Source organism: Streptomyces sp. NPDC034037 (genome assembly GCF_055575715.1).
The window spans coordinates 1-56,911 of the sequence record NZ_JBVISC010000010.1 but is presented as its reverse complement, the minus strand read 5'-3'; the positions used below and the strand labels follow the sequence as shown (position 1 = coordinate 56,911).

Annotated in this window: 48 protein-coding genes (1 of these 48 cut by a window edge); 21 read left to right on the top strand and 27 right to left on the bottom strand. The window is 73.7% G+C overall.

Translation table 11 applies throughout. The annotated features are described in order from the left end of the window. Positions 1-1,233, top strand: the 3' portion of a protein-coding gene (locus tag ACZ516_RS29245; protein ID WP_469012481.1) for an ArnT family glycosyltransferase. The gene continues 252 nt to the left of window position 1, outside the view; the window shows 1,233 of its 1,485 coding nt (coding positions 253-1,485); its start codon lies beyond the left edge, outside the window; its stop codon occupies positions 1,231-1,233. A gap of 104 nt (positions 1,234-1,337) precedes the next feature. After that, positions 1,338-2,144 carry an endonuclease/exonuclease/phosphatase family protein gene (locus ACZ516_RS29240; protein WP_469012630.1) on the top strand — a complete coding sequence of 269 codons (807 nt, stop codon included), beginning with the start codon at positions 1,338-1,340 and terminating at the stop codon, positions 2,142-2,144. A gap of 37 nt (positions 2,145-2,181) precedes the next feature. On the opposite strand, the gene ACZ516_RS29235 is transcribed toward ACZ516_RS29240, so the two are convergent. After that, positions 2,182-3,168, bottom strand: a complete 987-nt coding sequence (locus tag ACZ516_RS29235; RefSeq protein ID WP_469012479.1) for a hypothetical protein — start codon at positions 3,166-3,168, stop codon at positions 2,182-2,184. 23 nt (positions 3,169-3,191) lie between these two features. Here ACZ516_RS29235 and ACZ516_RS29230 point away from each other — a divergent pair, with 23 nt between their 5' ends. From ACZ516_RS29230 to ACZ516_RS29210, 5 genes are all read left to right on the top strand, one after another. Next, positions 3,192-4,394 carry a CapA family protein gene (locus tag ACZ516_RS29230; protein WP_469012476.1) on the top strand — a complete coding sequence of 401 codons (1,203 nt, stop codon included), beginning with the start codon at positions 3,192-3,194 and terminating at the stop codon, positions 4,392-4,394. A 198-nt stretch (positions 4,395-4,592) separates the two neighbouring features. Continuing rightward, positions 4,593-6,830, top strand: a complete 2,238-nt coding sequence (locus tag ACZ516_RS29225; protein ID WP_469012474.1) for a HAMP domain-containing protein — start codon at positions 4,593-4,595, stop codon at positions 6,828-6,830. Between the two features lie 5 nt (positions 6,831-6,835). After that, positions 6,836-8,518: a poly-gamma-glutamate synthase PgsB gene (gene pgsB, locus ACZ516_RS29220; RefSeq protein ID WP_469012472.1), complete on the top strand. Its 1,683-nt coding sequence runs from the start codon at positions 6,836-6,838 to the stop codon at positions 8,516-8,518. After that, on the top strand, positions 8,515-8,997 hold the full coding sequence (locus ACZ516_RS29215) for a poly-gamma-glutamate biosynthesis protein PgsC/CapC (protein ID WP_358583673.1): 483 nt from the start codon (positions 8,515-8,517) through the stop codon (positions 8,995-8,997). Before pgsB ends, ACZ516_RS29215 begins: the two co-directional genes overlap by 4 nt. A gap of 16 nt (positions 8,998-9,013) precedes the next feature. Beyond that, on the top strand, positions 9,014-10,087 hold the full coding sequence (locus ACZ516_RS29210) for a C40 family peptidase (protein WP_358583675.1): 1,074 nt from the start codon (positions 9,014-9,016) through the stop codon (positions 10,085-10,087). A gap of 14 nt (positions 10,088-10,101) precedes the next feature. On the opposite strand, the gene ACZ516_RS29205 is transcribed toward ACZ516_RS29210, so the two are convergent. Beyond that, on the bottom strand, positions 10,102-10,473 hold the full coding sequence (locus ACZ516_RS29205; RefSeq protein ID WP_361077032.1) for an NTP pyrophosphohydrolase: 372 nt from the start codon (positions 10,471-10,473) through the stop codon (positions 10,102-10,104). Between the two features lie 67 nt (positions 10,474-10,540). Between ACZ516_RS29205 and ACZ516_RS29200 the strand changes: the two genes are divergently transcribed. Continuing rightward, entirely contained in the window at positions 10,541-11,617 is a 1,077-nt protein-coding gene (locus ACZ516_RS29200; protein WP_469012470.1) for a hypothetical protein, read from the top strand. Positions 11,618-11,719: 102 nt separating this feature from the next. On the opposite strand, the gene ACZ516_RS29195 is transcribed toward ACZ516_RS29200, so the two are convergent. The 5 genes from ACZ516_RS29195 to ACZ516_RS29175 all read right to left on the bottom strand — a co-directional run bounded on the left by ACZ516_RS29195 (position 11,720) and on the right by ACZ516_RS29175 (position 18,443). Then, the gene (locus ACZ516_RS29195; RefSeq protein WP_361077037.1) at positions 11,720-13,852 is read right to left on the bottom strand and encodes a 3-hydroxyacyl-CoA dehydrogenase NAD-binding domain-containing protein; all 2,133 of its coding nucleotides are present in this window, start codon (positions 13,850-13,852) and stop codon (positions 11,720-11,722) included. Then, complete coding sequence (locus ACZ516_RS29190; RefSeq protein WP_358583683.1) at positions 13,849-15,075, bottom strand: thiolase family protein; 1,227 nt, start codon at positions 15,073-15,075, stop codon at positions 13,849-13,851. Before ACZ516_RS29190 ends, ACZ516_RS29195 begins: the two co-directional genes overlap by 4 nt. A 423-nt stretch (positions 15,076-15,498) precedes the next feature. After that, on the bottom strand, positions 15,499-16,773 hold the full coding sequence (locus ACZ516_RS29185) for a ribonuclease D (RefSeq protein WP_361077040.1): 1,275 nt from the start codon (positions 16,771-16,773) through the stop codon (positions 15,499-15,501). A gap of 78 nt (positions 16,774-16,851) precedes the next feature. Further along, the gene (locus ACZ516_RS29180) at positions 16,852-17,514 is read right to left on the bottom strand and encodes a response regulator transcription factor (protein WP_030687574.1); all 663 of its coding nucleotides are present in this window, start codon (positions 17,512-17,514) and stop codon (positions 16,852-16,854) included. 266 nt (positions 17,515-17,780) lie between these two features. Then, on the bottom strand, positions 17,781-18,443 hold the full coding sequence (locus ACZ516_RS29175) for a DUF3000 domain-containing protein (RefSeq protein WP_358583687.1): 663 nt from the start codon (positions 18,441-18,443) through the stop codon (positions 17,781-17,783). 85 nt (positions 18,444-18,528) lie between these two features. Here ACZ516_RS29175 and hemE point away from each other — a divergent pair, with 85 nt between their 5' ends. After that, entirely contained in the window at positions 18,529-19,602 is a 1,074-nt protein-coding gene (gene hemE, locus ACZ516_RS29170; RefSeq protein WP_358699728.1) for a uroporphyrinogen decarboxylase, read from the top strand. Between the two features lie 92 nt (positions 19,603-19,694). Here hemE and ACZ516_RS29165 read toward each other — a convergent pair whose 3' ends face one another. The 4 genes from ACZ516_RS29165 to ACZ516_RS29150 all read right to left on the bottom strand — a co-directional run bounded on the left by ACZ516_RS29165 (position 19,695) and on the right by ACZ516_RS29150 (position 23,699). Further along, positions 19,695-20,621 carry an NAD-dependent epimerase/dehydratase family protein gene (locus ACZ516_RS29165; RefSeq protein WP_361077045.1) on the bottom strand — a complete coding sequence of 309 codons (927 nt, stop codon included), beginning with the start codon at positions 20,619-20,621 and terminating at the stop codon, positions 19,695-19,697. Positions 20,622-20,625: 4 nt separating this feature from the next. Beyond that, positions 20,626-20,754: a hypothetical protein gene (locus ACZ516_RS29160; protein ID WP_469012467.1), complete on the bottom strand. Its 129-nt coding sequence runs from the start codon at positions 20,752-20,754 to the stop codon at positions 20,626-20,628. Positions 20,755-21,328: 574 nt separating this feature from the next. Continuing rightward, complete coding sequence (locus ACZ516_RS29155; protein ID WP_469012466.1) at positions 21,329-22,714, bottom strand: FAD-dependent oxidoreductase; 1,386 nt, start codon at positions 22,712-22,714, stop codon at positions 21,329-21,331. A gap of 52 nt (positions 22,715-22,766) precedes the next feature. Then, entirely contained in the window at positions 22,767-23,699 is a 933-nt protein-coding gene (locus tag ACZ516_RS29150) for a DUF4349 domain-containing protein (RefSeq protein ID WP_469012465.1), read from the bottom strand. Between the two features lie 123 nt (positions 23,700-23,822). On the opposite strand from ACZ516_RS29150, the gene hemG reads away from it, so the two are divergent. Together hemG and hemQ are read left to right on the top strand one after the other, a co-directional pair. After that, on the top strand, positions 23,823-25,286 hold the full coding sequence (gene hemG, locus ACZ516_RS29145) for a protoporphyrinogen oxidase (RefSeq protein WP_469012463.1): 1,464 nt from the start codon (positions 23,823-23,825) through the stop codon (positions 25,284-25,286). 4 nt (positions 25,287-25,290) lie between these two features. After that, positions 25,291-26,010, top strand: coding sequence for a hydrogen peroxide-dependent heme synthase (gene hemQ / locus ACZ516_RS29140; RefSeq protein WP_358911010.1), 720 nt, complete (start codon positions 25,291-25,293; stop codon positions 26,008-26,010). Positions 26,011-26,032: 22 nt separating this feature from the next. Here hemQ and ACZ516_RS29135 read toward each other — a convergent pair whose 3' ends face one another. The 6 genes from ACZ516_RS29135 to ACZ516_RS29110 form a co-directional block, all read right to left on the bottom strand. Continuing rightward, positions 26,033-27,634, bottom strand: a complete 1,602-nt coding sequence (locus ACZ516_RS29135) for an alpha/beta hydrolase (protein WP_361077060.1) — start codon at positions 27,632-27,634, stop codon at positions 26,033-26,035. 110 nt (positions 27,635-27,744) lie between these two features. Continuing rightward, a complete protein-coding gene (locus ACZ516_RS29130) occupies positions 27,745-28,518 on the bottom strand; it encodes a TIGR04222 domain-containing membrane protein (RefSeq protein WP_469012461.1) in 774 nt (257 codons plus the stop codon). Between the two features lie 126 nt (positions 28,519-28,644). Beyond that, positions 28,645-29,733 carry a TIGR04222 domain-containing membrane protein gene (locus tag ACZ516_RS29125; RefSeq protein ID WP_361077066.1) on the bottom strand — a complete coding sequence of 363 codons (1,089 nt, stop codon included), beginning with the start codon at positions 29,731-29,733 and terminating at the stop codon, positions 28,645-28,647. A 5-nt stretch (positions 29,734-29,738) separates the two neighbouring features. After that, positions 29,739-31,034, bottom strand: a complete 1,296-nt coding sequence (locus tag ACZ516_RS29120; RefSeq protein ID WP_361077069.1) for an MbnB/TglH/ChrH family RiPP precursor modification enzyme — start codon at positions 31,032-31,034, stop codon at positions 29,739-29,741. Positions 31,035-31,126: 92 nt separating this feature from the next. Beyond that, on the bottom strand, positions 31,127-31,894 hold the full coding sequence (locus ACZ516_RS29115) for a DUF4142 domain-containing protein (protein ID WP_358586693.1): 768 nt from the start codon (positions 31,892-31,894) through the stop codon (positions 31,127-31,129). Positions 31,895-31,994: 100 nt separating this feature from the next. After that, a complete protein-coding gene (locus tag ACZ516_RS29110) occupies positions 31,995-32,768 on the bottom strand; it encodes an aminoacyl-tRNA hydrolase (protein ID WP_361077073.1) in 774 nt (257 codons plus the stop codon). Between the two features lie 124 nt (positions 32,769-32,892). On the opposite strand from ACZ516_RS29110, the gene ACZ516_RS29105 reads away from it, so the two are divergent. Continuing rightward, the gene (locus tag ACZ516_RS29105; RefSeq protein ID WP_469012627.1) at positions 32,893-33,960 is read left to right on the top strand and encodes an ABC transporter ATP-binding protein; all 1,068 of its coding nucleotides are present in this window, start codon (positions 32,893-32,895) and stop codon (positions 33,958-33,960) included. Continuing rightward, positions 33,957-34,625, top strand: a complete 669-nt coding sequence (locus ACZ516_RS29100) for an ABC transporter (protein ID WP_469012457.1) — start codon at positions 33,957-33,959, stop codon at positions 34,623-34,625. The genes ACZ516_RS29105 and ACZ516_RS29100 overlap by 4 nt, the downstream gene beginning before the upstream one ends. Before the next feature lie 16 nt (positions 34,626-34,641). Here ACZ516_RS29100 and ACZ516_RS29095 read toward each other — a convergent pair whose 3' ends face one another. The 4 genes from ACZ516_RS29095 to ACZ516_RS29080 all read right to left on the bottom strand — a co-directional run bounded on the left by ACZ516_RS29095 (position 34,642) and on the right by ACZ516_RS29080 (position 40,664). Then, the gene (locus ACZ516_RS29095; RefSeq protein WP_469012454.1) at positions 34,642-35,541 is read right to left on the bottom strand and encodes a polysaccharide deacetylase family protein; all 900 of its coding nucleotides are present in this window, start codon (positions 35,539-35,541) and stop codon (positions 34,642-34,644) included. Between the two features lie 148 nt (positions 35,542-35,689). Beyond that, positions 35,690-37,423: an ABC transporter ATP-binding protein gene (locus tag ACZ516_RS29090; RefSeq protein ID WP_469012453.1), complete on the bottom strand. Its 1,734-nt coding sequence runs from the start codon at positions 37,421-37,423 to the stop codon at positions 35,690-35,692. Then, a complete protein-coding gene (locus ACZ516_RS29085) occupies positions 37,420-39,204 on the bottom strand; it encodes an ABC transporter ATP-binding protein (protein WP_469012451.1) in 1,785 nt (594 codons plus the stop codon). The genes ACZ516_RS29090 and ACZ516_RS29085 overlap by 4 nt, the downstream gene beginning before the upstream one ends. Next, complete coding sequence (locus tag ACZ516_RS29080; protein WP_469012449.1) at positions 39,201-40,664, bottom strand: MFS transporter; 1,464 nt, start codon at positions 40,662-40,664, stop codon at positions 39,201-39,203. Before ACZ516_RS29080 ends, ACZ516_RS29085 begins: the two co-directional genes overlap by 4 nt. Positions 40,665-40,936: 272 nt before the next feature. Between ACZ516_RS29080 and ACZ516_RS29075 the strand changes: the two genes are divergently transcribed. After that, positions 40,937-41,650 (top strand): TetR/AcrR family transcriptional regulator, encoded by a 714-nt coding sequence (locus ACZ516_RS29075; protein ID WP_358911025.1) that lies wholly within the window; start codon positions 40,937-40,939, stop codon positions 41,648-41,650. Between the two features lie 122 nt (positions 41,651-41,772). Here ACZ516_RS29075 and ACZ516_RS29070 read toward each other — a convergent pair whose 3' ends face one another. Genes ACZ516_RS29070 through ACZ516_RS29050 form a run of 5 tightly spaced genes read right to left on the bottom strand, consistent with a single transcriptional unit; the run spans position 41,773 to position 47,903 of the window. Continuing rightward, positions 41,773-43,248, bottom strand: coding sequence for an MATE family efflux transporter (locus ACZ516_RS29070; protein WP_469012625.1), 1,476 nt, complete (start codon positions 43,246-43,248; stop codon positions 41,773-41,775). Between the two features lie 5 nt (positions 43,249-43,253). After that, entirely contained in the window at positions 43,254-44,285 is a 1,032-nt protein-coding gene (locus ACZ516_RS29065) for a cysteine synthase family protein (protein WP_358586677.1), read from the bottom strand. A 42-nt stretch (positions 44,286-44,327) separates the two neighbouring features. After that, entirely contained in the window at positions 44,328-45,788 is a 1,461-nt protein-coding gene (locus ACZ516_RS29060) for a type III PLP-dependent enzyme domain-containing protein (RefSeq protein ID WP_469012623.1), read from the bottom strand. After that, positions 45,785-46,840: an ornithine cyclodeaminase family protein gene (locus ACZ516_RS29055; protein ID WP_469012446.1), complete on the bottom strand. Its 1,056-nt coding sequence runs from the start codon at positions 46,838-46,840 to the stop codon at positions 45,785-45,787. The genes ACZ516_RS29060 and ACZ516_RS29055 overlap by 4 nt, the downstream gene beginning before the upstream one ends. 34 nt (positions 46,841-46,874) lie before the next feature. Beyond that, on the bottom strand, positions 46,875-47,903 hold the full coding sequence (locus ACZ516_RS29050; protein ID WP_469012444.1) for a TauD/TfdA family dioxygenase: 1,029 nt from the start codon (positions 47,901-47,903) through the stop codon (positions 46,875-46,877). Between the two features lie 319 nt (positions 47,904-48,222). On the opposite strand from ACZ516_RS29050, the gene ACZ516_RS29045 reads away from it, so the two are divergent. The 6 genes from ACZ516_RS29045 to ACZ516_RS29020 all read left to right on the top strand — a co-directional run bounded on the left by ACZ516_RS29045 (position 48,223) and on the right by ACZ516_RS29020 (position 54,733). Further along, positions 48,223-49,770, top strand: coding sequence for an ABC transporter substrate-binding protein (locus ACZ516_RS29045; protein WP_358586669.1), 1,548 nt, complete (start codon positions 48,223-48,225; stop codon positions 49,768-49,770). Next, a complete protein-coding gene (locus ACZ516_RS29040; RefSeq protein ID WP_469012441.1) occupies positions 49,755-50,765 on the top strand; it encodes an ABC transporter permease in 1,011 nt (336 codons plus the stop codon). Before ACZ516_RS29045 ends, ACZ516_RS29040 begins: the two co-directional genes overlap by 16 nt. Further along, entirely contained in the window at positions 50,762-51,613 is an 852-nt protein-coding gene (locus ACZ516_RS29035) for an ABC transporter permease (protein WP_469012440.1), read from the top strand. The genes ACZ516_RS29040 and ACZ516_RS29035 overlap by 4 nt, the downstream gene beginning before the upstream one ends. Before the next feature lie 82 nt (positions 51,614-51,695). Continuing rightward, positions 51,696-53,207, top strand: coding sequence for an ABC transporter ATP-binding protein (locus ACZ516_RS29030; protein WP_469012437.1), 1,512 nt, complete (start codon positions 51,696-51,698; stop codon positions 53,205-53,207). Between the two features lie 132 nt (positions 53,208-53,339). Beyond that, the gene (locus ACZ516_RS29025; RefSeq protein WP_358586696.1) at positions 53,340-53,420 is read left to right on the top strand and encodes a tryptorubin family RiPP precursor; all 81 of its coding nucleotides are present in this window, start codon (positions 53,340-53,342) and stop codon (positions 53,418-53,420) included. Positions 53,421-53,683: 263 nt separating this feature from the next. Further along, positions 53,684-54,733 carry a cytochrome P450 gene (locus ACZ516_RS29020; protein ID WP_469012436.1) on the top strand — a complete coding sequence of 350 codons (1,050 nt, stop codon included), beginning with the start codon at positions 53,684-53,686 and terminating at the stop codon, positions 54,731-54,733. Here the strand turns inward: ACZ516_RS29020 and ACZ516_RS29015 are convergent. Then, positions 54,730-55,476 carry a class I SAM-dependent methyltransferase gene (locus ACZ516_RS29015; protein ID WP_469012434.1) on the bottom strand — a complete coding sequence of 249 codons (747 nt, stop codon included), beginning with the start codon at positions 55,474-55,476 and terminating at the stop codon, positions 54,730-54,732. The two genes, ACZ516_RS29020 and ACZ516_RS29015, sit on opposite strands and share 4 nt — an antisense overlap. 355 nt (positions 55,477-55,831) lie before the next feature. On the opposite strand from ACZ516_RS29015, the gene sph reads away from it, so the two are divergent. Continuing rightward, positions 55,832-56,818: a sphingomyelin phosphodiesterase gene (gene sph, locus ACZ516_RS29010; RefSeq protein ID WP_361077112.1), complete on the top strand. Its 987-nt coding sequence runs from the start codon at positions 55,832-55,834 to the stop codon at positions 56,816-56,818. The last annotated feature ends 93 nt before the right edge of the window (positions 56,819-56,911 follow it).

Here is a 56,911-nt window from a genome sequence, read left to right as displayed (position 1 = left end):
AAGCCGCCGCTCGTCCCCTGGCTCTACGCGGGCGCCTTCGCGCTCTTCGGCGACTCCTCGCTCCTGCCGCTGAAGGTCCTCGCGGTCGCCGCGCAGCTCCTGACGGCACTGCTGCTGGCCTCCCTGGCCCGGCGCCGCTGGGGAGCGGGGGCGGGGCGCACGGCGGGCGTGCTGTACCTGCTGATCTCCGTGGGCCTCAACCCCGAGGACGCCCAGGCCGCCGGCTTCGAGGTCTTCATGCTGCCCTGCACGGCTGCCGCCATGTGGTGCGCGGACCGCCGCCGGTGGGGCGCCGCGGGCGCGGCGGTCGCCTGCGCCTTCCTCGCCAAGCAGACCGGGGGCGCGGTGCTCCTGCCCGTTCTGTGGCTGCTGTGGCGCGGCGGGGCGGGGCGCCGGGGCCTGCTGCGCCTGGGCGCCGGGCTGGGCGCCCCCGTCCTCGCGGCGGCCGCGCTCACCACGTTCTCCGGCTTCCTGTTCTGGACGGTGACGGGTTCGGGCGCGTACGCCTCCTTCACGGGCTCCGAACTCCACGTGCTGGGGCGGGGACTGGCGAACGCCGCGCTCCTCGCGGTGGCCTGCGCGGGCATCGCCCCGCCGGTGGTACGCGTGCTGCGCATCGCCCGCACCGGGGCGGGGGAGCTGTGGCTGTGGCTCGCCTCGTCGGCGGCGGCGGTCCTGCTCGGCTTCCACTTCTTCGGCCACTACTACCTGCAACTCATGCCGCCGCTCGCCCTGTTGGGCACGGCGGCCCTGCAGATCCTGCCGCGCCGGCACACGGGCCGCGCGCTCGCCGTCACGGGGTGCGCGTGCGCGCTGTTCCTGGCCTGGGGCCTGGTCGTGCCGCGCCCCGAACTGGCGCACGCCACGCGCCTCGCGGAGACGGTCAGGGCGTACACGGCGCCCGACGCCGAGGTGCTGTTGTGGGGGATGCACCCGGAGGGCTACTGGCTGGCCGACCGCGCCCCCGCGAGCCGCTTCCTGACGGCGGGCCTGCTGACCAACTACAGCGGCGGCCGCGACGGCCCGAAGGTGGGGCAGAGGTACGGGGTGCGGGGCGCGTGGCCCACCTTCGAGAGGGAGTGGCGCGCCCACCCGCCGGCCCTGGTCGTCGACGACTCCCGCGGCAAACCGTACGGCCTCTCCCACGTCCCGTCCCTGCGCAGGGCGCTGAAGGCGGGGTACGAGCCGGTGCTGCGCGTGGAGGGGGCGGTGGTCTACCGGCGGGCGGAGTGAGGCCGGCGGGCCGCCGGCGCGGTCGGCTCCCGCGTACAGTCGGGTGATCGACCGTGAGGGAGGCGAGGGTGCGGGCAGGGGGCAGGCGGGTCCTCGCGGTGGCCATGGCCGTGTTCTGCGTGGCGCTTCTTGGTCCGAGCGCGCCGGGCGACGCCTTCCTCGCCCGGTCGCTGCCCGCCGACGCCGTCCGGGACGTCGTGCCGAACCGGGTCATGACGTGGAACATCTGCAACCCCTGCGAGGTGGGCAACGCCGGCCGGGCGGCGGAGATCGCCGCGTACGCGCCGCAGGTCATCGGTCTGCAGGAGGCCTGCGTACGGGACGTGGAGAAGATCCGCGACCATCTGGAGGGCCTGTACGGGCTGGTCTACCACGTCGAGTACGGGACGGTGCTGCGCAGTTGGGGCCGCTGCGGAGGATGGCCCTGGCGCCCGGGCGGGTTCGGCCAGGCGATCCTCTCGGCGGCGCCGATGACGGACCGCGTGCGCGTGCGCTACCCCGACGGCGGTTCCGAGGACCGGGGGTATCTGGCCGTGACCACGAAGGTCGACGGCCGGCCCGTCCGCGTCTTCGACACGCACCTCGCCCAACGGCGGCAGGAGGAGGTCCGGGCGGCACAGACCGCGGTCCTCGCCGCGGCCGTCGCCCGGCACGAGCGCGCGATCGTCCTCGGCGACTTCAACGCCGAGCCGGACGCCCCCGAGCTGGCGAAGATGTGGTCCCTGGCCACGGACACGGACCCCGGGTGCCGGCCCGCGCCCAGCGGCCCCGCCGGCTGCGTGCCCACCACGGACTGGCACAGCAAGTTCGACTACGTCTTCCTGCGGGACGTCGCCGCGCGCAAGCACGGTGTCCATCCGACCCTGTACTCGGACCATCACCTCCTGCACAGCGACGTGGAGCTGGGATGAATCCCCGGCCGGGCGGGTGCGGGCGGGCGGGCGCGGGTCAGCGGCGGCGCCCCCACCCCCGTACGACCTCTGTCAGGGCGTTGACCGCCTCGGTCGCGTCGGCGGGGCGCCCGCGCAGGCGCGGGCCGAATTCCACGTGCAGGAACGAGACGTCGTGGGCGGCCGCCGCGCGGCCCTGCACGTTCGTGCGGCCCTCCAGGGGGCAGGACCGGGCCCAGGCCCGGCACACGTCGTAGCCCCTCTTGCGCAGGGCGGCCGCGAGGGCGCGGGCCTCGGGGCGCCCCTCGGAGCCCCGGCCCGTGGAGGCGACCACGTCGTGGTCCGGAGCCGAGTCGTCCGCCATGCCGTGCAGCTGCACGCCGGGCAGCCCGCGCCGCGCCAGTTCGGCGCAGACGGCGTGGAAGACGCTGTCCCTGCGGTGCGCCACGTCGGCCTCGTCGCCACGGCCGGCTTTGCGATGTGCTCCCGCGACGATCAGGACGCCGCCCGGGGCGCGCCCGAGGAGCCGCGCGCCGAGCCGCTCGGTGTTCCGGTCGGCGGCGGGGTGCGGCACCTGGACCGTCCAGCGCGCGGGGGAGCCGAGGTCGAGATAGACGCGCCCCCAGCCACGGGGTGCGGCGCCGCCCTCGGAGCGGTCGGCCACCTCCGCGTACCGGCGCCCGGTGGCCTCGTCGGTCACCGTGCGCAGCGCGAAGTCCACGTCGGCCAGGCGGTTTTCGGCCTCCTCACGGCGGCCGTCAAGGAGCAGGGCGACCCCCTTGGCGACGGTCTCGCGGTCCCTGCGGGAGGGGTGGCGGTAGCCGGTGTCCTCGCCGAAGCCGGCGGTGTACTCGGCGATCACGCGCTCCAGGCCGGGCGCGGGGGTGGCCGCGCGCGGCGACCGGTACCCTTTCCCGGTGGGCTCGCGGTCCTTGCCCGAGGAGTCCCCGGTGCACTGGGAGAGGCTGAGGACACAGGCCGTGACGGCGGCGAGGATCCGCAGCTTCTTTGCGACCGCCATGGGCCGGGTGCGGGAGTTCATCATGGTCGTATAAACATATCCCTGTGATGACACGTCCCTCCGGCAGGCATTTCGTGACCTGTGCGGCCTCCGCGCTCCTGCTTTTCGCCACGGCCGCCTGCGGCCCCTTCGGCGACGACGGCGAAGCCGCCGCCGACGGCCCCTCGTTCACCGTCGCCGCCGCGGGTGACATCCTGATCCACCCCCAGCTCACCGACCAGGCCCGCAAGGACGCCAAGGTCACGGGCAAGGGCGACCGGGGCCTCGACTTCGGGCCGATGATGGCCGGGGTCAAGCCGGTCATCAGCAAGGCCGACCTCGGCATCTGCCACTTCGAGCCGGTGGTGGGCAAGCCCGACGGCCCCTTCCAGAGCTATCCGGACTTCCTCGTCCCGCCGCAGATAGCCACGGCGGTCAAGGACGTCGGCTACGACCAGTGCTCGACCGCCTCGAACCACACGCTCGACCACGGCCCCGCCGGCGTCACCCGCACCCTGAACACGCTGGACAAGGCGGGACTGCGCCACACCGGTTCGGCGCGCAGCGCGGCGGAAGCGGACAAGCCGCTCATCACCGAGGTCAAGGGCGTCAAGGTCGCGCAGATCGCGTTCGCCTTCGGGTTCAACGGCCGCGAGGTCCCGAAGGACAAGCCGTGGCTCGTCAACCAGAACGACTTCGGGAGGATCTCCGCCGCCGAGAAGAAGGCGCGGGCGGCCGGCGCCGAAGTGGTCATCCTCAGCATCCACTGGGGGCGTGAGAACCAGCCCAACGCCAGCGGCCCCCAGCTCGCGCTGGCCCGCAGGATCGCCCGGGAGACCGGCATCGACCTGGTGATCGGCCACCACGCCCACGTGGTCCAGCCGATGGAGAAGGTCGACGGCACCTGGATCGCGTACGGCCTCGGCAACCAGATCGCCCGGCACGACGTGCCCAGCGGGTTGACCGAGGAGGGTGTCATCGGCTGGTTCGAGTTCGTCAAGCGCGGCGGCAAATGGGACGTCGAGGCCAAGTACGTGCCCACGTTCGTGGACATCCCGCCGGACCCGGACGAGACGGGCGCCCTGCCCAAGGGGGCGGTCAAGGACCACCGGCTCCTCGACGTGGCCGCCGTGCTGCGGGACGGCGAGGGCCTCAGCGAGCAGCAGCGCTCCCGTTACCGGGTGGCCTTCGAGCGCACCCAGGGCACGCTTCTGAACAGGGGTGCGAGCAAGGACGGACTCGAACCGCTGGAAGAACTTCCGGCGGACTGAACCGGAGGGTAAACCTCCGCGCAACGCGATGTAACTCACATCTCATTCAAGCCGTACATCTTTTTCGGCGGACCGAGGGTCGAACCTCTCCGGAGCGCATCACTGTGCGTTTCCCTGCCATGCGTCATTCCAGGAGAGGAGCACCCCTTGGCCGCTTCGCGTTCGAAGCGGCGGCACAAGGTCCGCCGAAGGACCGACATGTCCCTGCTGGGTGGCATACGTCCCCCCATCGCCGTGCTGTCGGTCCTGCTCCTCGCCCTCGCGGGCATCACCGCCCTCACCCTCGGCCGCGCCGGACAGGAGGCCGTGCCCAAGGCGGTCAAGCTGTCCCAGCAGCACTTCGCGGAGGACGGCGCCATCGCGCTGCGCGCCTCCATCGACGAGTCCGTCACCGACCTGACCCGCACCGCCGAGCTGTTCAGCGCCGGCGAACCGGTGCCCCCCGACGCCGTCCTGGACAAGATCGGCAGCGTCTACCAGAAGTGGATGGGCACCGCGGTCGTCGAGATCTCCTCGGGCAAGCTCCTCGCCGCCCGCGGCGAGAACCTCCCGCTGACCGCCATCGACCGCGGCGCGCTCGCCGACGAGGACGGCCTCGCCCCCCGCATGGTGCGCCTGGAGAACGGCGAGACGCGCCTGCTCTCCTTCGCCCTGCTCACCTGGAAGGGCCAGCCCCAACAGCTCCTGGTCGCCTCCAGCAGCCTGCGCTTCCCCGGCATCAGCCTCGGCAAGTTCCGCTCCATCGGCGTCGTCGGCCAGGACGGGCACCTGCTGAGCACCGACGGCATCCCCGAGCCCGAACAGGTCCTCACCGACCTCCAGCGCGAGGAGGTCAAGCAGTCCAACAAGCAGCTCAAGGCCTTCGCCGAGGCCGCCGCGAAGAAGACCCGCACCCACCCGCTCATGTCCAAGGAGCCCGGCTCCGGCGGCTTCCTCGGCGTCAGCGGCCACCTCACCGGCGAGCGCTACCTCGGTGAACGCGCCATCGGCGGCTACGCGAGCCTCGCCGGACCCGAGGCGGGCAAGGCCACCGTCGCCACCCGCCTCGGCCTCTCCGTCGTCGCGATGGTCCCGGTCGCCGAGGACCCCGTCGCCACCCACAGCTCCGCCTTCGGACTGCTCGCCGCGGCCGCCCTGCTGCTCATCGGCGGGCTCACCGTCTTCCTGCTCCTGCGCACCGTCCAGCGCCCGCTGATCCGGCTCTTCCTCGAAGGCCGCCGGCTGACCCGCGGCGACCTGGACAGGCCCGTCACCGTGCCGAAGTCCGGCGAGGCGGCCCGCATCGGCGCCGCCCTGGAACGCCTGCGCCGCCAACTGCTCGGCGAACCCGCCGGCGCGGGCCAGACGCCGGCCCGCCGCGGCCGGTTCGGCAGCCGCACGCTGATCGCGGTGTGCGCGGTCCTCCTGCTCGCCTGGTCCGCGCCGCTCATGCTGCTCCTGAACCGCGCCGGCGACACCGTCGTCGTACCCCAGCAGATGGTCAACGACCAGCGCGAACGCACCGACACCCTGACCGACCGGGTCCGCCGCGCGCTCAACGAGGGCCACGCCGACCTCACCTCCGTCGCCTCCCTCATCGGCAACCGCACCAAGGCCACCGACATGGCCGCGGTCCTCGAGAGCACCCTGAACCAGCACTCCCGCTACCAGTCCCTGTACGTCCTCGACACCAAGGGCGAGGTCCTGGCCCGGGCGGGCGACGACCCCCGCAGCCCCGGCGGCAAGGGGCCCTCCACCCAGCAGATCCGGGTCCTCGACGAGGGTGGCAAGGAGCCGGTCATCCTCGGCACGGCCGAGATCCCCGGCCGGGCGGGCGCCGCCGTGGTGGGCGAGTTCCGCATCGACTTCCTCAACTCGCTGCTCAAGCGGCCCGGCCTCGGCCAGGTCCGCGTCATCGACGAGAAGCGCAAGGTGATCGGCGCCAACAGCGGCTACCGCGAGTTCGAGGGGCTGCCCAGCGGCCGCCTGAACGCGCTCGCCGAGGGCACCGGACAGAAGGTCGGCCTCAGCCCGCGCCCCAGCGGCGTCCTGTACCGCGACGGCGACGACATCCAGATCGCGGCCGCCGCGCCCTTCGTCGGCGGCGGCGCGGCCCGCTCGCTCGGCTGGACCGTGCTCAGCTGGCAGCCCGCGTCGGGCCTCGCCATCCCCGAGTACACCCTGCAGAACCGCACCGTCCTCGCCGGTCTCCTCGGCATCACCGCGGCGGCGGCCTGCCTCGGCTGGCTGCACATCGTCGTCGTGCGGCCGCTGCGCCACCTCGCCGACCAGGCCGAGGCGCTCGCCGACGGGGACCGCCGCACCGTCCTGTACCCGCGCCACCACGACGAGGTCGGCGCCGTCACCCGCAGTCTGGAACTCATCCGGCAACAACTGCCGACGGGCACCCAGCGCAAACGGGACGGCGTCACGGCCGGCCTCGCCGGAAGGAACTGAACCCCGTGCTCTTCCTCTACACCGTGCTCGTGGTGTGCGGCGCCGTCCTGCTGGTGGCCGGCGTCGTCGAACAGCGCCGGCACTTCGCCAACCTGGAGCACATCCCCTCGCGGGTGCTCGTCAACGGCATCCGCGGCAAGTCCTCCATCACCCGGCTGTGCGCGGGCGCCCTGCGCGGCGGCGGCCTCACCACGGTCGCCAAGACCACCGGCACCGCCGCCCGGTTCATCCACCCGGACGCCACCGAGGAGCCCGTCTACCGCAAGTTCGGCATCGCCAACGTCGTCGAGCAGATCGGGATCGTGCGGCGCGCCGCCGCCTACCACCCGGACGCCCTGGTCATCGAGTGCATGGCGGTCATGCCCGCCCTCCAGGAGATCAACCAGTCCAAGCTGATCCGCTCCACCATCGGCGTGCTCTGCAACGTCCGCGAGGACCACCTCGCCGAGATGGGCCCGACCCTCGACGACGTGGCGCGCTCGCTCTCGCGCTCCATGCCGGAGGGCGGCATCTGCGTGACCGCGGAGAAGGACCGCTTCGACATCCTCAAGGAGGAGGCCGACGCCCGGAACTGCGAGCTGGTCTACGCCGACCCCGAGACGGTCACCGACGACGAGCTGCGCGGCTTCAGCTGGTTCACCTTCAAGGAGAACGTGGCCATCGCGCTGAAGGTCGCCGACCTCCTCGGCGTCGGCCGCGAGGTCGCCCTCCAGGGCATGTACGAGGCGCCGCCGGACCCCGGTGTCCTCTCCGTCGAGCGGTACGCCACCGAGGACGGCAAGAAGCTCCGCTTCGCCAACGTCTTCGCGGCGAACGACCCCGAGTCGACGCTGATGAACATCAACCAGCTGCTCGACCTCGGCGCCATCCACCGGCCGCTCAACGTCGTCATCAACTGCCGCCCCGACCGCGTCGAGCGCAACGGCCAGATGGGCGAGATCATCCCCGACCTGAAGCCGGACAAGGTCTTCGTCATCGGCCACCCCGCCAAGTCGGCCATCGACGCGATCCCCGCCGAGTGGCGCTCGCACGCCGTCGACCTCGGCGGCGACCGGCGCGACCCGGAGGAATTCATGCGCGAGATGCTCGCGCAGCTCGGCCCCGACTCCTCCCTGGTGGCCATCGGCAACATCCACGGCCAGGGCGAACTGCTCCTGGAACACCTCGCGGAGCTGCCGCCGGACGAGAGCGAGGAGCAGGCCCCCGAGGAGCCCGCGCCGTTCTACGAGCCGCACGTCGACCCCTACCAGCACTACTCCGAGGCGTACGAGACGCGGTACACGAGCACCGGCCAGCACCCGCAGGTCCGCCTCCCCGCGCAGCACCACGCCCCGGAACAGCGGTACGAGGCACACGAGCCGTACCAGCAGTCCTACGAGGCGCAGCAGGCACAGCAGCGCTACGAGACCCAGCAGGCACAGCAGCGCTACGAGGCGCAGCAGGCACAGCAGGCCCAGCAGTCCTACGAGGCGCAGCAGTACGACCCGCACCAGCAGTACGAGCCATATCAGCAGCACCAGCAGCACCAGCACCAGCAGCACCAGCAGCAGCACCAGCAGCAGCACCAGCCGTACGAGACCCACGGCCGGCCCCCCGCCCCCCGCGGCATGTTCGAGCCGCGGGTGCCGCCCGCACCGCCCGCCGCAGACGACACCCAGCAGTGGCACAGCCCAGGAGAGCCCCGTTGATTCCCTCCGTCCTCACCCCTGAGATCGCCGCGGTCGGCATCGCGCTCGGGCTGCTCTTCTCCCTGGTCTGCTACCTGACGACCAACCTCTCGCCCGGCGGCATGATCACCCCGGGCTGGCTGGCGCTGACCCTCGTCGAGGACCTCCAGCGCGCGGCCATGGTGGTCGGCGTGACCGTGCTGACGTACGCCGGCACCCTGCTGATGCAGAAGTACGTGATCCTCTACGGCAAGCGGCTGTTCGCCGCGGTCGTGCTGCTCGGCGTGACGCTCCAGGCCACCGTGATGATCGTGCTCTCCCTGGAGTTCCCGCTCATGTACGCGAACCAGACCCTCGGCTTCATCGTCCCGGGCCTGATCGCCTACCAGCTCGTGCGCCAGCCCAAGGGCCCCACGCTGCTCGCCACCGGCTCGGTGACGCTCATGGCCTACGTCGTCCTCACCGCCGGGATCCTCCTCGGCTTCATGCCGTCCGCCTGATTCCCTGGAGTCATTCATGCCGCCCAAGAAGAAACGTCCCGTCCTGCACGCGGCGACCGTGCTCGCCCTGCTCGCCGGCAGCGCCTACCTGACCGTGGAACTGCGCGCGGACGAAGCGGCCAAGGTGCCCAAGGTGCAGGCCGTCACCGACACCCCGGGGCTGCGCAACAGCACCGGGCAGCAGGCGAGCGGCGAGCTGAAGTGGGAGCGCCTGAAGAACCCCGACCGCTCCGTGCTGCGCACCGACGGCGGCAAGGTGCTCGCCACCTTCACCGACGGCGCCCGCACCGCCACGCTGACCGGCCCGAGCCGCACCTTCACCGAGCCCGCGAACACCAAGTCCCGCGTCGTCACCAACGACTGGGTGCGGCTGATGCCGGAGACGTGGCGCGAGGGCGCGGAGAAGGAGAAGTGGTTCAAGGACTGGTACAAGGAGTTCTCCGGCAGCGAGGAGGACGACATCTTCGCGATGGCGTTCCAGTACGTGGAGGGCGCCCCCGTCAAGAAGGACGACGAGGGCATCGCGTACGCCGGTGACGCCGACTTCGGTCCGCTGAACCCCAACGGCAGCTCCGGCAACGACCTGCGCCTGGAGCAGTCCGACTTCTACGACTACCTCGGCATCCCCTACACCTTCCGCAACGGCACCACCGTCCAGCCCGAGAAGCTGCGGGCCCGCTCCATGGACTGCTCGGGCTTCATCCGCACGGTCTTCGGCTACCGGGCCCGCTACCCCCTGATGGCCGACGACAGTTCCGGCGACGGCCTGCCCCGCACCGCCAACGGCATGGCGCGCGGCAAGGCCGGCACGGACGTCATCGAGCTGAAGGGCGTCGGCGCGGCCGACCGCCCCAAGTCCATCGACGTGGTGCAACCGGGCGACCTGGTCTTCTTCAAACTCGACGCCCGCACCAAGCAGCGCCTCGACCACGTCGGCATGTTCCTCGGCCACGACGCCGACGGCCACAAGATCTTCATCTCCAGCCGGGAAGAGGTCAACGGCCCGACCATCGGCGACAAGGGCGGCACCTCCCGCCTCGACGGCAACGGCTACTACGCCTCGACGCTGCGCAGCGCGAAGCGGCTCTAGCCGAGGCAGGCCGCTCAGGGCACGCGCACCGTCCTCGGGCCCGCGCAGTGGGCGCCCACCTCACCGACCCTGCGGCGCAGTTCGCGGTCGGCCGTGATGACCAGGCACGGCCGGCCCGCGGCCTCCGCGGCCACTTTCACGATGTGGTCGTCACCGCTGCCGGGCGCGCTCTCCACGCGGACGCCCGGCACGGACTCGACGCCCCGCGCCGCGCCCTCCACGACCAGGACGACGTCCACCGGGCCCGGGTGGCCCTCGACGCCTTTCTCGGCGTGGGCGACGAGCCGGTCCCGCAGGCGTTCGGCGGCCCCGCGGCGGTCGTGCCACCAGCCGTCCGGCACGGAACCGACCACGTTGGCGCCGTCGACGACGACAAGAGTTCTCATGCGGCAAACGTAAACTAATAGGCAAAACGCTGTGCGCACGTGAACGTGGAAGGGTTGCCGCCGAGTCATGCCGCCGACGACGAGGTCCGTCAGCACCGGTGCCCCGGACACCGCCCGCTGGCTGCTGCGCGGCAAGGACGGCCGCCTCACCGCGTACGCCCGCGCCGAGAGCGGGCTGCTGCGCTGGACCGAGACCGCGCCCGGCGGCCCCGATTGGACGGGCCCCGACTTCTTCACGGCGCCCGACCTGACGTACCTCACGCTGGCCCAGGGCGCCGACGGCTACGTGCACTTCGTGGGCCGCGGTGAGCGGCGCGAGGCCGACGGCAAGGTCGTCGTCGACCTCGTGCACTCCATCCAGTACCAGACGGGCCGCCCTCTCATGGACTGGCGCCCGCTCGGCAACCCGCACACCAAGCTCGTCGAGCGCGCCCCCCACCTCGGCGCGCCCGCGGCCGCCGTGGACGCGGCGGGCACCGTCCACGTCTTCGTGCGGGACGCCGTGCACAGCGTGCGGATGCGCCGTGAGGGCAAGGGCGGCAAGTGGGAGGCCTGGAAGGACTTCAAGGTCCGCGAGGCCCTGGACGGCATCGTCGCCCTCGCCACCTCCACCGGCCGCGTCGAGGTCCTCGCACCCGGCGACAAGGCCACGCTGCGCTGGGCGCAGGACAAGCAGGGCGGCGACCTCACGCGGCGGGATGACGTGCCGCTCGCCGCGGCCCCCGGCTCGGGCACGGTCCTGGAGACCGGCCCCGACCGCTTCACGTACTACGCCGCCGACGCGCACGGCAGCGGCATGCTCGCCCACCGCCCGGCCGGCGGCGGCCCGGCCGTGCCGCTCGGCGGCGCCCCCGGCACCGGACCCGTCGCGGCCCTGCGCACGACCATAGACGGCCACGACTGCACGGTCCTCGCGCACCGCACCGCCGGCGGCCGCCCCGCGCTCGCCGCGTTCCCCACGGAGGACGAGGAAGCGGGCCTGTGGTGGGCCGAGACCGGCGAACGGTGCCTGGGCGCACCGGCGTTGGCCCTCGACGCCCGGGGCCGCGTGGTCATGGCGGCGATCGGCCTCGACGGCACGCTGCGGCTCGCCCGCCAGAAGGCGGAGCCGGGCCTCGCGCTGGAGGCGTGGACGACGGTCTGACGCCGGGTGCGCACCGGGAAACGGTGCGCGGGCGGCGAAACGGGCGGGGCCGTACGGGAGTCGCTCCCGTACGGCCCCGGCCGTGTTGCGGCGGCGCAGCAGTTACGCCGGGACGCTCGCCACGCCCTGGGCGAGGAACCGCTTGCCGTTCACCCGCTCGCTGACGCCCTCACGGTCCAGGTACGGCGTGATGCCGCCCAGGTGGAAGGGCCAGCCCGCGCCGGTGATCAGGCACAGGTCGATGTCCTGGGCCTCGGCGACGACGCCCTCGTCGAGCATGAGCCCGATCTCCTGGGCCACCGCGTCGAGCACGCGGTCGCGCACCTGCTCCTCGGTGAGGACGACGTCGCCCTGCTTGAGGAGGGCGGCGACCTCGGGGTCCAGCTCCGGCTTCCCGCTGTCGTACACGTAGAAGCCGCGCTTGCCCGCCTTGACGACGGCCGCGAGGTTCGGGGAGACGGTGAAGCGCTCCGGGAAGGCGCGGTTCAGGGTTTCCGAGACGTGCAGGCCGATGGCCGGGCCGACCAGCTCCAGGAGGACCAGCGGCGACATCGGCAGACCGAGCGGCTCGATGGCCTTCTCGGCGACGGCGACCGGGGTGCCCTCGTCGATGATGTTCTGGATCTCGCCCATGAAGCGGGTCAGGATGCGGTTCACGACGAACGCCGGGGCGTCCTTCACGAGCACCGCGGTCTTCTTCAGCTTCTTGGCGACACCGAACGCCGTGGCCAGCGAGGCGTCGTCGGTCCGCTCGCCGCGCACGATCTCCAGGAGCGGCAGGATCGCGACCGGGTTGAAGAAGTGGAAGCCGACGACCCGCTCGGGGTGCTTCAGCTTCGACGCCATCTCGGTGACCGACAGCGAGGAGGTGTTCGTGGCGAGGATGGCGTGCGCCGGCGCGACCGCCTCCACCTCCGCGAAGACCTGCTGCTTGACGCCGATCTCCTCGAAGACGGCCTCGATGATGAAGTCCGCGTCGGAGAATCCCTCGGCCTTGTCCAGGACGCCGCTCACCAGCGCCTTGAGGCGGTTGGCCTTGTCCTGGTTGATGCGGCCCTTGCCGAGCAGCTTGTCGATCTCGGCCTGGACGTAGCCCACACCCTTGTCGACGCGCTCCTGGTCGATGTCGGTCAGCACGACCGGCACCTCCAGGCGGCGCAGGAACAGCAGCGCGAGCTGCGAGGCCATCAGACCGGCGCCGACGACACCGACCTTGGTGACCGGGCGCGCCAGGTTCTTGTCCGGGGCGCCGGCGGGGCGCTTGGCGCGCTTCTGCACGAGGTTGAACGAGTAGATGCCCGCGCGCAGTTCACCGCCCATGATGAGGTCGGCGAGCGCCTTGTCCTCGGCGTCGAAGCCCTTCTGGAGGTCGCCGTCCTTGGCGGCCTCGATGATCTCCAGGGCGCGGTAGGCGGCCGGAGCGGCGCCGTGCACCTTGGAGTCGGCGATGGCACGGCCGCGCGCGACGGCGGCGTCCCAGGCCTCGCCCCGGTCGATCTCGGGACGGACGACCTCGATCTCGCCCCTGAGGACGGAGGCCGTCCACAGCAGCGACTGCTCCAGGAAGTCGGCGCCCTCGAAGATCGCGTCGGCGATGCCGAGCTCGAAGACCTGCTTGCCCTTGAGCTGACGGTTCTGGTTGAGCGAGTTCTCGATGATGACCGAGACCGCGCGGTCGGCGCCGATCAGGTTCGGCAGCAGCGCGCAGCCGCCCCAGCCCGGGACCAGGCCGAGGAAGACCTCGGGCAGCGAGAAGGCGGGCAGCGCCTTGGAGACGGTGCGGTACGAGCAGTGCAGACCGACCTCGACGCCACCGCCCATCGCGGCGCCGTTGTAGTACGCGAAGGTCGGCACGGCGAGGCCCGACAGACGCTTGAAGACGTCGTGGCCGCCCTTGCCGATGGCCAGCGCGTCCTCGTGGCGCTTGAGGATCTCCACGCCCTTGAGGTCGGCGCCGACGGCGAAGATGAACGGCTTGCCGGTGATGCCGACACCGACGACGGAACCCTCGGACGCCTCCTTCTCGACCTGGTCGATCGCGGCGTTCAGGTTCGCCAGCGAGCCCGGGCCGAACGTGGTCGGCTTGGTGTGGTCGAAGCCGTTGTCCAGCGTGATGAGCGCGAAGCGCCCCGCGCCGCCCGGCAGGTCGAGGTGGCGCACGTGCGCCTGCGTGACGACCTCGTCCGGGAACAGCTCGGCCGCACCCTTCAGAAGCTCGGTGGTCGTGGTGCTCACTTGTCGCCTCCGGCGTCCTTGTGGTTCGGGTTCTCCCAGATGACCGTGGCGCCCATGCCGAAGCCGACACACATGGTCGTGAGGCCGTAACGCACCTCGGGCTGCTCCTCGAACTGCCGCGCCAGCTGCGTCATCAGGCGTACGCCGGAGGAGGCGAGCGGGTGGCCGAACGCGATGGCGCCGCCGTACTGGTTGACGCGCGCGTCGTCGTCCGCGATGCCGTAGTGCTCCAGGAAGGCGAGCACCTGCACGGCGAACGCCTCGTTGATCTCGAAGAGACCCATGTCGGAGATGGACAGGCCCGCCTTGGCGAGCGCCTTCTCCGTGGCCGGGATCGGGCCGTAGCCCATGACCTCCGGCTCGACGCCCGCGAAGGCGTACGAGACGAGGCGCATCTTCACGGGGAGGTTGTTCTCCCGCGCGAACTCCTCGGAGGCGATCAGGGAGGCGGTGGCGCCGTCGTTGAGCCCGGCGGCGTTGCCGGCCGTGACGCGGCCGTGGGTACGGAACGGCGTCTTCAGCCCGGCGAGGTTCTCCAGGGTGGTGCCCGGGCGCATCGGCTCGTCGGCGGTGGCGAGGCCCCAGCCGGTCTCACCGGCCTCTTCGTTGGTACGGCGTACGGAGATCGGCACGAGGTCGGCCTGGATCTTGCCGTCGGCGTAGGCCTTGGCGGCCTTCTCCTGCGAGCGCACGGCGTACTCGTCGGCGCGCAGCTTGGTGATGCTCGGGTAGCGGTCGTGCAGGTTCTCGGCGGTCATGCCCATGAACAGGGCGGACTCGTCGACCAGCTTCTCGCTCACGAAGCGGGGGTTCGGGTCGACGCCCTCGCCCATGGGGTGGCGGCCCATGTGCTCGACGCCGCCGGCCACGGCGATGTCGTACGCGCCGAAGGCGACGCTGCCGGCGACCGAGGTCACGGCGGTGAGCGCGCCGGCGCACATGCGGTCGATGGAGTAGCCGGGCACGGACTGCGGGAGCCCGGCGAGGATGCCGGCGGTGCGGCCGATCGTCAGACCCTGGTCGCCGATCTGCGTGGTCGCCGCGATGGCGACCTCGTCGATCTTGGCGGGGTCGAGGTCCGGGTTGCGGCGCAGCAGCTCCCGGATGGCCTTCACGACGAGGTCATCGGCACGGGTCTCGTGGTAGATGCCCTTCGGACCCGCCTTGCCGAACGGGGTGCGGACGCCGTCCACGAAGACGACGTCCCTGACGGTACGAGGCACGATGGCTCTCCTCCAGGGTGCGGTTGCGCCACGCCTGCGGCGCGCTTCCTCCGGCCATGCTACTTGTCGGTAACTATGTGGCCAAGGGTCGGCTCGGGGAGGCGAACGTCACAATCGGCTCGCGCCGGGCGGTGGGGTGGGCGTCCGCCGCTCCGCGACGGGTGTTTTCCCACCCACCCACCCGTTGCCCCGCGTCGGCGGGGTGCCGTAGGCCGTCGCCTTTGTGTGGGTTCTCGTCCGCGGGTGCGTGGTGGTGCCCGCCGCTTCGCGGCGGGTGTTTTCCCACCCACCCACCCGTTGCCCCGGGTTGGTGGGGGCTGGGGGATCGGTCACCGTGGGATGCCGGGTAAACGGGTGGGTGGGTGGGAGATGTCCGCCGCGGAGCGGCGGGTCGGGGTGGGGGCGGCGAGGAGGGGCCCGGGGTCAGGAGAGCGCCGTGACCAGCGCGGGGGTCACCTGCGTGATCTGCCACGGCCGCGCCCCGTACGCCGCCAGCGCCGCCGCCACCGCGTCCGCGTCCACCTGAGCCGGAGGCTCCCAGCACAGCCGCCGGACCGTGTCCGGAGTGATCAGGTTCTCCTGGGGCATGTTGAGGCCCTCGGCGAGCGAGGAGATCGCCGCCCGCGCGGCGGAGAGCCGCGCGGCCGCCGCGGGGTCGCGGTCCGCCCAGGCCCGCGGCGGCGGCGGCCCGCTCACCGTCTGACCGGGCTGCGGAAGCTCGGAGTCCGGCAGGGCCTTGGCGCGGTCCACCGCGGCCTGCCACTGCTCAAGCTGGCGCCGCCCCATGCGGTGCCCGAAGCCGGTGAGCCCCGCGAGCGCGTGCACGTTGGGCGGCAGGGCGAGCGCCGCCTCGACGATCGCGCCGTCGCCGAGCACCTTGCCCGGCGACACGTCGCGCCGCTGCGCGATCCGGTCGCGGGCGTTCCACAGCTCCCGTACGACCGCCATCTGCCGGCGCCTGCGCACCTTGTGCATGCCGGACGTCCGCCGCCAGGGGTCCTTGCGGGGCGGCGCGGGCGGCGCGGAGGCGATGGCGTCGAACTCCTCGCGGGCCCATTCCAGCTTGCCCTGCCGGTCCAGCTCCTTCTCCAGGGCGTCGCGCAGGTCGACGAGGAGCTCCACGTCGAGCGCGGCGTACCGCAGCCAGGGCTCGGGGAGGGGCCGCGTTGACCAGTCGACGGCGGAGTGGCCCTTCTCCAGGCTGAAGCCGAGCACGCTCTCGACCATCGCGCCGAGACCCACGCGCGGGAACCCGGCCAGTCGGCCCGCCAGCTCCGTGTCGAAGATCCGCGAGGGGACCATGCCTATCTCGCGCAGGCACGGCAGGTCCTGGGTGGCGGCGTGCAGCACCCACTCGGTGTCGCCGATGGCCTCGCCGAGCGCGGAGAGGTCGGGGCAGGCCACGGGGTCGATGAGCGCGGAGCCCGCGCCCTCGCGGCGGAGCTGGACGAGGTAGGCGCGCTGGCCGTACCGGTAGCCGGACGCGCGCTCGGCGTCGACGGCGACGGGGCCGGTGCCGCGGGCATAGGCGGCGATCGTCGCGGCGAGGGACTCCTCGTCGGCGATTACCGGCGGAATGCCGTCACGCGGTTCCAGCAAGGGGGTCGGCAGCCCATCGGAAGCGAGGCCGTCGTCCGGAGGGGCGCCTCCGGTGGTTCGCAGTGAGCTGTCTGCTGCGGTCTCTTGGGCGTCGGTCACCTGTCAAGGGTATCCGGGTATGCGCGGCACCCGTCGACGGAACGTTCCGTCGACGGGCGCGGGAGGGGTGTAAATCGGTCAGTGGATGATTCCGGTGCGCAGCGCGACCGCCACCATCCCTGCCCGGTCACCCGTGCCGAGCTTGCGCGCGATCCGGGCGAGGTGGCTCTTGACGGTCAGGGCGGACAGGCCCATGGAGACGCCGATGGCCTTGTTGGACTGGCCCTCGGCGACGAGCCGGAGCACCTCGACCTCCCGGCCGGACAGCTCGCGGTAGCCGCCGGGGTGGCTCGGGGCGCCCGGGGGGCGGCGGTGCATTCGGGCGGCGGCCGAACCGATGGGGGCGGCGCCGGGGCGGGTGGGGAGTCCGACGTTCGTCCGCGTGCCGGTGACGACGTAGCCCTTGACGCCGCCCGCGAGGGCGTTGCGCACGGCGCCGATGTCGTCGGCGGCGGAGAGGGCGAGGCCGTTGGGCCAGCCCGCGGCACGGGTCTCGGACAGCAGCGTCAGGCCGGAGCCGTCGGGGAGGTGGACGTCTGCGACGCAGATGTCGCGGGGGTTGCCGATGCGGGGACGAGCCTCCGCGATCGACGAGGCCTCGATGACGTCGCGTACACCGAGGGCCCACAGGTGGCGGGTGACGGTGGATCTGACGCGGGGGTCGGCCACGACGACCATGGCGGTCGGCTTGTTCGGGCGGTAGGCGACCAGGCTTGCGGGCTGCTCGAGGAGAACGGACACCAGGCCTCCTGGGGGGAGCGGAAGGGGGCGGGACGGGACCGGCTCGGGGAGGAAGCCGGGACGAACCATGCTTTTCAAGGTCACAAACCTCTTCGGCAGCAAACCCGTCGGGCTTTAGGAATGATCACGATGTGATGAGTGTCAATCGGGGCAATTCGGACACGCGCTCGACCATCCGAAGATCATTCCGAACCGTCACTCTTCCGAGCGACAACAGAAGCGCCCCGTGGCGCGGGGCCACGGGGCGGTCACGGTGCGCCGGACGGTCAGGGGGAGAGCGGCCCCCGCCGCTGGGGCAGCGACACCACGGAGCCGTCCCCCGCGGGCCCGGCCGGCGGCAGCCCCGCCACCTGGCACAGCAGCTCGCACCACGCCCCCAGATGCGCCGCCGTGTCCGGCACCCCCGCGCCGCCCTCGCGGGGGGTCCAGGACGCCCGGATCTCGATCTGGGAGGCGGGCGGGCGCTCCGAGAGCCCCCCGAAGTAGTACGACCCCGCGCGGGTCACCGTGCCGCTCGCCTCCCCGACCGAGAGCCCGCGCGAGCGCAGCGCCCCGGTCAGCCACGTCCAGCAGACCTCCGGGAGCAGCGGGTCCGCGGCCATCTCCGGCTCCAGCTCCGCCCGCACCAGCGTCACGAACCGGAACTGACCCTTCCAGGCGTCGTGTCCCGCCGGGTCGTGGAGCAGCACGAGCCGCCCGTCCGCGAGGTCCTCCTCGCCGTCCACGACCGCCGCCTCCAGCGCGTACGCGTAGGGCGCGAGCCGCTGCGGCGGTCGCGTCGGCTCGATCTCGATCTCCGGCCGCAGCCGTGCCTCCCGCAGCGCCTCGACCGCCGCGCGGAAGGGCGGCGGAGCCGCATCCGCCACATTCCCCTCCGAACCGTCCATCTCTCCAGCGCCGTCCGACCGTTGTCCCTGAGCCGCAGCCATGCGGGGAAGGTTAAGGGGAACGACGCCTTCGCGCAGGGAGAGACACCCGTGAGGGGGTCCCCGGTCGACGTGCGAGACTTTCCGCGTGAGTGCCAACAACAGCCAGAGCCCCACGGGCCGGCAGAACACAGCGACGTACGACTCCCCCTTCATGAAGGCGTGCCGGCGCGAGGCGGTGCCGCACACGCCGGTCTGGTTCATGCGGCAGGCGGGGCGCTCACTTCCCGAGTACCGCAAGGTCCGCGAGGGCACGGCCATGCTGGAGTCCTGCATGCGGCCCGACCTCGTCACCGAGATCACGCTGCAGCCGGTGCGCCGCCACCACGTGGACGCGGCGATCTACTTCAGCGACATCGTCGTCCCGCTGAAGGCGATCGGCGTCGACCTCGACATCAAGCCCGGCATCGGACCGGTCGTCGAGAACCCGATCCGCTCGCGCGCCGACCTCGCGCAGCTGCGCGACCTCACCCCGGAGGACGTCCACTACGTCACCGAGGCGATCGGGATGCTGACCGGTGAGCTGGGCTCCACCCCGCTCATCGGGTTCGCCGGGGCGCCCTTCACCCTCGCCAGCTACCTCGTGGAGGGCGGCCCGAGCCGCAACCACGAGCACACCAAGGCGCTGATGTACGGCGACCCGCAGCTCTGGGCCGACCTGCTCGACCGGCTCGCGGAGATCACCGCCGCCTTCCTGAAGGTGCAGATCGAGGCGGGCGCCAGCGCGGTGCAGCTCTTCGACTCGTGGGTGGGCGCGCTCTCGCCCGCCGACTACCGCCGCTCGGTGCTGCCGGCCTCGGCCAAGGTCTTCGACGCGGTCGCCGGGTACGGTGTGCCCCGCATCCACTTCGGCGTCGGCACCGGTGAACTGCTCGGGGCGATGGGCGAGGCCGGCGCGGACGTCGTCGGCGTGGACTGGCGGGTGCCGATGGACGAGGCGGCGCGGCGCGTCGGCCCCGGCAAGGCGCTGCAGGGCAACCTCGACCCGGCCGTCCTCTTCTCCACGCGCGAGGCCGTCGAGACGAAGACGGACGAGGTGCTGGCCGCCGCGGAGGGCCTGGAGGGCCACATCTTCAACCTCGGCCACGGCGTCCTGCCGACCACCGACCCCGAGGCGCTGACCCGGCTCGTGGACTACGTCCACACCCGCACGGCCCGCTGAAGAAAGTCCGAAAACGGTCCCTGCCCGAACGGGCGGGGACCGTTTCCACATGGGACGGGACGCGTCGCGGACCGGAAGGGGGACCGGCGGGATCAGCGCGGGTCCCCGGCGGCCGGCGCCGGGCGCGGGGAGCCGTCCACGGCCCACAGGGCGGCCAGCGACTCCCGCAGCGTGAACCGCGGCTGCCAGCCCAGCTCCCACTCGGCGGCCGTCACGTCGGAGCACTGCCAGGGCACCGCCGCCGAGCGACCCGCCGCGCCCGGCGCCTCCTCGATGTCGCCGGTGAAGCCCGCGAGGGACGCGAGGGCCCGCGCCAGGTCGCGCACCGGCACGGCCCGGCCGCTGCCGATGTTGAGCAGGCGCGGCAGCCGCCCCGGCAGGGCCAGCGCGAGCGCCACGGCCTGCGCGACATCGCGTACGTCGACGAAGTCCCGGTGCGCCGACAGGTCGCCGACGCGCACCGGGCCGTGCGGTGTCCGGGTCAGGGCGCGGCTCAGCTCGGCGGTGAGGCGGCCGGGCAGGCCGTCCGGGGGCGCCCCGGGGCCCACCGGGTCGGTGATCCGCAGGACGGTGGCGTCGAGCGGCGTGTCCAGGACGGCGAGGGTGCCGGCCAGCTTGGTGGCGCCGTAGGGGGTGAGGGGGCGGGCGGGGGTGTCCTCGGTGGCCCGCTCGCCGACGCCGCTCGGCCCGTACTCCGCCGCCGAGCCGAGGTGCACCAGGCGCGCGGTGGGCGCCGCCGCCCGCAGGGCCTCGCACAGGGCCGCGGGGCCGCGGGAGTTGACCTCGGCCAGGACCGACGGGGCGCCGCCGACGGCGCCCGCGCAGTTGACCACGGCGTCGGGCGCGGCCCGGCCCAGCTGCTCGGCGAGCGCGTCGACGGAGCCGGTGGCGAGGTCGATCCGGTGGTCGTCGACGCGTGCGTGGCCGCCGCGCAGCAGCCGTACGCCCGGCAGGGCCCGCAGCCGCTCGGCGACGTGCCCGCCGAGGTATCCGGTGGAGCCGAGGAGGAGTATGCGCACGGGGTCACGCCCCTTCGGGGGACGGCGAGCGGGGTGGGGCGGACTCCGCGGTGGCGGAGTCCTTGCCCGGCAGCGGGAGCGCGAGAAGCGAAGCGGCGGCGCCGGGAGCGGTCGCCCGTGCGATGTGTCTCATGCGGTGTGTGGTCCCCTCCCCGGTGGACCGGAGGGGTGTCTCCACCCCACGGCCCGCCCCCCAAACAGCACGGTCACGTGTCGCGGTGTGTGTCCGTGCCGCTCTGACGGGTCACATAGTGGTGCTCATCTGGGGGATCTGTGCTGATTCTGTGAAACCTGGCGGAAAAAGGAGGACACCGGTTCCGCTGCGGGCGAGGGCACGCGGGCGGCGGGTGACATGAGCCCCGAGCCAAGACCTCCGGGGAGCCGTGGCCGCTCAGAGGGGGTGGCGACCGGCGCGGGCGCATGGCGGCGCGGTACCCGCGCCGGCCGTGGGCGGGCTCCCACGGCGCGTGCGGCACCCGCCCTCCGACCGTCTGGAATCGGCCAAACACGTACCGGCGAGGATGCGGCGGTCCTCGCCGGTAAGCGCGTGCTGACCTGCATGGCAAGCGCATTCCTGGCCGGAGCAGGGGGAGCGGAACAGGGCGTGTTCGCGGGTGAGGGCCTGTCGCCCTTGCCTGTCGTCCTTCCTTCGTACTCGCGCCCGGGGCGCGGTGGGGCGGTGGCGGTGGAAGCGGCGGCGGGTGTCTTCAGGCGGTGTCCGCCCGGACCGCCGCCACCGCCTTGCGCGCGGCCACCAGGACCGGGTCCCACACCGGGGAGAACGGCGGCGCGTATCCGAGGTCGAGTGCCGTCATCTGTTCCACCGTCATGCCCGCCGTCAGCGCGACCGCCGCGACGTCCACCCGCTTCCCGGCGCCCTCGCGCCCGACGATCTGCACCCCGAGCAGCCTGCCCGTGCGCCGCTCGGCCAGCATCTTCACCGTCATCGGCGCCGCGCCCGGGTAGTAACCGGCCCGGTTGGTCGACTCGACGGTCACCGCCACGTACCGCAGCCCGACCGCCCGCGCGTCCTTCTCCCGCAGGCCCGTACGGGCGATCTCCAGGTCGCACACCTTGCTGACGGCCGTGCCGACCACGCCGGGGAACGTCGCGTACCCCCCGCCCACGTTCGCGCCGATGACCTGTCCGTGCTTGTTCGCGTGCGTGCCCAGGGCGATGTGCCGCTCGCGCCCCGACATCAGGTCGAGGACCTCCACGCAGTCCCCGCCCGCCCAGATGTCCTCGTGGCCGCGCACCCGCATCCCGAGGTCGGTCAGCAGACCGCCGTGCTCGCCCAGCGGCAGCCCCGCCTCGCGGGCCAGCTCGGTCGCCGGGCGCACCCCGAGACCGAGGACCACCACGTCCGCCGGATACTCGGCGTCCCGCGTGGCCACCGCCCTGACCCGCCCGTCGTCCCCGGTGCGGATCTCGGTGACCTCGGCGCCGTTGACCATCTTGATGCCGAGCCCCGTCATCGCCTTGTGCACGAGGCGGCCCATGTCCGCGTCCAGCGTCGACATCGGCTCCTCGCCGCGGTTGACCACCGTCACGTCGTAGCCGCGTTTGATCAGCGCCTCCGCCATCTCGACGCCGATGTAGCCCGCGCCGACGACGACCGCGCGGCGCCCCTCGGTGCGGGCCAGGGTGTCGATCAGGGCCTGGCCGTCGCCCAGGGACTGCACACCGTGCACGCCGGGGGCGTCGATGCCGGGCAGCGGCGGCCGCAGCGGCCGGGCCCCGGTGGCGATGACGAGCTTGTCGTACGCCGTCCAGTACTCCTCGTCCGCTTCGAGGTCACGGGCGAGCACGCGCCGGCCCGCCACATCGACGCGGCGCACCTCGGTGCCCGTCCGCAGGTCGATCGCGCGCTCCCGGTGCTCCTCGGGGGTGCGCGCGACCAGCTCGTCCCGCTCCCCGACGTCGCCGCCCACCCAGTACGGGATGCCGCAGGCGGAGTACGAGGTGAACCGGCCGCGCTCGAACGCGACGATCTCCAACTCGTCCGGGCCCTTGAGCCTGCGCGCCTGGGACGCCGCCGACATGCCGGCGGCGTCCCCTCCGATGACCACCAGTCGCTCTCGTGTGCTGCTCATACGGACACGCTACGGCGGGCCCGCCCGGCGGCCGACACGGGGCGCGGGCCGCTCAGTCGTCCCGCCCCCGCGGCGCCGGGCGGCGCGCCAGGCGCGGGCGCAGGACCCGCAGCCACAGCAGGAACGCCGCCGCGGCCACCACCGCGAACGGCAGGACGGCCGCCAGGGCGATCGCGATCCAGCGCAGTGCCGTGACGAACACGTCCCAGCCGCCCCCGAGCGCGTCGCCGAGCGTCGGGTCCTCGTCCTCGTCCCCGTCGTCGACCTGCGGCGCGCCCTCGGTGAGGGAGAGGGTGATCGTCGCCATGGTGGTGCGGTCCTTGAGCGAGGCCCGCTGGGCGAGCAGCGACTCCAGATCGGCCTGACGGGAGCTCAGCTCTCCCTCCAGGGTGACGACGTCGCTCAGCTCGGTCGCCTTGTCCATCAGCTTCCGCACCCGCGCCACGCTCGCCCGCTGCGACGCGACGCGGCTCTCGACGTCCACGACCTGATCGGTGACGTCCTGCGCCTTCGCGCGGCGGTCGAGCAGCTTGCCGGTGCCTTCGAGGGCGGTGAGGACCTCCTCGTACGAGTCCTGCGGGACCCGCAGCACGACGCGGGAGCGCTCGCGGCCCTCGTCGTCGCGGGAGGTGTTCTCGTCGCCCACGAGGCCGCCCGCGTCCTCGGCCGCCGCCCGCGCCTCCTCCAGCGCCTTCGGCACGTCCTTGACCCGCACGACGAGCGTCGCGGTGCGGATGATGTGCATGCCGGCGGGCTTCGGCGGCTTCTGCTCGCGGGACTTGTCCGCCTGCGCGCCCGCGGCGCCCTCCGGGCGATCCGGCCGGGCGGCCGGTCCCGCCGCCTTGTCGCCCCCCGAGCCGCTGCTGTCGCTGTCGCCCGCGCTGCATCCGGTGAGCGCCAGCGCGGCCGCGAGCAGGACCCCGGAGAGGGCCCGGGCTGTGCGGTGCCCGGCTGTGCGGTGCCGTGACCTGCTGGACGTGTGCATCGACGTACCCCCGAAAAGTGTGGCCGGTGATGCTTCTACGACGCGGGAGAGGGCGAAACGGTGGCTGCCGGCAGGTCCCGATGCGGTCACGGTCGGGACTCGGCGGTCTGAGAGAGTGGGGACATGCGCGAAACGGACACACGCACGGGCGACCGCCACGCCGTCGTCATCGGAGGCGGGATCGCCGGCCTGGCCGCCGCGCACCGGCTCCTGGCCGGCGACCCGACGACCCGCGTGACCCTCCTGGAGGCCTCCGCCCGGCTCGGCGGCAAGCTGCACGCGGGCGAGATCGCCGGGGTGCGCGTCGACCTCGGCGCCGAGTCGATGCTCGCCCGCCGCCCCGAGGCCGTCGCCCTCGCCCGCGAGGTGGGCCTCGCCGACCGCCTCCAGCCGCCCGCCACCGCGACCGCCGCGATCTGGACCCGGGGCGCCCTGCGCCCCATGCCCAAGGGCCACGTCATGGGCGTGCCCGGGGACGCCGCCGCCCTCGCCGGGGTCCTCTCGCCGGAGGGAGTGCGCCGCGTCGAACGCGAGCGCGAGCTGGCGCCCACCGAGATCGGCGACGACGTCGCGGTCGGGGAGTACGTCGCCGCCCGCCTGGGCCGCGAGGTGGTCGACCGCCTCGTGGAACCGCTGCTCGGCGGGGTCTACGCCGGGGACGCGTACCGCATCTCCATGCGCTCCGCCGTCCCCCAGCTCTTCGAGGCCGCCCGCACCCACGCCTTCCTCACGGACGGCGTCCGCGACATCCAGGCCCGCGCCGCGCACAAGCAGCAGAGCGGCCCCGTCTTCATGGGCATCGACGGCGGCATCGGGCAACTGCCGCTCGCCGTCGCCGAGTCGGTCCGCGCGCGTGGCGCCCGGATCTGCACGGACACGCCGGTCACGGAGCTGCGCCGGACCGGCGACGGCTGGCGCGTGGTCACCCCCGACGGCGTCCACGAGGCCGACGCCGTCGTCCTCGCCCTGCCCGCGCCCGCCGCAGCGAAGCTCCTGGCCGTCGAGTCCCCGGCCGCGGCCGCCGAGCTGCGCACCGTCGAGTACGCCTCGATGGCGCTGATCACCCTCGCGTACAAGCGTGCCGAGACCGACCTTCCCCAAGGCAGCGGTTTCCTCGTGCCGCCCGTCGACGGGCACACCATCAAGGCGTCCACCTTCGCGAGCCGCAAGTGGGGGTGGATCGACCGGCAGGACCCCGGGCTGCTGGTCCTGCGCACCTCCGTCGGGCGCCACGGCGACGTGGCGGACCTCGCCCGCGACGACGCCGACCTGGTCGACATCTCCCGCCGCGACCTGCGCGCGGCCACCGGACTGACCGCCGAGCCCGTCGCCTCCCGCGTCTCCCGCTGGGACGACGGCCTGCCGCAGTACCCCGTCGGCCACCACGCGCGCGTGGCCCGCATCCGCGCGCACGTCGCCGCGCTGCCCGGCCTCGCGGTGTGCGGGGCGGCCTACGACGGTGTGGGCATTCCCGCCTGCGTCGCGAGTGCCAACGCGGCCGTCGACCAGCTCGCGGGGGACCTGACCGGTGTGGAGCGGCTCACCCGCGACCCGGTGCAGAGCCTGCACGGCGGCGGAGGAGAATAGCCCCATGAGTGACGACGCCCCCGCCAAGACCCCCAACGCCGGCAAGAAGGCCAAGGACCTCAACGAGGTCATCCGCTACACGCTGTGGTCGGTCTTCAAGCTGCGTGATGTGCTCCCCGAAGACCGGAGCGGCTACGCCGACGAGGTCCAGGAGCTGTTCGACCAGCTCGGCGCCAAGGACATCACGGTCCGCGGCACCTACGACGTCTCCGGTCTGCGCGCCGACGCCGACGTCATGATCTGGTGGCACGCCGAGACCGCCGACGAGCTGCAGGAGGCCTACAACCTCTTCCGCCGCACCAAGCTGGGCCGCGCCCTGGAGCCGGTCTGGTCGAACATGGCGCTGCACCGCCCCGCCGAGTTCAACAAGTCGCACATCCCGGCGTTCCTCGCCGACGAGACGCCCCGCAACTACGTCTCGGTGTACCCCTTCGTGCGCTCCTACGACTGGTACCTGCTGCCGGACGAGGACCGCCGCCGCATGCTCGCCGACCACGGCAAGATGGCCCGCGGCTACCCCGACGTGCGCGCCAACACCGTCGCCTCCTTCTCCCTCGGCGACTACGAGTGGCTGCTCGCCTTCGAGGCCGACGAGCTGTACCGCATCGTCGACCTCATGCGTCACCTGCGCGCCTCCGAGGCCCGGATGCACGTACGCGAAGAGGTGCCGTTCTACACCGGCCGCCGCAAATCCGTGGCGGACCTCGTGGCCGGCCTGGCGTAACCCCCCCCAAGGGCCCCTGACCTCAGAGGGCCCTGGGACGCTCCGCCACCCGCTCGCCGGACCGCGGCTTCGGCTCCCCGTGCGGTGCGCACCCCGCGCCCCGCGCCGGGAGCCGGCCCTCCAGCAGGTACGCCTCCAGGTGCCCGTTCACGCAGGCGTTGGGGCCGCCCGCGATGCCATGGGTGCCCGCGTCGCGTTCGGTGACCAGGACCGAGCCCGCCAGCCTGCGCTCCAGCTCCAGCGCCCCCGTGTACGGCGTCGCCGCGTCGCGCTCGGCGGCCAGGATCAGCGTCGGCGGCAGCTCGCCGGGCGCCGTCGCCACGTCGACCGGCTGCTGCCGGGGCGCGGGCCAGAAGGCGCACGGCAGGTTCATCCACGCGTTGTCCCAGGCCTCGAAGGGCGCCACGCGCGCCAGCGAGGTGTTGTCGCGGTCCCAGGTGGCGAAGTCCGTCGGCCACGCGGCGTCGTTGCACTCGACGGCGGTGTAGACGGCGTTGCCGTTCTCCTCCTCGACCGCGCCGCGCGGCTCGGGCGCGGCCTGCTCGATCAGCGGCTTCGGATCGCCCTTCAGGTACGCGGAGAGGGCGGCGGCGCGCGCCGGCCAGTAGTCGTCGTAGTACCCGGCCTTGAGGTAGGCGGCGTGCAGCTGACCGGGGCCCACCTTGCCGCCCGCCGGCTTTCGGGCCAGCGCGGCGCGCACCGCCCGGTAGCTGTCCTGGACCCGCTGGGGCGTCGCGCCCAGCCGGTAGGTCTTGTCGTGCTTGGCCACCCAGGCCCGGAAGTCCGCCCAGCGTCGCTCGAAGGCCAGCGACTGGTCGAGGTTGTTGCGGTACCAGATCTGCTCCGGCGCCGGGTCGACCGCCGAGTCGAAGACCATGCGGCGCACGTGCGAGGGGTAGAGCGTGGCGTACACGGCCCCGAAGTAGGTGCCGTACGAGGCCCCCATGAACGTCAGCTTCCGCTCGCCGAGCGCGGCCCGCAGCACGTCCAGGTCGCGTGCGTTGTTCAGCGTCGTGTAGTGCCGCAGGCCGGGGTTGCGGGCGGCGCACCCGAGCGCGTACGCCTTCGCCCGCGCGACGCGCTCGCGCTTCTCCGCCGCGTCGGGGTGGACCGCCGCCGAGGTGGGCGCCTTGGTGAACTCCTTCGGGTCCTGGCAGGACAGCGGCGCCGAGCGGCCGACGCCGCGCGGCGCGTAGCCGATGAGGTCGTACGCCGCCGCGATCCTCTTCCACTCCGGCATGGCGCCGAGGATCGGGAAGTACATGCCGGAACCGCCGGGCCCGCCGGGGTTGTAGACGAGTGCCCCCTGCCGGGTGACCGCCCGGCCCCCGTCCTTGCCCGGTGCCTTGCCCCTGCTGACGGTCAGTCTGATCTGCTCGCCGTCGGGCCGGGCGTAGTCCAGCGGTACGGAGACCGTGCCGCACCGGACGAAGGGCGGCAGGCCCTCGGCCTTGGCGCAAGTGCCCCAGCGGATGCCGGTGGCCTCGGCGCGCTGCGCGGCGACGGCGGTGCCGCGGTCCTCGGGGGAGGGCGGGGCGTCGCCCACGCCGTGCGCCGGGGCGGCGACGAGGGCGGTCAGGACCAGGGATCCGGCGGTTCCGTAGCGGGCGGCTGCTGCTCTCATCGCGCGTGTCCACCTCTTCTGTTCTGCCATGTGTTCAAGGCGATCTTCGAACAAAAGGGATGATTCGTGTGATATTCGGAGAAGTAAAGCACCGGTCGCCGGTGTCGGGTTCAAAGCCCCCCGTGCGCGGTCTCCCTCCGCCCCCGTCCGCTGAACGCCTGCCGCAGCCCCGGGTCGGGGACCGCGCGGACCCCGTGCACGGCCACGGCGGTGAGGTGGTCGCCGCGCGGGGGCAGCGTGCCGAGCAGCCGCTGCCCGGCGGGGGAGGCCCACCGCGGATACGGGTGCGCCTCGACCCGGGCGATCGCCAGGCAGCCCGCGCACAGGAGCAGCGGCAGCCCGAACCAGACGGCTACGGGCACCTGCCCCGCGCTCTCGGGCCCCTGCCCGGGCAGCAGGGCCGCGGTGGCGCCGAGCGCGAGCACCGCCACCGCCGCCGCCCGCACCTGGCGCACGGCGGCCGCGACGCCCGAAGCGGCTCCGTCCGGGACGGCCAGACCCGCGGCGACGAGCCGGTCCGCGAGCGCCCGCACGGCGTCGGTGGTGGCCGCGCCCCGGCGTATCGGCGCGATGCGCGACTGGCCCGCCGGGCCGATCGCACCGAGCACCGAACGCTCCATCTCGTCGCGGCCCACCGGGTCGACCACCGTCGCCCATCCGGTGTGCGCGATCAGCAGTCGCCGGGCCCCCGCCATCGCCACCAGCGTCACCTCGGCGACGCGGTCGGGGCCACCGGAGAGGAACGCCGTCTCGTAGAGGGTGAGTTCGCGCCCGCGCGGCGCGGCCCGCTCCTGGTCGGCGGCGCGGCTCGCGGCCAGGCAGAGCCGGCCGCAGGCCAGGGCGGTCACGGCCCAGGCGAGAAGGAAGAGGGGGACCCAGAACATGGCGGTGTTCTATGCGAGGCCCCCCGCTCGTGGCCAGGGATTTTCACCATGTGGACACCGGGTGACCGGTGGACCACGTTCCGTTGGCGGGAGTCGGCAGGAGCCAGCAGGAGTCAGCAGGCCTCATCAGGAGGAGGACGAGCTGCCGCAACTCGACCCGCCCCCGCCGCTGGAGCACGAGGAGCCACCTCCGCTGCTGGAGCAGGAGGAGCCGCTGGAGCAGGAGGAGCCGCTGGAGCACGAGGAGCCGCCCCCGCCGCCCGAGCACGCGGAGCCGCCGCCTCCCGAACAGGCCGATCCGCCACCGGAGCAGGCCGACCCGCCCCATCCGGAGCAGGCCGAACCGCCCGCCCCGCCCGAGCACGCGAACCCGCCGACCGTGACCCACAGGTTCGGGTTCTGGGGCGAAGGGGTGTACGGGCCGCGGACCGGCGCCGCCCGCCCCCGCAGCCGGGCGGCGGTGACCAGTTGGGCGCGCAGGTCGGGGTGGGCCGCCGCGAGGCCCCGGGTCGCCACGAGGTGCCCGGCGCCCGTGAGGTGCCGCGAGGAGGCGACGTACTCGTCGAGCGCGCGGCGCCCGGCGGACGTGAGCTGCTTGTCGGTGATCCACAGGCAGATCAGGGCGGTCGCGACACCGGCGACGCCCGCGGGCAGCATGCGCACGATGGCGTCCAGCACCTCGTCACCGCTGCCCGGCTCCGGGGGACCGCCCGTGTACTCCATGAGGGTCAGTACGGCGGCCACCACGAAGCCGAAGATGCTCAGGAGGAGCTGGACCCCGGCCCATTGCCGGTATGTGCGCCGCGGCCCCGGCAGCATGAGCAGGCCGCGCGCCGCGAGCGCGTCGCCGGTCTCCCGCACCGGCCCGCTGTGCGCGACGGCCGTCCGCAGCCAGTGCAGCGCGCCGCTGGGCGCCGCGCGGTGGGCGTCGACGACGGCCTGCTCCGCGGTGTTCCTCGCCGTCGGCCGGGGAATGCCGACGACACCCGGCCCGGCCACGACCAGGCGGCCGTCCTCGTGCAGGCCCGCGATCAGCGCGTCGGCGACCCGGGCGGGCCCGCCGGAGAGGAACGCGGCCTCCAACGTGCCGCGCACGAAGTCCCCGTGGTCGTCGTCGCCGTGGCCGCTGCCCCGCCCGGCCGCCGCCACGCCCCTGATCAGCGCGGCGCAGGAGAGCGCGACGGCGATGGTGTACAGCACACCCGCGATGCCCATGTCCGTCACCGCCCCAGCAGGACGCGGCGGGTGGCGTGCAGCAGCCGGGCGGCGGGCCGCCGGGCCAGCGGCGCGGGCCCCGAGCGCTCCAGCCACCAGTGGCTCAACCGCCGCCTGGCGTCGGCGTCCTCGGGCCGTCCGGCGAGCAGCAGGTGCTCGGCGAAGCCCAGCGCGTCCTGGCGGTAGCCGCCCGTCATGGGGCGGGAGCGGGCGTAGGCGAGGAAGGCGGGGCGGTACCCCGCGCCGAGGATGCCGGGCAGCTCGGGCGCCACCTTCGCGACGACCTCGGCCCGCTTGGCGGCCAGCGCGCGGCTCTGCACCTTCAGCCGCGCGTGGTCGAAGCCCTCCGGTGCCGGGGTGCCCGCGACCAGGGCGGAGAGCAGGGCCGCCTGGGCGAGGGCGGTGCGCTGCCGGGCGGCCCCGGGCGCGGGCGGGACCTCCTCGCGCCTGCCGGGCAGGTCGGCGGCGGGCAGCTCGCCCGAGGCCTTGACCGTGGCCCGGATCGCGTCCAGCTCCCGCTCCAGCTCGGCGGGTGCGGGGAAGTTCTCGTCCCGCTCCAGGAGGACGCCCGGCGGACTCACCCGGGAGGCGAGGTCGGCCAGGATCGCGAGGACCGGCTCCGGCACCGGGTGCGCGTGGCTGTCGTGCCAGACGCCGTCCCGCTCGAAGCCGCCCGCCACATGGACGTACGCGATGGCCTCGACCGGCAGTTCGTCCAGGGCCCGCGCCGGGTCCTCGCCGCGGTTGACGTGGTTCGTGTGGAGGTTGGCGACGTCGATCAGCAGCCGTACGCCCGTCCGCTCCACCAGCTCGTACAGGAACTGCCCCTCCGTCATCTCCTCGCCGGGCCAGGAGACCAGCGCCGCGATGTTCTCGACGGCGAGCGGCACGGGCAGCGCGTCCTGCGCGACGCGGACGTTCTCGCAGAGCACGTCGAGCGCGTCGCGCGTGCGGGGCACCGGCAGCAGGTGCCCGGCCTCCAGGGGCGCGGTGGCGGTGAGGTCGCCGCCGGCGCGCACGAACGCGATGTGCTCGGTGACCAGCGGCGCCCCGAGCGCCAGGGCCCGCTCGGCGAGCGCGGTCAGCCGCCCCTCGTCGGGGCGGTCCGCGCCGCCGAGCCCGAGGGAGACGCCGTGCGGCACGACGGTGACGCCGCGCTCGCGCAGCCGCAGCAGGGAGTCGGGCAGATGCCCGGGACACACGTTCTCGGCGACGGCCTCCACCCAGTCGATGCCGGGCATGGCCTCGACGGCGTCCGCGATCTCCGGCCGCCACCCTATTCCGGTCCCCAGACGGCGCATGCCGCTCCCCCTTTTTCTCGTCCCCCGGTCCCCCGTGCTCACGTCTTACACCCGGCGTGAGCGGCCGAACCCCGCGAGAGAGACGTTCAGAGCTACATTTGAGGTTCCGGCCGCCCCGTGTTGACCTGGCCCGGTGGGGCGGGTGAGGGGCGGGAGGTGGTGGAGATCTCACCGCTGGGCCCGGCGGGCACGGGCTCGCGGGGGGTGCTCCCGGAGGGCGGGGGAGGCCCGGAGGGGCTCGCGGTGGCGTTCGACGCGGCGCCGTTCGCGATGTCGTCGAAGTCGACGAGCCCGGTGGCCTCCAGCATCGTGATGTGGTCGAGGACGGTCTGGTTGGCGTCCGTCGCGAGCTGGCGGACCAGGGAGTTGCGGGTGGTGTCGCGCACCTGGGCGATCACGGCGAACACCTTGCCGTGCGAGACGCGCAGCAGGTTCGCGAACTTGCGCTGGTACGTCTCGCCGCTCGCCTCCGTCAGCTCCCTGAGCCAGCCCTGCTGCTGCTCGTTGGGCTGGTTGGGCAGCTCCACGCCCAGCTTCCCGGCGGCGATGCGGACGCGCTGGTCGAGATCGGTGTGGCCGACGATGAGATGGTCGCCCGCCTCCTTGACGGCCTCGGTCGGCGCGCGCTCGACGGCCTGCTGGCCGGCCGGTATCTCCCAGAGCCCCGCCAGCCGCACCTTCACCAGCAGATCCCGGTCGGCCGCCGAGAGCGGCCCCCACTGTGTGGGCACCGACCCGGCGGCCAGATTGGCGGGCCCGGTGCCCGAGCGGTCGGCGTACGACCACACGGGGAACGCGATCGCGCCCAGTGTGGCGACGAGTGCCGCGATGATCAGAGCCGTGCCGTTGACGCGCCGCAAGGTGCCTCCCGTGGTGCTCCGGTGCCGCCGGTGATACCGGGGAGTACGGAAGATACGGGTGGGGCGTTCAATCCCGCGAGCACGCGAACGGAACGGCCGGTCAGCGCCCGCGCAGGCCCGGGTGGTCCGCGACGACCGTCGCGGTGCCGGGCCGGATCTCGGTGAAGCCCGCGTCGCGCACCACCGGCAGTCCCAGGGCGGTGAGTTCGCGCCAGTGGGCGGCGTCGGGGGTGCGCACGGACAGCGGGAAACCGGCGTCGCGCCACGCGGCGCGGTCCTCGTCCGACAGTTCCCACCAGGCCAGTTGGGCGCCGTGGCCCGCCTGCGCCATCGCCTTGCCCGCCGACATGGCGACCTCGGGGTTCATCCACAGGACGGGGTGCGCGGGGTCGGCGCCGGCCGGTGGCTCCGGGTCGTCCAGGTCGGTGCCCGACACCTGGAGGCGCGCCAGGTCCTTGGGCCAGCCGTCCAGCGGTACGGGCGGGAAGACCCGGACCTCGGCCGCCTTGCCGGTGACGGTGATGCCGGGCAGCGCCTCGGCCCGGCGCCACTCGGCGCCGCGCGCCCTGCGGACCACCTTGCGGATGCGGGCGTCCTGCCAGTCCCGCACGGCCTGCGCCCACACGCCGTCGCCGAGGGAGCGCGCGTCGCTCAGCATCACCAGTACGGCGCGGGCGGCGGTCTCCAGGGCGTCGGTGCGGGCCGGGGGAGCGGCGCGTTCGATGCGGGCGACGAGGGGCAGCACGAACTGCGGTGCGTCGTCCCGCGAGGCGCTCTCCCGGCGGAAGGGACTGTCCTGGCCGACTGCGGGCGCCGGGGCGTGCCGGGGGTGTGCGCCGTCGGGCGTGTCGGGGGTGGTGGTCTCGTCGCTCACCCGCCCCAGTCTGCCAGGCGGAAGATCCCCGGGACGCCGCCCGCCCGGGCGCCGGGGACCGCCACGAGGGGCCGCGCGGGCGTGCGCAAGGATGGCCCCCATGGAACAGGATGGTCCGAACAGGATGGTCCGGGGGGAGCGTGACCTCGTGAGGCGCCTGGTGGGGGTGGGCCGCCGCTACGGCATGCGCGGCCCCTGGGTGCTGCGCGGCGTCGATCTCGACGTACGGGCGGGTGCGCTGGTGCGGGTGCGGGGCGCCAACGGCACCGGCAAATCGACCCTGTTGCGGCTGCTCGCCGGGATCGACGCGCCCGGCGAGGGGCGGATCGAGGGGCGGCCCCGCACGGCGTTCGTGCCCGAGCGCTTCCCTGCCGCGGTGCCGTTCACCGCGGTCGGCTACCTCACGCACATGGCCCGCGTGCACGGCCTCGCCGGCCGGGCGGCCGAGCGGAGCGCCGAGCGGTGGCTGGAACGGTTCGGCGCGGGGGCGTACGCCCGTACGCCGCTCTCGGAGCTGTCCAAGGGCAGCAGCCAGAAGGTCGCCGTGGCCCAGGCGCTCCTCGCCGCGCCCGACCTGCTGGTCCTGGACGAGGCGTGGACCGGCCTCGACACGTCCGCCCGCGCCGAACTCGACCGCGCGGTGGCCGAGCGCACGGCGGCGGGCGGCGCCGTCGTCTTCGTCGACCACGACCCGCGCCGGCTCGCGGGGGCCGCGGCCGAGACCTACGAGGTGGTGGGAACGGCCCTGGAACGGCTTACTCCGCAAGGGACTTCGGGGGACGGGGGCCCGGCGATGGCCGCCGGGGAGGAGGCCGCGCTCGCGTGGGGCGGGGCGACGGTCGTGGTCCTCACGTCCGGGCCGCCCGGCGCCGAACTCCCGGCGCCGGTCGTCGCGACGGCCGGTGTGACCCGGCCCGAGGCCCCTGAGGGCGCCACGCGGCTCACGGTCCCGGAGAGCCACTCGGACCTCGTCCTGCGGGAGCTGCTGACGGCGCGGCCGGCGTGGCACGTGGTGAGCGTGGAACGCGCCGGGCACCCGCCGGACACCGGGCCGCCCTCCGGCCCGCCCTCGAACCCGGCCGTGTCGGCCGCCCCGCCCCGGGCCCCTCATGCCCCTGCCCCTCATGCCCCTGCCCCTCATGCCCGCGCCCCCCATGCCCGTGCTTCTCATGAAAGACACTCACCGCGATGAGCGCTCTCCTGCGATATCACCTCGCCCTACTGGCACGTTCGCAGCGGTGGCTCGCCCCGGTGATCTTGTACGCGGTGTTCCTCGCCGTCGGCGTCCAGGGCGGGCAGCCCGTCCTGGACTCGCTCGCCTACGCCGCCGCCGCGCTGCTGCCCGTCACCGCCTGGCTGGTCCGCGTCTGCGCGAGCAACGAGCCGCCGGCGGCGCGCGGTTGCTCGGCCGCCGCGGCCGGACCGGGGCGGGCCCATCTCGCCTCTCTGCTGGCCGCGCTCCTCGCCGCGTCGGCGCTCGGCGTGCTGGCCGTGCTCGTCGTGAGCGCCATCAGCGAGGGACAGAGCACCGACGGACGGCTGCCGGTGGCCCGCGTACCGGCGGCGGCCGCCGGGCTGATCGCGATGCTGGTCAGCGTGCTGCTCGGCACCGCCGTCGGCGCGCTCACCAACTGGCCGCTGCTGCGCTCCCCGGCGAAGGCCGTGCCCGCGATGCTGCTCGGTGCGCTGCTCCTGCTGGTCACCGCGGGCTCCCCGGCCCGGTCGGTGCTGACCGACCTGACCACGGGCTCGCGCGAGGGGACCGTTCCCTGGCCCCTGGGAGCACCGGCCGCGGCACTGGCGGCGGCGGTGGCGGCGTGCTGGGCGGCCTGCGCCCTCAGCTCGCGCCGGGGCTGACGCTGCGCGCCCGAGGTCAGCTCCGTGCCCCCGCAGGGTCCTGCTTCGCCGGTGCCGGTGTCCGCGTCGAGGCGATCTGCTCCGAGATCCGGACGAAACGGAAGCCGCGCTCCCGCAGTTTCGGCACGATGGTGCGCAGGGCGCGTTCCGTCGTCGGGGCCGCGCTGCGGGTGCAGTGCATGACGACGACGGATCCCGGCCGGACCCCGTCGATCACCTGCCGGGCCACCGCGCCGGCGTCCGTCGCGAAGGCGTCGCCGCTCACGACGTCCCACTGCACGGCGGTGACGCCGCCGGGCGCGAGCGCGCGCAGCGCCCGCTGGTCGTAGCAGCCGCCGGGGAAACGGAAGTACGGCACGGGGCGCTCGACCCCCGCCGCGCGGAGGGCGGCGAAGGCGCGCTCCATGTCGGCGCGCATCCGCTCCCGAGGCACGCTCGGCAGGCCGTAGCAGTCACCGGTGAAGGCGTGGTGGCTGTAGGAGTGGTTGGCGACCTCGAAGAGCGGGTCCCGGCCGATGTCCTTGGCCTGGTCGGGATACTCCTCCGCCCACCGCCCCGTCATGAAGAAGGTCGCGGGCACCTTCAGCCGGCGCAGGGTGGCGACCAGCTCGGGGTGGTCGAAGCGCTCGCCGGCCGCCGCGCGCGCCCCCTGGTTCGCGGTCATGTCCGCGTCGAAGGTCAGCGCGACGGTACGGCCGTGCGTGCGGGAACCGTTGGTGAAGACGGGGGTGAGGCCCGACGGCCCGGCAGCCAGAGTGGGCGGGGCGGGCGGCGAGGGGGCGAGGGCCGTGGCCGACCGAGCCGGGTGGCCCGGGCGGCCGTGCGTCGTGGTGTCGCCGGACGAGCAGCCGGCGAGGACGGTGGTCAGGGCGCCGAGGGCGCAGAGCGCGGCGCGTCTCCGTGCGAGAGTGATCACGCGGTGACCATATATGTGCGAATGCGATAAATGGGTTATCTGTCCGCCTGGCTCCCGCGAGCCCACCCGTCCGCGCCGTGGCCGGGGTGCGCGGGCCGGCTCCCGGGGAAGCGCCCCCCCGCCCCCCGGCCCGGCGCCCCGGCGCCGCTCAGGCATCCACCTCCCGGACCTCCGCCCCCGGGGAGTAGGACTCCGCGTCCCAGAACCGCGCGTAGCGGCCGCCGAGTGCCAACAGCTCCTCGTGGGTTCCCTGCTCCACGACGCGGCCGCCGTCCAGGAAGACGATGCGGTCGGCGCGCCGTACCGTGCGCATGCGGTGGGCGACCATCACCACCGTGCGGCCCGCCATCAGGCGGTCGATGCCCTCGTGGACGGCGGCCTCGTTCACCGGGTCCAGCGCGGAGGTCACCTCGTCGAGCAGCACCACCGGCGTGTCCTTCAGCAGCGCCCGCGCGATCGAGACCCGCTGGCGCTCACCACCCGACAGCAGCGCGCCGCCCTCGCCGACCCGCGTCGCCCAGCCGCCGGGCAGCCGCTCGACCACCTCGTCCAGGCGGGCCGCGGCCGCCGCCGCCCGCACCTCGGCCGCGTCGGCGTCCGGACGGCCGAGCCGTACGTTGTCCTCGATCGTGCCGTCGAAGAGGTACACGTCCTGGAAGACGACGGCGATGCGGTCCATCAGCGCCTCGGTGCCGATCGCGCGGACGTCGACCCCGCCCATCCGTACGGCACCCGCGTCCACGTCGTGGAAGCGGGCGAGCAGCTGGAGCAGGGTGCTCTTGCCCGCCCCGGACGGGCCGACGACGGCGAGCCGCTGTCCCTGCGGCACCGACAGCGACAGGTCGGTGACCACGGCGCTGCCCCCGCGCCGGAAGGTGACCGCGTCGAACTCCACGTCCTGCCCCGCCGGCCGGACCGGATCGGCGGGTTCCGGCAGGGGCTCGGCGCGCAGCACCTTGTCGAGCCCGGCCAGCACCGTACGCGCCCCGCGGAGCTTGCCGCCGATGTCCGCGAGCGACAGAAGCGGGTCCGCGCACCGGGCGGCCAGCACCAGGACCGTCAACAGCTCCGCGACACCGATGCTCCCGTCCAGCGCGAGATGGGCGCCGAGGGCCAGCAGTACGGTGAACGTCACCTGCACGGTGAGCGTCAGGCCCACGGCGCCGGGCAGCGCGGAGAGCGTGGAGCGGCGCGAGGCGCGCTCCACGCCGCGCAGGCAGTCGTCGAGCAGCTCGAAGCGTTCGGCCGTCCGGCCACCGGCCCGCAGCACCGGCTGGACCTGGAGGTACTCGATGACCCGCCCGGTGGCCTCGTCGTCCCGCCGGGCGCGCTCGGCGTCACCCGCGGACATCGAGCGTCCCGTGCGGATCTGTACCGCCGCCACGACCGGCACGGCGGCCAGCGCGGCCAGTCCCAGCCGCCAGTCCTGTACGAGCATCACGGCGACGATCGTCACGGGGGTCACCGTGGCGGAGACGAACGGCGCCAGCAGATGCGCGATCACGCTCATCGCCTGCAGGACGCCCCGGCCGGCCAGGACGGACAGCTCACCGAGCCGCCCGCCCGTGTACCAGCCGACGGGCAGCCGGGCCAGCTGGCCACCGAGCCGGTGGTACATGCCGCTCAGCAGGGCGCTGCCCACCCTGAAGCCCGACAGATCGCTGAGGTAGCGCAGCACCGCGTAGAGCGCGACCGCCGCGCCGAACGCCGCCAGCCACGGCCAGGCGTCGGCGGGGGAGTGGCCGAACAGGGCCCGCAGCACGGGGACGAGCAGGGCGTAGGACAGCCCTTCGGCCACGGCGGTGGCGGTCATCAGGGCGACCGTGCGGCGCAACGGCCGGGCGTACGCGCGGCCGAGCACACGCAGCAGCAGGGAAATCATCGGGGCTCGTCTCCTTGGGGTGTCCGGGCGAAGGCGGCGTCGTGCGGAGTGCGGCCGGAGGCCTCGCCCTCATCGCCCGCCGCCCGGTGGGCCTGCCAGAACGCGGCGAACGGCCCGTCCTGCGCGAGGAGTTCGTCGGGCCGACCCTGCTCGGCGATCGTTCCGTTCTCCAGGACGACGACGCGGTCCGCGTCGGCGATGGTCTCCAGGCGGTGGGCGATGACCAGGACGGTCCGCCCGCCGGCCGGCTTCGCGAGGGCGCGGCGCACCGCCTGTTCGGTCTGCGGGTCGGCGAAGGCGGTCGCCTCGTCGAGCACCAGGACGGGCGTGTCGGCGAGCAGCGCGCGGGCGAGCGCGATCCGCTGGGCCTCTCCTCCCGACAGGCCCGCGTCCTCGCCCACCACCGAGTCGTAGCCGCGCGGCAGTCGGCGGATCCGCTCATGGATGTGCGCCGAGCGGGCGGCGCGCTCCACCTCGTCACGGCCGGCGTGCGGCACCGCGAGGGCGATGTTGTCCGCGATCGACGTGCGCAGCAGCCGTACGTCCTGGAAGACGAAGGACACCCTCCGGTACAGCTCCCGGCCGCTCAGCTCACGCAGGTCGACGCCGCCGAGGACGACCGAGCCGTGGGACGGGTCGAAGAACCGCGGCAACAGCTGGACCAGCGTGGACTTGCCGCTCCCCGAGGGCCCCACGACCGCGGTGACCGTGCCCGGCTCCAGCACCAGGTCGATGCCGCGCAGCACCTCGTGGCCGGGCTCGTACCCGAACCGGACGTCGCGCAGTTCGACGCGGTGCCCCTGGGGCGTGCGCGGGCGCGCGGGTTCGGGCAGCGGCGGGACGTCGAGGACGTCCCGGATGCGGCCGACCGCCCGCCGGGCCGCCTGGAGGTCGTCGAAGCCGTGCCCGAGGGCCGCCACGGGGGCGGTCAGCCCGAGGCCGAGCAGGACGAAGGGCAGCAGGTCGGCGGGGTCCAGACCGCCGCCGGTGATCAGCGCCGTGCCGCCGGTCAGCACGACGAGCAGGACGAACGGCGGTGACAGCGCGAGCTGCATGCCCGCGGCGATGGGGGAGATGCCGTGCACCCACCGCCGGAAGGTGGCCACGAAGTCGTCCGCGGCCGTCAGGAAGGCGCGGTGGGCGCGCCCGGACCCGCCGAAGGTCTTGACGACCGCGATGCCCTGCACGAACTCGACGACGGAGGAGGAGATCCGTCCCATGCCCGCGTCGAACTCCTCCTGCTCGCGCAGCCGGGCGGGCGTCATCATCAGCGGCACCAGCGCCATCGCCAGCACCACCGGCACCAGCGTGATCAGCGTGAGCCGCCAGTCGACCGCGAACAGGTAGACCAGGGACGCCGCCGGCACCACGAACGCGGAGACCAGCTCGCCGGGGGCGTGGGCGATGAACGGGTGCACGGCGCTCACGTCCTCCCCGACCACCTTCGCCAGCTCGCCGGTCCCGCGCCGGGAGAACCAGCCGATCGGCACCCGCCCGAGCTGGGCGGCCAGCCGCCGACGGAGCGTCAGTTGCACGCGCCCGTCCAGGACATGGCCGAGGCCGGTCGAGGCGGCGGTGAGCAGCAGGCGTACGAAGAGACCGGCCGCGCCCGTGAGGACGACGCGCCACACGTGGTCGCGGTCCGCCGGGCCGGATTCCAGCAGCGTGCGCCCGAGTTCGACGACGGCCAGCAGCGGTGCGAGGCCGGCGAGCGCGCCGATGACCTGGAGGAGCACCACCGCGGCGAAACCCCAGGCGTAGGGGCGCAGCAGCCCGGTCATCGGCCACCCGCCGTCAGGGGGGTGGTGGAGGAGCTGTCCTCGTGGTGGTCGTCGTGTCCCGTCCGGGCCGGCGCGCCGCCGCGGGGCAGCACGGCCACGGCGATGAGGACGGCGCTCACCACGAGCCCGGCGCCGAGGGTCAGGCCGAGCGCGTAGCCGTCGGTGAGGGCCTCGGGGGTGGTGCTCCGGCCGGTGCGGTGGTTCGCGGCGGTGCCGAGGGCGGCGAGCCCGAGCGAGGCGCCGATCTGGCGTGAGCTGTTGAGCAGGCCGGAGGCGGTGCCCGTCTCGTGGGGCGCGACGCCGGTGGTGGCGGTGGCGACGATCGGGCCGAGGCAGAGCCCGAAGCCGACCCCGATGACGAGCGACGGTCCGAGCACGTCACCGGTGAACGAGCCGCCCGCGTCGATCTGCCCGAACCAGGCGAGCCCGGCCGCCGTCAGCAGCCCGCCGCCGATCAGGAGGGTGAGCGGCGTGAGCCGGTACCCCAGCTTCACCGCGAACACGGAGCCGGCGACCACCGCGAGGGACAGCGGCAGGAACATCAGGCCGGCCGCGGCCGGTCCCTTGCCGAGGGCGTGCTGGACGTAGAGGGACATGAAGTAGAAGGCCGCCGTCATGGCCGCCCCGGCCAGCAGGTTGAAGGCGTTCGCGCCGGCGACGAAGCGGTTGGCGAACAGGCCGAGCCGCACCAGGGGTTCGCGGGTGGTGGTCCGCTCCACGTACAGGAACGCGGCGAGCAGCGCGACGGCCGCCGCCAGGGTGGACAGGGTGGCCGCCGAGGTCCAGGCGTGCCGGTCGGTGCGCACGACGCCGAAGACCAGCAGGGTCATGCCCGCCGTCGCGAGGACGCCGCCGAGCACGTCCGGGCGGCCGGCGGGAGCGGCCGGGCGCCCGGAGGCGATGCCGCGCCGGGCCAGGAGCAGGACGACCGCGACCATCGGTACGTTCACGAACATCACCCAGCGCCAGCCGGCGTACTCGGTGAGGATGCCGCCGATCAGGACCCCGAAGGCGCCGCCCGCGGCGTTGGTCGCGCTCCACACGCCGAAGGCGCGGACGCGGGCCCGGCCGGCGGGGAACGTCTCGGCCAGCAGCGCCAGCGCGGCCGGGGCCAGCGCGGCCGCCCCGATGCCCTGTGCGGCCCGCGCGGCGACGAGGTGGCCGGGCTCCTGGGCGAGGCCGCCGAGGAGCGAGGCGGCGCCGAACAGGGCGAGGCCGGCCAGCAGGACCCGCTTGCGGCCGTAGCGGTCGGCGGCCTTGCCGCCCAGCAGGAGCAGGCCGCCGAAGGTGAGGGCGTAGGCGTGGATCACCCAGGTCAGGCCCGCCGCGTCGAAGCCGAGGCCGTCGGCGACGCGGGGCAGGGCCACGTTCACGACCGCGAGGTCCAGCGACACCATGAACTGGACCACGGCCACCGCGGCGAGCGTGACTCCTGGCCGCGCGTCGGTTCTCTCCGTCATCGCGGACTCCGTTCCTGAGGGGTGGGGTGAGCGGACGCCGAAGCGCCGAGCAACTTTCCGAACATGTTCCGAAAGTAGCATCGGGAGTGGCGGGAGCGCACGCGAAATCTCGAAACGGTTTTGTTCGTACGGGGGTTGGCCGCCGGCCCTCCGCTGCTCGCCGGCGCTCGTCCCGCTGCTTGCCGGCGCTCCTCCCGCTGCTTGCCCGCGCTCGTCGCGCGCCACTGGCGCCCGGTCGCGCGGTGGGGGAGGGGGCGCGGCATGATGGGACGATGTCCCGAACGCCCGCACCGCACGGCCGGACCGGCCGGCCGCCCGTGACCTCCCGCCCGCAGATCCTGGAGGCCGCCCGGCGGCTCATCGACGTGGACGGCTGGGAGAAGCTGACGATCCGTCGCCTGGCCGCCGAGCTGGGTGTGGGGGCGACGACCCTCTACCACCACATCAGGAACAAGGACGAGTTGCTGGTCCTGATGCTCGATCAGCACCTGGCGCAGCTCGGGCGCGTGCGGCTGCCGGACGATCCGCGCGAGCGCGTCATCGCGTCCGCCACGGCGATGCGCGACGCCCTCGCGGCATGGCCGTGGGCGGCGGAGATCCTCACGGCCGACGGGTTCGTCGGGCTCCTGGACGAATCGGCGCTGTGGATGGTCGAGGCGATCCTCTCGGGGGCCGTCGACTGCGGCTGCACGCCCGCCCAGTCCGTCGACGTCTTCCGGGACGTCTGGTACTACACCGTCGGCGAGGTCCTGGTCCGCGCCAACACCGCCCGCCGCCGCCCCGACGCCGGACCCCTCACCTTCCGCGAGTCCTTCGACGCCACGCAGGTCCCCCACCTGGCGGCCGTGGGCGACCGGTGGGGCGAGCTGGCGGCGCGGGACATCTACCCCGAGGGCGTACGCGACTTCGTGGACGGCCTGTTGGCCCGGTTCACCGGGAGAGGGCTTGGCGAGGGAGGGGCTGCCGGGGACGGGCATGCCGGGTGAGGCGGGCGGCGGGGCCGGTCATCGAGGCGCCCCGAGCGACCCCACGGGCTGAACCCGGCCCGCCGCCCGGGTCCGGGGGTGCCGAGGCAGACCCGGGGCGCCGCCCTCTCACGGGGCGTGGGTCAGATGGACGCGGCCTTCTCCCGTGCCGCCAGTGATGCCCCGTAGCGGCGCAGCAGCAGGACCGCCGTCGTGGCGAGGCCCGTGAGGAGGCCCAGCCAGATGCCGACCGTTTCCAGGCCCAGGGGGTGTGAGAGGAGCCAGGCCGCGGGCAGGCCGACGGCCCAGTAGCCGATGACCGTGATGCGAAAACCGCTCTTGGTGTCGTCCAGGCCGCGCAGCAGGCCGACGCCGATGTTCTGCGCGCAGTCGAAGAACTGCAGGAACGCCGTGACGATCAGCAGGTGCGTGGCGATGGTCAGCGCCCGGTCCGAGCCGGAGTCCATGAAGGGGGCCAGGACCAGGCGCGGCACGGTGAGGTAGGCGATGCCGACGACCGCCATCACCGCCGCCGCGCACGCGAGCGCCGTGTTCTTGATGCGCCGCGCGTCGTCGGTGCGGCCGAGCGCCAACTCCCTGCTGACGTTGATGGAAGCGGCGTGCGAGAGGCCGACGGCGACCTGGAAGACGATGTAGACGAGCTGGTTCACGGCCGTGTGCGCGGCCAGCGCCGCGGGCCCGAAGGCGCCGGCCATCAGCGCCGTGACGGAGAAGAAGCCCGCCTCCGAGCCGTACGTCGCCGCGATCGGCACCCCGAGCCCGATGAGCCGCTTCACGGCGGCGGGATCGGCCTTGGCGGCGTTCAGCGTGAGCAGCGGCGCGAGGGTGGCGTCCCGCTTCGCGGAGGCGTACAGCGCGAGGAAGGAGAGCAGGTAGACGGTGGAGGTGGCCACGCCGATGCCAGTCAGGCCGAGTTTCGGCAGGCCCCATGTGCCGTGGATGAGAACCCAGTTGAGTGCCGCGTTGACGGCGATCGAGGCGACCGTGATGCGCAGCAGCGCCTGCGGGCGGCGCATGCCGACGGTGAACTGGCGGATCGCCTGGAACCACAGGCACGGCAGCAGACCGGGCGCGAGCGCCAGCAGCATGGTCTGGGTGCGGTCGACGACGGCGGCGTCCTGGCCGAGCCAGGTCAGGCACTGGCCGATGAGGACCATGAGGACGGCGCCGACGACACCGGCGAGCGTGGCGACGGCCATGCTCGCGCGGACGATGCCGCGCACCTCCTCGTTGCCCCCCGCCCTGCCCGCGTCCGTCTTCTCGGCGCCCTGCTCGTCGCCCTGCCCGTCGGCTTTCTCGGCGCGGGCGGCCGCCGCCGCGATCTGGTTGCCGACCGAGGTGACCAGGCCGACGCCCATCGTGCGCAGCTGGTTGAAGATGACGATGGCGAGACCGCCCGCGGCCAGCTCCTGCGTGCCCAGCAGGCCCATCATCACCGTGTCGGTGGTGGTCAGGGCGACCTGCGCGAGCTGGGTGAGGATGAGCGGAACGGCGAGCGTGGCGAGCGCCCGGCCGTCGCCGAGCAGCGTGGTGAGCGCCGAGGGCGGCGCGTCCCGTCCGGGCGCCTCGGCGGCGGGGGAGTCGGGCTTGGGGGGCATCGAGGTCATCGGTTCCTGCGGAGCTTGGTGAGGAGCTCGTCGATCTCGCGTTCCGCGTCGGGATCGAGGAGGTTGCGGGCGGTCATCCAGGCGTCGTCGAAGACGGTGTCCAGGTACTTCTCGCCGCCGTCGTTGATCAGGGCGACCATAGTGCTGCCCGGGGGAAGGGTGGCGAGGCGGGTCAGCGCCTCGTACACCACGCCGCCCGCCGAGCCGCCGATCAGCAGCCCGGTGCGGGCCACGGCGCGGCAGGTCGCGAACGCCTCGACGTCACCGACCTTGACACCCTCGTCGATCAGGTCGAAGTCGACGAGCGCCCCGATCTCGGCGCCCTCGGGCGTGCCCGTGCCCGACTGGTAGTAGTCGTGGGCGGGCCCGCCGAACGCGATCGACCCCTTGGGCTCGACGCCGACGGTGGCGAACCCCGGTATGAGCTTGCGCAGTTCACGCGTCGTGCCGCACAGGGCGCCGCCCGTGCCGACCGCCCCGATCAGCACGTCGATCCGGCCGTCGAGCGCCTCGTGCAGTTCGTGGGCCACGGGAAAGTAGCCGACGCCGTTGCTCGGGTTGTTGTGCTGCTCGGTGAAGATGGTGTTGTCCTTGCCGCGCGCCATCTCCTCCGCCAGCTCCTCGCGCGCGGCCGTCGCCAGCTCCTCGCTGTCGCCGCCCTCGTCGACGTAGACCAGCTCGGTGCCGAGGGCCTTCATCGCGCGCAGCTTGTCCGTACAGGCGTGGTGGTCCACGACGGCCGTGAAGGTGTAGCCGCGCTCGGCGGCCACCACCGCGAGGCCGAGGCCGGTGTTGCCGGACGTGGACTCGATGATCCGTCCGCCGGGGCGCAGTTCGCCGCGCTCCTCGGCGTCGAGGACCATCTGCCGGGCCATGCGGATCTTCGCGGTGCCGGTGGGGTTGAACATCTCCAGCTTCAGCAGCAGCCTGCTGCCGGTCTCGGTGCCGGCGAGCTCCAGAAGGGGAGTGCGGCCGATGAGGTCGGACACGTGGGAGACCACGGCGGGGCGCTGCAGGGCTCCGGGCATCGATGTGCTCCTGTAGAGAGGGGGGCGGGGGCGGGGGCGGCGTCAGGTGAAGTGGCGGTCCAACCGCCAGCGCGGGCGCGGCAGTTCGGTGCGGTCGACCACGACCTTGGGCGGCAGCGGCAGGTCGTGGAAGGGGGATTCGTTGGAGTCCATCTGGTAGCCCGCCGTGTTGGGGTAGACCAGCAGGTCGCCGACGCGGGGCCGCCGCGGGAAGGGGATCTTGCGCCAGGTGAGCATGTCCGACTCCAGGCAGGTCGCGGCGCCGACGCTGGCGGGGTACGTCTCGTCCGCGCCGCCGGTAGCCACCTCAGCCCCGCCAATTCCCGCCCCAGTCCCGCCGGTTCCGGCCTCCGCGAGCCCGTCGCCGAGGCCCGGTACCAGCACCGGGTCCGGCAGGTACTCGCTGGCGAACCACTGCTCCGACAGGCTCAGGCTGGTCCCGTCCACGGTCAGCAGCCGGTAGCCCGGCCGCTCCTTGACGCCCTGCACGCGGAACACCGTCCCGCCCGCCCGGTCGAGCAGCGCCCGACCCGGTTCGAGCAGCAGTCGTACGTCCAAGTCCCGCAGTACGTCCGCGAGTCGGCGCCCGTCCGTCCGATGGGCCAGTAGCGCCCGCAGCGCGTCCGCGCCCGCGAGGGGCGAGTGGTACGGGTAGAAGTCGCCGTCCGCGAAGGACTTGCCCGCGTGGAAGTGCCCGTCGTGCCGTGCGGCGAGGAAGGCCTTCCAGTCGTCGGCGCCGACGTAGCTGATCGGCAGCCCGCCGCCCACACTGACGCGATCGGCCCGCAGGCCCGACGCCCGTGCCTTCAGGCAGAGTTCCGCGAGCGAGGCGGCCAGCTCGGCGCGGGCCGCGATGTCGTATCCGGAGAGGTGGAAGCTGAAGCCCTCCATGCGCAGGGCGGCCTCGCCGGCCCGCGCGCAGCGCTCCATGGCGGTCGCCAGCTCGGCCTCGTCGAGACCGAAGCGGCTGTGCGGCTGGCCGGGGGGCAGGACGCGCAGCAGCACGCGCGCGGGGCGCGCCACCCGCTCGGTGCCGCCACCGCTCACCAGGCCCAGCACCGCGTCGAGTTCGTCCAGGGCGTCCACGGCGATCAGCGCGCCCTGGCGCACCGCGAGGCGCAGCAGGTCATGCCCCTTGGCGGGACCCGTCACCATCAGGTGCTCCCCGGGCACGCCGTGGCCGAGCGCCTCGCGCAGCTCGCCGAGGGAGGCGACGTCGACGCCCGCGCCGAGAGCCGCGCACCGCTCGACCCACACGGCGGCCTTGTTGGCCTTCTTCGCGTAGTACACGAACCCGGCGACCCCCGCCTCCGCCAACGCCTCCCGCATGGCGCGGAGGTTGGCGTCGAAGGCGTCGGGGAGCAGGAAGTGGAAGGGGCCCCCGAAGGCGTAGGAGAGTTCCCGCGCGAGCCCACTGGCCAGCACGGCGTCGGTGCCGGGGTCGGGCAGCGCGGGCAGGCGCGCGGAGCAGGCCGCCGCGCTCGCCCCGTCGGTCCCGCTCAGCGCCACAGCGCCACCTCGTGGCCCAGACCCTGCTCCAGCGCGAGCTGGGCGAAGCGGTGGCCCAGGGCGATGTCCGTGACGACGAGGCCGCTGTTGTACGCGAAGATCCGCTCCGCTGGGCCCGTCCGGCCCGCCGCCGCGCCCGCGATCACCGGGGGGAACTCCGCGTCCACCGGGGGCAGTTTGCCCTCGGTGTCGGCCATGTCCGTGCCGGTGACGTTCATCTGCGCCTCGCTGGTGGCGATGACGCGGTCGGCCCGGTGCAGGGTCGAGGGCGCGAGGCCGTGGCCGACCAGGACGGACAGGGCGCCCGGCTTCAGCCAGTCGGCCTCGATCGCCGCGGGGGTGTGGCCGCCCGCGGTGGCGACGACGACGTCGGCGTCCCCGGCGGCGGCGCGCAGGTCCTCGACCAGTTCCACCTCGCGGTCGGGGAAGTGCCGGCGCAGCTCGTCGCGTACCGCCTGGATGCCCTCGGGGTGCGTACCGGAGAGCATCAGCCGCTCCAGACCCGGCAGGGCGGTCAGCAGGAACGGCAGCGCGAGCCGCCCCTGTGTGCCCGTTCCGACGACGAGCGCGCTGCGGGCGCCGGGCGCGGCCAGCTCGCGGGCGAGCAGCGCGGAGACGGCCGGGGTGCGCAGCGAGCCGATGCGGGCGCAGTCCATCATCGCCACCGGCAGCCCGGTCACGTCGTCGTAGATCGTGAGCGAGGTGTAGTAGTGCTGCTCCTCGCGGCCCTTGTCGAGGCCGTGCTTGTACGAGGTCTTGATGGCGACGACGTCGCGGGAGCCGTCACGGCCGAGCATCGCGTAGGAGACGGAGTGCCCGTCCTTGGGCTTGACGGTCAGCTTGCGCGGGTTGTCCGACTCCCCGGCGTGCAGGGTGCGGTAGGCGCCCTCGACGGTGGAGATCACGTCGGCCAGGGAGATGTCGAGGCCGGCGAGGTCGCTGGTCGACAGGATGCGCAGGTGCTGGTCGTCGCCGGATATTCGGCTTCCGGCGGGGCTTTCGGGGCCGGCCGAGGCGCCGGGGCCGGGGGAGGTGGTGCCGGTCATGGTGTCTTTTCCTTCCGGTGCGTGGGGGGCGCGTTCAGCCGGCGTGCGCTGCGAGCGCGACCGGGCCGCGGCCGAACGCCTCCAACGCCGCCTGACCGTAACCGTGCTCGTCGGCCTCGGCCGAGGGGCGCCGACGCCGTCCGGGCACCCGCACCGAGGCCCGCTTGAGCCAGCGATCGGTGCCGTCGTAGCGGGCCTTGAAGGGCACCCTGCCGTGCACGACCAGGTCGTTGTCGACGACGAGGACCTCGCCCGGCTCCAGGCTCACCGCCACGGAGACCCGGGCCAGTTCGTCCGCCAGGCGCCGGTACGCGGCCCGGTACTCCTCGTCGGCGTCGTCCACCGGCGTGTACGCGGGGTCGAAGCGGAGTGTGAGCCCGTCCTCGGCGGCGAACAGGGTGGGCACCGGCGGGGGAGCGGCGTCGGCGTATCCCTGGGCCTCGGCGTAGGCGTCGTCGGGCAGGATCGGCAGGACGGGCCGGGAGAGCAGCTCCACGTCCCGCTCACTGAGCCGGACCTTGCGGATGCTGGCCGCGGTGGTCGCGATGCGGTCGTGGTTGCGCATGCAGCCCAGCATCAGCAGGTGGGCGCGGCCGGGGTGGAAGGCGTCCTCGGTGTGCGGGCTGAGGAGCACGGTGCTGCTGGCGCCCGTCTGTTCGGACTCGTGGCCGGGCGAGGGCACGATGTTGTGCACGAACCGGCCGTCCTGCTGGCCCTGCCAGGCGATGGGGTCGCCCATCACGCCGGCGAGCAGCAGCAGCACGATGTCGTGGAGTGCGCCGCGGTCACCGGCGTGGGCCCAGCCGGGCGGGGTCGGGCCGATCTCGGCGTCGTCGACGTCGAGGCCGCGCAGGACGAAGAGGCCGTCATCGGTGTCGACGGGCCGGCAGTGGTGACGCAGAGTGTCGCCGAATCCGGCCACGGACTGCTCAACTCGCTCCAGGAGGCGGGGAGATGTCGCGGATGTGCCGAATTCGTCGAGAATCTTCCGGGCCGCGGTGCGGAGCTCGCCCACGGAGTGGGGGTCCAGCTGGCGGACTGGTGCGTCTGCTGCCGTGCTCATCGCGAGATAAGTCCGTTTCCGTCGAGTTGGTGGAGGAATCCGGGCGGGCGATCACCGGTGACGGGCCGAACGCTAGCAGTAAACTTAGGTAAGGCAAACCTTAGACCGGGAAGTGGAGCAGTCGCCTTCCGTCCGGCAAGTGACGAGTCCGGGGGCGCACTTGGCAGCGTGCGCCGGGTTGCGCACACGGGTGCCATTAGGATAGGCAACCCTAAGATTATCCGATCGTATCGGCTTCGACCTGCGAATCGACCTTTGATTCGGCCGGTGTCCCGCCCTGCGCATCGACATACCGCTCTGAACTGGAACGAGGACGTACGTGGACATCACCAGGCGCCAAGTGCTGTGGGCCGGCGGAGCATTGGGTACGGCGACGCTGCTCACCGCGTGCTCCGGGGACGGTGACACGTCGTCCGAGGCGGGCGGCGACGGCAAGCCCCGCAAGGGCGGCACGCTGCGCGTCGGCGCCCTCGGCCGGGCCTCGGCCATCACCCGGGACCCGCACGGCACCCAGGCCAACGAGAGCGACTACCTCATCATCGCCCTGGTGTACGACACCCTCACCGCACCCGGCGCCAAGGACAACACCGCCCCGCGTCTGGCCGCCAGTTGGAAACCCTCCGCCGACCTGAAGACCTGGCGCTTCAAGATCGCGGAGGGGGCCACGTTCCACGACGGCTCCCCCGTCACCGCCGACGACGTCGTCTGGTCGCTCAAGCGGCTGCGTGCCACCCCCTCCGGCGCCTCCCGGCTGCCCGGCATCAAGGCCGAGAACATCAAGGCCGAGGGCAAGGACACCGTCGTCCTCGTCTCCGACTACGCCAACGCCGAACTGCCCTCGCTCACCCGCCTGACCACCTTCGTGCTGAAGAAGGGCACCGAGAAGAAGGACCTGGGCAAGGCCCCCGGCACCGGCCCCTTCAAGCTCGACTGGTTCCGCTCGGGCAACGCGCGCCTCGTGCGCAACGAGCACTGGCACGGCGGCGACGTCCTGCTCGACGCCATCGAGGTCAAGATCTTCGAGTCCCCCCAGGCCATGTCCAACGCGCTCCTCGCCGGACAGATCGACCTCGCCTCCAACGTCGGCGCCGTCGCCGCCCGCACCGCCGAGAAGCGCGGCGACGTCCAGGTCGTGCGCCGCCCCGACGACATGGCGATGCCGATCGTCATGCGCACGGCCGACGGCCCCTTCGCCGACCCCAAGGTCCGCGAGGCGCTGCGCCTGGCCGTCGACCGCAAGGCCATGGTCAAGCAGGTGCTGTCCGGCTACGGCACCGTCGGCAACGACATCATGGGCACCGGCGACCCCGCGTACGACTCGGGCATCCCGCAGCGCGGACGTGACCTCGCCAAGGCCAAGTCCCTGCTGAAGGAAGCGGACTTCGACACCTCCAAGACGTACAAGCTGGTGACGACCGAGGACATCGCCGGCCTCGCCGAGTCCGCGACGCTCTTCGCGAGCCAGGTGCGCGAGGCGGGCGTCAAGATCCAGGTGGTCAAGCAGGAGTCCGCCACCTTCTACGACAAGACGTGGCTCAAGGCCGACCTCTACACCACCTACTGGGGCACCAACGACTCGGTGATCTTCTTCGCCAGCAAGACCATGGAGTCCAAGTCGGGCCAGAACGAGGCCGCGTGGAAGAACGCGGCATTCGACGCCGCCTACCGCGAGTCCATCGGCGCCAAGGACGCGGGCACGCGCGCCAAGGCCCTCGAAAAGCTCCAGCGCATCCAGCACGAGGACTCCGGCTACCTGCTGTGGGGCGTCGCCGAGGGCATCGACCTGGCCGCCGCCCCCGTGCACGGCCTGCCCAAGCTGCCCGGCTACGGACGCGTCCAGCTCGAGCGGGCATGGCTGGCCCGCTGAGCGGCACGGTGAGCGAGCGGGTCGCGGGCCTTTGCCCCCGGCCCGCCGGCCCCGTGCTCGCCGGGACCCTGCGCCTCGCCGGACTGCTCGCACGCCGGGCGCTGCTGCTCGCCGTCCTGCTCGCCACCGTCTTCGTCGCCGTCGAACTCCTGCCGGGCGACGCCGCCAACGCCACCTCCGAGCGCGGCGAGAGCGCCGCCGACCTCGCCCGCCGCCGCGCACTCCTCGGCCTCGACCGGCCCGTCCTCACCCGCTTCTGGGAGTGGATGACCGGGTTGCCCACCGGTGACTTCGGCACCTCCGCGCGCGGCGAGCCGATCGCCGACATCCTCGCCAAGCCGCTGCCCAACACGCTGCTCCTGGGCGGCCTCGCGCTCCTGGTCACCCTCGTCGCCTCGCTCGCCCTCGGCTGCTGGGCGGCGCTCAAGCCGGGCGGCGCCACCGACCGGGCCATCTCCGCGAGCGCCACCGGCATCCTCGCGCTGCCCGAGTTCGTGGTGGCCGTCGCGCTCGTCCTCGTCTTCGCGCTCTGGACCGACCTGCTGCCCGCCGTCACCCTCACCGACGCCGACGGCTCGCCCGCCTCCTGGCGGATGCTGATCCTGCCCGTCCTCGCCCTGGCCATCCCGCAGATCGGCTGGAACGTCCGCATCGTGCGCGCCGCCCTCGCCGACGAGGCCAAGGCCCCGCACGTGCAGAGCGCCGTCATCGACGGACTGCCGCGCCACCGCGTCTTCACCCACCACCTGCTGCCCGGCGCCCTGCCCACCGTCGCGGCGGGCATCGCCACCTCCACCGGCATGCTGCTCGGCGGCGCCGTCGTGGTGGAGACCATCTTCAACTACCCGGGCATCGGCTCGGTCCTCGCCGGCGCCGTCACCGACCGCGACGGCCCGCTCGTCGCCGGCGTCGTCGCCGTCACCGGCGTCGTCATCACCGGCGTACTGCTCCTCGCCGACCTCGTGCGTTCCTGGGCCTCGGGAGGCCGTGCATGACCGCGCCCCACCCCCTGCCGAAGCGTGCCGTACGCCGCCTCCCGCGCCGTGGGACGGTCCTGCGCGTCCTGCCCGCCCTGCTGCTCGTCGCCCTCGCCCTCGCCGGGCCCTGGCTCGCGCCGTACGCCATCGACGGCCCCGTCACCGCCCCCTACGCCGAACCGGGCGGCAAGGCGGCGCTCGGCGGCGACCAGCTCGGCCGCGACGTCCTGAGCCGGCTGCTCGCCGGCGGCCGCGAACTCATCGCCACCTCCCTGCTGGTGGCCTTCCTGGTGACCGGCGCCGCCGCACTCCTCGGCGCGCTCGGCGCGCTGCGCCCCACCGTCGGGCGGATCGTCGAACGCTGCGCCGACGTGCTCATGCTGCTGCCCGCCGTCCTCGGCATCCTGCTCATCGCCCTGTCCTGGCCGGGCGGCGGACGGTTCGCCGTCATCGCCGCCGCCGTGGTGATGGGCGTGCCCTACGCCGTACGCCTGGTCGCGGGCGCCGCCGCGCCGGTCGCCGCCTCCGGGTACGTCGAGGCCGCGGCGGTCGGCGGCGAACGCCTGTGGCACCTCGTCGTGCGCGAGGTCCTGCCCAACCTGCGCGCCACCCTGCTCGCCCTCTTCGGGCTGCGCTTCGTCGCCGCCGTCTACATCGTGGCGACCGCCGGCTTCCTCCAGGTGGGCCCGCAGCCGCCCGCCGCCGACTGGGCGCTCATGATCCGCGAGAACTCCGGCGGCATCGTCCTGAACCCGTGGGCGGTGCTCGCGCCCTCCCTCGCCATCGGCCTGCTCGCCATGAGCGTCAACCTCGCGGCGTCGGCGCTCGTGCCGCGCGCCGGGCGCGAAGCGGTGACCGCGCTGTGAGACGGAAGCGCGCCCTGCACGCCATGAGACGGAACAGCGCGCCGGTGACGCAAGAGACCGCGATGACCCGGGGGGTCGCCTCGTGAACCACATGCCCGACTGGTACCCCGGGGGCCACGTACCCGCCTCCGGCGTGGCCGTACGCGTCCAGGGGCTGACCGTCGCCGCCGACGACGGCCGTCTCCTCCTGGCGGGCGGCGGGATGGAGGTGCGGCCCGGCCGCGTCACGGCGCTCGTCGGCCCCTCCGGGTCCGGCAAGACCACCCTCCTGCGGGCCGTCGCCGGGGTCCTGCCGCCCGGCGCCCGGCGCACCACCGGCACCGTCGAGGTGCTCGGCCAGGACCCCCTGGCGCTCGGCCCGGCCGACCTGCGCGCCCTGCGCCGCCACCGCCTCGCCTACCTCGGCCAGGACCCGGGCTCCGGACTCAACCCCCGCATGAAGGTGCGCCGCCTCATCGCCGAGGTCGCCGTCGACCGGGGGCCCGAAGCGCTGCGCGCCCAACTGGAAGAGGTGCGCCTGCCCCTCGGCGAGGGCCTGGAGAACCGCCGCACGGGCGAGCTGTCCGGCGGCCAGCAGCGCCGCGTGGCCCTCGCCAGGGCGCTGGCCCGCCGCCCCGCCGTCCTCCTCCTGGACGAGCCCACCGCCGGCCTCGACCCACGCGTGCGGGACGAGATCGCCGAGCTGCTGCGGCACCTGGCGGCCCACCACCGCCTCGCCGTCGCCCTCTCCTGCCACGACGCGGACCTCGTCTCGCGGCTGGCGGACGACGTGGTCGACCTGTCCGCCGAAGGGGCCCCGACGGTCCCGCTGCCCGCGCCCCGCCCCCGTACGCGCGAGACCCGGCCCGCCCCGGACGGCGCCCCCAAGCTCGCCGTCGCTGGACTGCGCGCCTCGTTCACCCGGCGGGGCCGTTGCGTGCCCGTGCTGCACGGCGTCGACCTGAGCGTCACCGCCGGCTCCAGCACGGGCATCGTCGGCGCGTCCGGGTCCGGCAAGACCACGCTGGTGCGTGCCGTGGTCGGGCTGCACCGGCCCACCGAGGGCACGGTCGCCCTCGACGGCGTACGCCTGCACCCCGCCGCCCACGGCCGCACCCGCGCCCAGCGCCGCGCGCTCCAGCTCGTGCCGCAGGACCCGCTCGGCACCCTCAACCCGAGCCGCACCGTGGGCGACACCCTCGGCCGCCCGCTGCGCCTGCACGAGCGGGCCACGCGCGCCGAGGCCCCCGGGCGCGTCCTGGAACTCCTGGAGAGCGTCGGTCTGCCCGCGCACTTCGCCGACCGCTACCCCCACGAGCTGTCGGGCGGCCAGCGGCAACGCGCCTCCATAGCAAGGGCGTTGGCGGCCGACCCCGAGGTCCTGGTCTGCGACGAGGTCACCTCGGCCCTGGACGACAGGACCGCGGGCGCGGTGATGGACCTCCTCGAAGAGCTGCGGGAGAGCCGCGGCCTGGCCCTGGTGCTCATCAGCCACGACCTGCGGCTGGTGGCGAGCCGCACGGACGCGCTGCTCGTCCTCGCGGAGGGCCGCGCGGTGGAGTCCGGCGCCACCGAGAAGATCCTGGGGGCGCCGGGGACACCGCTGCCCCGGTGACCCCCGGGCCCGCGGCGCGCTCACGTGCCGCTCACGCGGCTCCCGCGCTGTTGATCGCCTGTTGATCGCCTCCCTGCACGCTCCGCTCGTCCAGTCCGTCACGCACCAACGGAAACGACCGGAGGCACGTCCATGAAGATGGTCCGTTCGCTCAAGAAGAGGATCACCGGCGAGAAGAGCCTGAAGGCATACGCCTGGTACCACTGGTACTAGGGCGTGTGGCGAAAGCCCCGTCTGCCTGGCGACGCCTGGCACGCACGCTCGCCGCGTTGTCGGGATCGCCCCGATACCACCAGTATCGGGGCGACCCTCCGCCTTGCGAGCGCACGCACCAGACGCCGCCAGGCCCGCCCTGCGGGCGGACGACGCTACTTTCGCCACACGCCCTGGACCGGCGAATCGTCCCTCTGAGTGCCCCGTGCCCGGCGCGCCCGAGCGGCCGCCGGGCACGGGCCTCCCGCCCTTGGAGACCACCGATGCCCCTCTCCGGTACCGACCGGTCCACCCGGACCACCGTCTTCGCGCCGCGCCTCCACGCCCTGCTGCGCGACCACCGCGGTGCGGACGTGTTCCGCCTGGACGCCGACACCATGGGCGTCGCCGGGCCCGAGCTGACCGACCGGATCCTCGCCGCCCGGCCGGCCACCGAGCACGAGCGCCCCACGTTCAAGCCCCTGCACGGCCGCTCCATCCACCGCACCGAGGCCTCCCACGTGATGCGGGCCATCGGCCGCGACGTCCGCGCGGCCCTGCGGGCGCCCGTGCCGGGCGGCGTCGACCTCACCGGCGAGTGGCCGCACGTCGGCCACGTGTACCTGCGCGACCTGATCCTCGGCGCCGACCCCTACCGGCTGCGCATCCTCATGGACCGCACCCTGGAGCTGACGCCCAAGCTGACGTGGACGGTCATCGCCGTCGGCGCCGCGCTGCCCGGCGGGCCGCGGCCGGGCGCGCCCGGGACCGAGATCGCGGGCCTGACCGCCGACGCCGCAAGCTACAGCGACCGGCGGTACGCGATGGGCATGTACCGGCGGGCGGCGGCGCCCGTCTGCTTCACCGTCTCCACGCTCGTCGCCAGTGCCTACTGGCTCGGCGCGCCCTTCGCGGCCGACGACCCGAACGAGCACATCCTGTACGAGGCCATGCGCCTGCTGCCCCCTTCCTGGAACGTCCTGCGCAACGCGTCCCCGGAGTACCCCGCCCTCGACGCCCGCATCGGCGCCGGCGACGACGTCCTGGTGCTGCCGCTGCTCAGCCACCGCGACCCGGCCCTGTGGGACGACCCCGACGCGTTCCGCCCCGAGCGCTGGGCCGGCCTGGACCCCGACGACCACCCCGGCTACCTGCCCTTCGGCCACGCCTCCGAGCGCTGCTGGGGCCGGCACATGGTGATGCCGCTCGCCGGGATGCTGCTGGACATGCTGCGCTCCGAGGGCCTGACGGTCGATCCGCGGCAGACCACCGCCAAGGTCCCGCTCGCGGGGCTGCTCGGCGTCGACAAGGTGCGACTGGTACGACCGGCCTAGCGAGCCGGGGTGTCCCGGCGGAAGAGGGCCGTCCAGAGGAACGGCTCGCCGAAGTGCGCGGAGTTCTCGGGCTCGTCGCGCATGCGGCGCAGCTCGACCTCCGTCAGATCGCCGAAGATCCGCCGCAGGGAGCCGTCCTCGTAGGCCAGGCCGCCGTGCAGGGCGCCCTGCCGGTAGAAGTCCGCGTCGGGCAGTCGCGACCCCATGCCGTCGTCGCCGGCGGCGAAGCAGGTGAGGGAGAAGTGGCCGCCGGGGGCCAGGACGCGGTCCAGGAGGTCGAGGTAGCCGACGCGGCGGTGCGGCGGCAGATGGTGGAAGCAGCCCGAGTCGTGCACCAGGTCGTACGGTCCGGCCAACTCGGCCCGCGTCAGGGCGAACGCGTCGCCCTGGTGGAAGCACACCTCGGCCCCCGCCTCGCGGGCGCGGTCCTTGGCCCAGGCGAGGGCGGCGGGGGAGAGGTCGACGGCGTCCACCTCGAAGCCCAGCGCGGCCAGATACAGGGCGTTGCGGCCCGGTCCGCAGCCGAGGTCGAGCGCGCGGCCCGGCGTGATCAGTCCCCGTTCCACGTACGAGGCGAGGCTCTCGTCCGGCTTCGCCGCGAAGAACGGCACGGGCCTGGCGCGGTCGGCGTAGAAGTCGTCCCACCAGCCGCTGCCACCGCTCGTCCAGCGGTCGGCCGCCGGCGCGAACAGGCCGTCCAACAGGTTCATCACGTCGTCGATCGTGCGGATGTGACGGTCCATCAAGTCCCCTTCCCTAGGGGGTGATGGTAGGCCGCGCGGCCGATGAAAGCCCAGGTCAGGCCCTGTTCGCCGGAGCCTTCGGAAGTCGTCGGCGGGCGCCCGAGGGGCCTTTGCCGACCCGCCGGGCACGATGCCCCGACCCCGCGCCGAAGAGGCGTCCGGACCGCCGTCAGGTGGCCGTACGGGGCCTTGCGCGCCGCCGCCGGGGCGACTTTCGCGAGGGAGTCGAACAGTGTGTTCACGCGAAGTATCCCCAGAAGTAATCCCAGCTGGTTGGATGTGCGGGCGCCGTGCCCACGGCCGCTTCCGGCCCGGCCGGAACAGCAGCAACAGCCCCCCGCCTACAGGAGATTCAGTGCCGCACTCCGCGCTGCGCAGGTCCCACGCGGCGGCGATCACCGCCGTGCTCGCCGCCGCCACGCTCGCCGCCGTCGCCCCCGGCGCGAGCGCCGCCGACGCGTCCGCCGCCACGCCCTCGCTCAAGGTGCTCACGTACAACACGTTCCTGTTCAGCAAGACGCTCTACCCGAACTGGGGGCAGGACCACCGGGCCAAGGCCATACCGGCGGCCGGCTTCTTCGGCGGGCAGGACGTCGTCGTGCTCCAGGAGGCGTTCGACAACTCCGCCTCCGACGCGCTGATGGCGAACGCCAAGGGCCGCTACCCGCACCAGACGCCGGTGATGGGCCGAGGCAGGAGCGGCTGGGACGCCACCGGCGGCGCGTACTCCTCGGTGGCGCCCGAGGACGGCGGCGTGACGGTCCTGAGCAAGTGGCCGATCCTGCGCAAGGAGCAGTACGTCTACAAGGACGCCTGCGGCTCCGACTCCTACTCCAACAAGGGCTTCGTCTACGCCGTGCTGGACGTGAACGGCACCCGGGCGCACGTGGTCGGCACCCACACCCAGTCCACCGACCCGGGCTGCGGCAGCGGCGAGGCCGCCGCCACCCGCGCCGAGCAGTTCAAGGAGATGGACGCCTTCCTCGACGCCAAGCACATCCCGGCCGGCGAACAGGTGCTCGTCGCGGGCGACTTCAACGTCGACTCGCACAGCCCCGAGTACGCCTCGATGCTCGCCGACGCGGGCCTCTCCCCCGCCGACGGCCGCACCGGCCACCCGTACTCCTTCGACACCCGGGACAACTCGATCGCCGCCGAGCGCTACCCGGACGACCCCCGCGAGGACCTCGACTTCGTCCTGCACCGCAAGGGCCACGCGCGCCCCGCCACCTGGCACAACAATGTGATCAAGGAGCAGAGCGCGCCCTGGACGGTCTCCAGCTGGGGCAAGCAGTACACGTACACGAACCTGTCGGACCACTACCCCGTGACGGCGTACTAGCTTGTCGTTTATGGTCCGGCGTCGAACGCGGCTCGAACTTGGTCGGTGTTTTCGCAGTTCAGCAGACATGAAGGTGGCCTTCGTCTGATCCTG

What these genes read in the sequence shown, in the direction of transcription:
- ACZ516_RS29235 (WP_469012479.1), bottom strand. Translation starts at nt 3,168, where the DNA reads ATGATGAACTCCCGCACCCGGCCCATGGCGGTCGCAAAGAAGCTGCGG.
- ACZ516_RS29020 (WP_469012436.1), top strand. Translation starts at nt 53,684, where the DNA reads ATGCCCCTCTCCGGTACCGACCGGTCCACCCGGACCACCGTCTTCGCG.
- ACZ516_RS29240 (WP_469012630.1), top strand. Translation starts at nt 1,338, where the DNA reads ATGGCCGTGTTCTGCGTGGCGCTTCTTGGTCCGAGCGCGCCGGGCGAC.
- ACZ516_RS29160 (WP_469012467.1), bottom strand. Translation starts at nt 20,754, where the DNA reads ATGAGACACATCGCACGGGCGACCGCTCCCGGCGCCGCCGCTTCGCTT.
- ACZ516_RS29125 (WP_361077066.1), bottom strand. Translation starts at nt 29,733, where the DNA reads ATGGGCATCGCGGGTGTGCTGTACACCATCGCCGTCGCGCTCTCCTGC.
- ACZ516_RS29155 (WP_469012466.1), bottom strand. Translation starts at nt 22,714, where the DNA reads ATGAGCAGCACACGAGAGCGACTGGTGGTCATCGGAGGGGACGCCGCC.
- ACZ516_RS29040 (WP_469012441.1), top strand. Translation starts at nt 49,755, where the DNA reads ATGGCTGGCCCGCTGAGCGGCACGGTGAGCGAGCGGGTCGCGGGCCTT.
- ACZ516_RS29230 (WP_469012476.1), top strand. Translation starts at nt 3,192, where the DNA reads ATGACACGTCCCTCCGGCAGGCATTTCGTGACCTGTGCGGCCTCCGCG.
- ACZ516_RS29225 (WP_469012474.1), top strand. Translation starts at nt 4,593, where the DNA reads ATGTCCCTGCTGGGTGGCATACGTCCCCCCATCGCCGTGCTGTCGGTC.
- hemG (WP_469012463.1), top strand. Translation starts at nt 23,823, where the DNA reads ATGCGCGAAACGGACACACGCACGGGCGACCGCCACGCCGTCGTCATC.
- ACZ516_RS29210 (WP_358583675.1), top strand. Translation starts at nt 9,014, where the DNA reads ATGCCGCCCAAGAAGAAACGTCCCGTCCTGCACGCGGCGACCGTGCTC.
- ACZ516_RS29205 (WP_361077032.1), bottom strand. Translation starts at nt 10,473, where the DNA reads ATGAGAACTCTTGTCGTCGTCGACGGCGCCAACGTGGTCGGTTCCGTG.
- ACZ516_RS29130 (WP_469012461.1), bottom strand. Translation starts at nt 28,518, where the DNA reads ATGTTCTGGGTCCCCCTCTTCCTTCTCGCCTGGGCCGTGACCGCCCTG.
- ACZ516_RS29050 (WP_469012444.1), bottom strand. Translation starts at nt 47,903, where the DNA reads ATGAGCACGGCAGCAGACGCACCAGTCCGCCAGCTGGACCCCCACTCC.
- ACZ516_RS29085 (WP_469012451.1), bottom strand. Translation starts at nt 39,204, where the DNA reads ATGACCGGGCTGCTGCGCCCCTACGCCTGGGGTTTCGCCGCGGTGGTG.
- ACZ516_RS29080 (WP_469012449.1), bottom strand. Translation starts at nt 40,664, where the DNA reads ATGACGGAGAGAACCGACGCGCGGCCAGGAGTCACGCTCGCCGCGGTG.
- ACZ516_RS29175 (WP_358583687.1), bottom strand. Translation starts at nt 18,443, where the DNA reads ATGGCTGCGGCTCAGGGACAACGGTCGGACGGCGCTGGAGAGATGGAC.
- ACZ516_RS29075 (WP_358911025.1), top strand. Translation starts at nt 40,937, where the DNA reads ATGTCCCGAACGCCCGCACCGCACGGCCGGACCGGCCGGCCGCCCGTG.
- ACZ516_RS29070 (WP_469012625.1), bottom strand. Translation starts at nt 43,248, where the DNA reads ATGCCCCCCAAGCCCGACTCCCCCGCCGCCGAGGCGCCCGGACGGGAC.
- ACZ516_RS29135 (WP_361077060.1), bottom strand. Translation starts at nt 27,634, where the DNA reads ATGAGAGCAGCAGCCGCCCGCTACGGAACCGCCGGATCCCTGGTCCTG.
- ACZ516_RS29105 (WP_469012627.1), top strand. Translation starts at nt 32,893, where the DNA reads ATGGTCCGGGGGGAGCGTGACCTCGTGAGGCGCCTGGTGGGGGTGGGC.
- ACZ516_RS29200 (WP_469012470.1), top strand. Translation starts at nt 10,541, where the DNA reads ATGCCGCCGACGACGAGGTCCGTCAGCACCGGTGCCCCGGACACCGCC.
- ACZ516_RS29100 (WP_469012457.1), top strand. Translation starts at nt 33,957, where the DNA reads ATGAGCGCTCTCCTGCGATATCACCTCGCCCTACTGGCACGTTCGCAG.
- ACZ516_RS29015 (WP_469012434.1), bottom strand. Translation starts at nt 55,476, where the DNA reads ATGGACCGTCACATCCGCACGATCGACGACGTGATGAACCTGTTGGAC.
- ACZ516_RS29035 (WP_469012440.1), top strand. Translation starts at nt 50,762, where the DNA reads ATGACCGCGCCCCACCCCCTGCCGAAGCGTGCCGTACGCCGCCTCCCG.
- ACZ516_RS29065 (WP_358586677.1), bottom strand. Translation starts at nt 44,285, where the DNA reads ATGCCCGGAGCCCTGCAGCGCCCCGCCGTGGTCTCCCACGTGTCCGAC.
- hemQ (WP_358911010.1), top strand. Translation starts at nt 25,291, where the DNA reads ATGAGTGACGACGCCCCCGCCAAGACCCCCAACGCCGGCAAGAAGGCC.
- ACZ516_RS29090 (WP_469012453.1), bottom strand. Translation starts at nt 37,423, where the DNA reads ATGATTTCCCTGCTGCTGCGTGTGCTCGGCCGCGCGTACGCCCGGCCG.
- ACZ516_RS29120 (WP_361077069.1), bottom strand. Translation starts at nt 31,034, where the DNA reads ATGCGCCGTCTGGGGACCGGAATAGGGTGGCGGCCGGAGATCGCGGAC.
- ACZ516_RS29055 (WP_469012446.1), bottom strand. Translation starts at nt 46,840, where the DNA reads ATGACCGGCACCACCTCCCCCGGCCCCGGCGCCTCGGCCGGCCCCGAA.
- ACZ516_RS29150 (WP_469012465.1), bottom strand. Translation starts at nt 23,699, where the DNA reads ATGCACACGTCCAGCAGGTCACGGCACCGCACAGCCGGGCACCGCACA.
- ACZ516_RS29025 (WP_358586696.1), top strand. Translation starts at nt 53,340, where the DNA reads ATGAAGATGGTCCGTTCGCTCAAGAAGAGGATCACCGGCGAGAAGAGC.